Below are 55,265 nucleotides of genomic sequence, written 5' to 3'. Positions count from 1 at the left end.
TCGGCACCACCTGGTAGCCGACACCCATGATCAGCAGCCCGACCCAGCCCAGCAGACCCCAGGCCGCATGCAGGTTCACCCACTCAACCAGCCCCGGCAACGGCAGCCAGCCCAGCAGCGCGGTCACCAGCATCAGCCCGAGCACAAGCGTGGCCACCAGGGCGGCCAGTGCCAGACGCATGGCCAGGATGGTCGGCTTAACGCCCCTGGCCTGCGTCATGGCGATGCCGACCACCAGGGCGTAGAGAAGCAGGCCGGCGCCGAGACTGGCACCGCCGAGCACCAGGCCGGGCTGGCCGCCCCAGAGCAGACCGGCGCTGAGGGCGAGGGTGCCCAGCATCAGCAGCACCTGGCTCGCGCGGCCCACCAGGGTCACGCGGCGCACCGGCGCCCCGGCCAGCACCGGCAGCATCTGCAGCAAGGCGCCGGCCATGACCTGGGTAAGGAATCCCAGCGCGATCAGGTGCGTGACCGCGAGCGCCGCCGGTGTCCAGCGCGAGGCCAGGATGACATCCCCCTGCGCCACCAGCAGGGCGCCAGCGGCGATGGCAAAGACCGGCGCGGCGAGAAAGAAGCCGAAGGGCACGCTGATGGGCGGGGCCTGTTCCAGGCTCAGTCCGGCGGTGTTCAGCATGGTGCGGGCGCTCCGCCTGAGCCCCGGGATGGCGTTGCATCCAGCGGCCAGATGAGGATCTCGAAGTGCTCATCCTCGCCCCGGGTGCGCCAGGTATAGCCCATGCCCCGCAGCAGATCGTAGAGCGGGAAGGGCTCGCGCCGATGCACCACCCGCAGCGTGCAGTCAGCGGGCAGGTCCGCCAGCGCGTCCAGGATCCGTTCCAGCGGCTCGGGTGGCGGCAATTTGCGCACATCCAGTGTCACGGTCGGAGCGGATGCGCTCATCGGGCCGTCGGGCCAACCAGGGCCGCCATGTCGGACGCCCGCTCGCGCAATGCGCCGTCGGCCATGGGGTAGATCACGGCCTCTTCCTTGTAGTTGTGCTGCTGCACCAGCAGGTTCAGCGTCTCCAGGATGCCGAGCACGGCCTCCCGGTCGCAGGTGGCCACCGCGGCCCGAAGATCCTCCAGCAACCGGCGTATCTGCGCATGCTCGCCGCAGAGGATCTCGATGGGGTGCGCGGCGATCAGAAACACCTTCGCCAGGGCGGGGAACAGCGCCGCTTCTTCGGCACGGAAATGCCGTTCCACGGCCGCGATCAGGGCCTCGGATGCGCGGCCTATTGCCGACCAGCCGCCGGTACCGACTGCAGATTCGGCGGCGGCCAGCAGGTGATCACAAGCGCGATGGTCGTGGGTGAAAGCGTCGGTGATGGCGGTGGTCATGGCTGGGGCTGTCCTGCGGGAACCTGTCCGGGAGTCTCGCCTGCCGATGCCCCAGCGGCCTTGACTTGCATCATTTTGGGAAAACGCGCCGAGGCGCCGCCCCGCGGATGAATTCAGGGCGTTTCTGATCGCGGCAGGAAGGCTTCGATGAGCCCTTTGAGCTGCCGCAGATCGATGGGCTTGCTCAGATGGGCGTTCATGCCGGCCTGCCTGGTCATCTCGACGTGCTCGGGAAAGGCATTGGCGGTGAGGGCGATGATGGGGACGTCGGCATCCAGGGCGCGGATGCGGCGGGTGGCCTCGTAGCCGTCCATGACCGGCATCTGCAGGTCCATCAGGATCAACTCGGGCAGGGTACCTCCGGGGCGGCGCTGGGCCTGAAACCGTTCGACCGCCTGCAGGCCATTGTCGACCACCTCGATCTCCAGCCCGGTGCCCGCCAGCAGACCACAGACGATCTGCTGATTGATGGCATTGTCCTCCACCAGCAGGATGCGCCGACCGGCCAGGGCAGGCGCGACCTGCTGGTCTGGCCTGCTTTCCGACCCGTTTGCCGGCTTGGCTTGTGGGGCGGTTGTCGGGGCAGTGGGCAGGACGGCCGGTGGTTCGATCTCGGCCTCAGTCGCCGGTTTGTCGTTCAGCCCGTGCTCCCGTGCTGTTTCCCGAGGCGGGGCCGGCTCTGCGGCGATCTCGAAGCGAAAGCAGCTGCCCTGGCCGGGTCGGCTCTCGACCTCGATGCGTCCGCCCATGAGCGCGACCAACTGCTGGCTCACGGCAAGCCCAAGACCGGTGCCGCCGTACAGGCGCGTGGTGCTGTCGTCGGCCTGGGAGAACGGCTGATACAGCAGGCGTTGCTGCTCCACGCTGATGCCGATGCCGGTGTCCTGCACCTCGAAGCCCAGTCGGTTCCTGCTGCCTGAGCCAATGTCCGAGCCAATCTCCGGGCCACTGTCTAAAGCAGAGCCCGCAGCGCAGCCTGCTGCGGGCCGCACGCGCAGCTGCACGCGACCCGCCTGCGTGAACTTGATGGCATTGCTCAGCAGGTTGGTGAGTACCTGCTTGAGTCGCAGCGGGTCGCCGCGATACCACTGCCCCAGGGCCGGATCGATATCGACATTCAGCGCAAGCTGTTTCTCCTGCGCCGACGGCTGGAGCAACTGATACACGTCCGCGATGGCCTGGGGCAGATCGAACGGCACCTGCTCGACGGTCAGCTTGCCGGCCTCGATCTTGGAAAAGTCCAGGATGTCATTGAGAATGCCGAGCAGGGATTGCGCCGAGCGCTCGAGCTTCTGCAGATCGCCCCGCTGTCCGGCACTGAGCTCGCTGCGCAGCAGCAACTGCGACAGGCCGATGATGCCGGTCATGGGCGTGCGGATCTCGTGGCTCATGTTGGCCAGAAAGGCGCTCTTGGCGTTGGAGGCGGCCTGCGCCTGCGCCGTCATCTGTTGCAGCGAGTGCTCGCGCTGCCTGATCGCCTCGGCCATGGCGTGGAAGCGGGTTCGCAGGGCCGCCAGTTCCTCGAACCGGTCGGCCCGCTCTGCAGCATCTTCGACGGCGTCTTTGGCCGCGTTGTCGGCGTGCTGCCCCTGTTCCAGCGCCCGCATCTTGTCCACGAAGGCCACCAGGGGCCGGATGAACAACTTGCGCAGGCGCAGGTTCTTGATCACCACCAGCACCAGCACACCGGCCGCCACCATCAGCGCGAAGAGCAGCAGGGCCTTCTGCTGGGTCTCGATCAGCGCCGTCGGTATCAGTGTGACCACGCGGGCGCCGATGGCCAGGGGCTCGGAGACGAGCGGAATCCAGCGGCGCCCGCCGAGCTCAAGCGTCTGCCGTGCCCCGGGTCGACCGACCGAGTGGCCAAGGTCGAATGCGGGAATCCGCAGCTCTGGATCCCCCGAGAGCATGACGAAGCCGTCGTTCGTCACCAACAGCACCGGCGTGCCCGAGAAGCGGGAGTAGCGGGTCAGAAAGCCCTGGACGTAGCTCAGATCAAGCCGCCCTAGCAGGCGCTCATCCCCCGCATCCACCCGATAGTAGACGCTGGAACGATTGTCCTCGTAGCCACGCATGATGCCGGAGAGTTCGCCGTGGCCGTCGCCGCGGCGCAGATAGGCGGCGAGCTTGCCGGCGGAGAACGCGAAACCAGGGAACACCTGGGAACCCGGCACCGACTTGTAGGCCTGTTCGACGCGGAACCCCTGGTCGAGGGCATAGATGTCGGAAAAGGCCGTGACCAACGCCATCACCTCCGGCGAGCGTTCGGACTCGGACAGGGTCGACAGGCTGGCCAGGGCGTCGCGGGCGGTGTCCAGATGGTCTGCCAGAAAAAGCCCCACCTGCTCGGCATCGGCCACGCGCAGTTCCAGGTACTTGCGATTGACTTCCGCCAGGGTGAAAGCGACCGCCAGCGCCAGTACCAGCCCCATGAGGCCCAGCGCCGCGAGTTCGAGCCCCAGGCTGTAGCGCCAGAGGTTGGTGCGGCGGCTCACTCCAGCTCCCGGCGCAGCTTGGTCAGCGTATGGAAGTGACCCGTCACGTCGCCGTAGGCGTCGAAGCGGATCGGTCCCAGGCTCGTCTGGTGCAGCGGTGTTGCGAGCAGGTAACGCTTGACCGTCTCGGGGCTGTCATGGCCCTGGGCAAAGGCCTGGTCGAGCAGCTCCAGGGCCTGGCGGGTGCCGAGGGTCATGCCCTGGGGGGTGTAGCCGAAGCGCGCATCGAACCGGCGCAGATAGGCGTCGACGGCGGCATCGTCGTGTCGTGACGGATAGTGTCCGACCATCAGCAGATGGTCGATGGCGTCGCCGGCCTGTTCCAGCACGGCGGGTGAACGGGCCCAGGGCGTCAGCAGGATCGGTGCCTCCGGCTGCGCCTGGTGAAACAGCTGGGCGATGTTGCCGATGGGCGGCATGAAGGTGCCGGCCAGGATGTAGAGGGCGTCGAACGGCTCGGCCACGATTTCGCTCAGTTCACCGAGCGCGAATGTGCCGACCTCCAGCTTGTGGTGCCTGATGCGCCAGCGTCCGGAGGCGCCAAGCGCGCCGGTGAAGGCGGCAAAGGCCGGATCCGTCCAGGCCAGGTTGCTGGTGTCCTGCAGCACCAGCAGGCGACTGCCGGGCAGGCGCTCGAGCTGGCGCGCCATCTCGATCTGCTCCTGGCGCAGGTCAGGGATGATGCGCAGCAGGAAATCGTCTTGGCCGCTCAGCAGCAGCGATGTGGATGCCACGTTGATGCCGAGGGCGCGGCCATCGGCAAAGAGATGGATGCTCGGCACTGCGTGACTGGACGCATGGGTGGTGATGAAGAAGCGCACCCCGGCTGCGATGGCGGCCTCGAGGTCCGGCACCGCGGTCTGCGGATCGACCCGGTTGTACATGTCATGGATGCGGATGCGGCTCCGGGGATGCTCCTCCAGGAACAGCTCGCCGGTGTTCTTGTCGCTGGGATCGATGACCGCGCCATAGATCACCGGCAGATCGATGCCGATTCCCACCTGAATCGGCCGCTCGGTTTGCCCGTGCAGCCACCAGGCGACGGCCGCTAGCAGGAGCCCGGACAGGACGACAATGGCAAGAATCCAGATGCCGAAACCGCTCCGGCCGACGGTGGATTTCATGACTTTTTTCAGGGCGATATTCGGGCTTTAGTTGGTGTTTTTTCCGCAGTTTAGCATGGCAAAACAGCCCAGCCTTCGGGTTTGTCCGGGCAGTTTCTCCGGGGCCTTTCTCCGGGGCCTTTCTCCGGAGCCTTTATACCTGTTGCAAGGCTTGAGGCCAGCGGGCTGCAGCGTTTATCCTCGAGCGCATTGCCTCAGCGCACCGCTCGAACGCATCCACCTGACGCATCACCGGTCGCCTATGCTGCGGCAGACACCATGATCGACAAGATTGTTCGCACGCTTCCTGCCGATGGCGGTACGCAGATTGCCTGTGCGGTGCCACTGTTGGGCTTCGCCGCCTTCAGCGGCACCGGCAAGACCACCCTGCTGGAGCAGCTGCTACCGTTGTTGACGGCCGCCGGCCTGCGGGTGGGAGTGGTCAAGCACGCCCATCACCAGTTCGACATCGACCAGCCGGGCAAGGACAGTTACCGGCTGCGCAAGGCCGGAGCGAGCCAGATGGTGGTGGCCTCAGGGCGGCGCATCGCCTGGATTGCCGAACGCACTTCCCCGGCGGAAGAGCCCCGGCTGGCCGATGCGCTGGCGGCGCTGGACACGGCGGCTCTGGATCTGGTACTGATCGAGGGATTCAAGCACGAGCCGTATCCGAAGATCGAGTTGCACCGCCCGTCCCTGGGCAAGCCCCTGCTGCATCCGACGGATCCGAGCATCATCGCCATCGCCAGCGATGTCGCCCTGTCCCCGGAGCAGTGCGGCGGGCTGGTGCAGTTGTCGCTGAATGCGCCAACGCAATTCGTCGACTTCATCGCCGACGCGGTCCTGAATCAGGCCGCAGTGCGATGACGGCCAAACCGCGCAGCCTGTGGCAGAAAACCGATGGGCGTTGACGCCACCCAAGTCACGGCGCTGATCCTGGCCGGGGGTCGCGGCCGGCGCATGGGGGGCGAAGACAAGGGCCTGCTGCCGCTGGCGCAAAAGCCGCTGGTGCAGCATGTCATCGAGGCGGTGGCAGGCCGAGCGAGCGGGGTGCTGATCAGCGCCAACCGCAACCTGGAGCAGTATCGCGCCTTCGGCTGGCCGGTGCTGGCGGACCCGCTGGAAGACCATCAGGGACCCCTGGCCGGGATACTGGCCGGGATGCGGGCCGCGGATACGCCCTGGCTGGTCACGCTGCCCTGTGACGCGCCGCAACTGGGGCATGGCTTCATCCCGCGACTGCTGGCCCGGCAGCAGGAGACGAACGCGGAGATCGTGACGGCCCACGACGGTTGTCGGCTGCAGCCGGTGCATGCGCTGCTACAGACCAGCCTGGTGCGAAGCCTGGAGGGGTTTCTCGCCGCCGGCGAGCGCAAGGTCGACCTGTGGTACGCGCGGCATCAATGGACCACGGCGGACTTCAGCGACGTGCCGCACTGGTTTGCCAACCTCAACACGCCGGAAGACCGCGCGCGTCTCCTGCACCCCGACTGAACCGGCCTGCGCGCGCAGATTTGCGGCGGCCGGCAGGCCGGCCCTCGCCTCAGGGCCGGATTTGACCCGCATCAATCCCTGCAGGGACCGACTGGTTAAGATGCAGCGCTAACGCTAAGGAGACGCTGATTCATTGGCCATCCTGGCCAAAAATCAGCACGCGCCCTCCTGCCCCGCAAGGGAAATGCTGAATAAATCAGCGTTTCCCCAAGCCGCATCCACACCAGGTGACGACTCATGCAGCCACTCCAGCCGTCCCCGGAGCCGGATCGCACGGCGGATCAGGACATTCCTGCGCTTGATCCAACGGACCAGGGCGTGCGCGATGCCATGCGCCGCTACCTCCACAAGATGCGCGGCTCCACCCGCGGAGCCTCGCCACGCGTGAGCAATGCCGAGGTGTTCTGGTCCTGGCTCGGCAGCTTCATCGGCATCGCGCTGGTGGCCTGGCTGAACAGCCACTGGTTTCCTGCAACCGACGCGACCCTGCTGATTGGCTCGCTCGGTGCCTCGGCGGTGCTGTTGTACGGCGCACCGCGCAGCCCGCTGGCACAGCCGCGCAACCTGGTCGGCGGGCATATCATCTCGGCCGTGGTCGGTGTCACGGTCTGGCTGCTGTTCGGCGCCGTTCCCTGGCTCGCCGCGGCCTTGGCGGTGGCCACGGCCATTGCCGCCATGCATCTGACGCGGACCCTGCATCCGCCTGGCGGCGCCACGGCCCTGATCGCCGTCATCGGCTCGGAGCAGGTCCATGCGCTGGGCTATCTCTTCGTCCTGCTGCCGGCAACCCTTGGGCCTGTGCTGCTGCTCCTCGTCGCGCTGGTGATCAACAATATCCCGGCCACCCGACACTACCCTGAGGTCTGGCGTTGATCGGGATTCGTATTCTGACTCAGGTCAAGGACGCCTTGCGATCGACCCGGAGAATGCCAGGTCACCCCGATGCCGGGCACCCTATTGGAGGACAGGATCCATGACCGACACCATTGCCAGTTTCATGACCGACGATCACCACCGTTGCGACCATCTGCTCGCCAACTGCGAGCGGGCCATCGGCGGTGGTGACTGGGACAGCATCGCCGAACAGACCGCCAGCTTCGCGCAGGCGCTGCTCGGGCATTTCGACAGGGAGGAGCAGGTGCTCTTCCCGGAACTGGTCGCGGTGAGCCCCTGGGCCACCGGCCCAAGCAGCGTGATGACCATGGAGCACGAGCAGATGCGCGCCCTGGTGCAGGAGCTCGACGAGATGGTCCAGGCGCGCGATGCCGCCGCCTGTCTCGGGCTGCTGGAGACCCTGCACATGGTCAGCCAGCAACACAACGCCAAGGAGGAGGGCATCCTCTACCCCATGGCGGTGGAGCAGCTCGATGAACAGACCGCGGATCTGCTGAACCGGCTCAGCACGGACTGAGTCCACACCGGAGCGGATTCATCCGGGCGTCTCCTGGCGGCCGAACACGCAGGCTAGCCCGGCTGACCGGACATGTCGTCAACGAACGCGGCGCGTTCGGGCTGACGGAGACCGGGTGCGATTCAGGCGCGTGCGCCGGGGTGGACTGCCGCGCCCATGCGCCTGCTTGCAGCGGCACCCCGCAGGGGGTAACGTCTCCGACGGGAATTTCGCCTTGTCTGCAACGGCCTGACATGCACACGATCTCATCGCAGCACCCACAGCCAGCGTCCGTTCCGGTGCTCGCACCATGAGCGGGTGTCGGGCCGATTCGCAACCTCGGCGCAGGCATGTCCTTGGGCGCGTCACCGTGTCCTTGCTGATCATCGCCATGCTGGGTTTCGGCGTCGGCGGCATCGCCCTGGCGCAACCGGCCGGTGCGGCCGCGCAGCCGCCGACGCCATTGCCTCATGGCGCCGAGCAGCGGCGGTCCGATGAGCGCGCGCACCGGCTTGCGGGAGCCATCTCGAAGGACATCGAGCGCGTCGAGCCCTATCTGGAACACTACGGCTACTGGGCGGTGTTTGCGGCGGTCGGGATCGAGGGGGTCGGCGTCCCGGCCCCCGGCCAGACGCTGCTGGAGGCCGGCGCCGTGGTCTCGGCGATTCCCGGCAGTCGGCTCAACATCTCCATGCTGCTGTTCGTGACCATCCTGGCGACCTCGCTGGGCCAGACCCTTGGCTATCTGATCGGTCGCGCGGGTGGGCGCGCGGTGCTCGACCGGCTGCCGATCTCCACGCACGGCATCGATCGGATCGAACGCGCATTCAACCGTTACGGCGGCTGGTTCGTCGTCTTCGGCCGCTTTGTCGACGGGCCGCACCAGCTCATCGGGCTCCTGTCGGGTGTGCTGGGGATGTCGTGGGGCCGTTTCATGCTGCTGAATGTCATCGGTGCAATCCTGTGGGCGAGTTTCTGGGCGCTGGGGGTCTATTACCTCGACCTCCACCTGGACGGGCTGGTCACGGCGTTGCGTCAACTCAATCCCTGGATCGCCGGCCTCACCCTCATCGGCCTGGGTGTCCTGCTGCTGGCCCTGCTGGTCGCGCTGATCCGGGGGCGTCGCCGAAACCAGCGGGCGTAGGGAGCCGGAAGGACGACCACCCGGAGGGTGTTGCGGATAGCCCCATGGCGCTGCTGCGCAGACGAGGTTTGCACCGAGATCGGATGGCTGCAGGAAACAGGCGAAGACGATGATGGATGAATTGAAATCGGCGCCCTTGCTGGCGTCTCTGAGTCAGAGCCAGTTGCAACGGGTCAGCCGGCACGCCGTCCGGGTCCGGCTGGATGCCGAACAAATGCTGTTCAGCCAGGGTGATCCGGCACGGCGGTTCTACCTGTTGCTGGAGGGGCAGATGCAGCTCTTTCGGCTCTCGCCGGGTGGGGCGCAGAAGGTCATCGAGCTGGTGTCACCCGGCCAGACCTTTGCCGAGGCGCTGATGTTTCTGAATGCGCCGCGCTACCCGGTCAGCGCCGCCGCGCTGGCGCCATCGGTGCTGATCAGTCTGGATGCGGATGACTTTGCCCGCATGCTGCGGGAATCGGTGGACACCTGCTTCCTGCTGCTGGGTGCCCTGAGCCAGCGCCTGCGTGGTCTGGTCGGCGAGATCGACAGCCTGACCCTGCACAGTGCCAGCGGGCGGCTGGCGCGCTACCTGCTGGGCAAGATCCCGCCCCAGCGCCGGGCGATGCGGCTGGATGTACGCAAGGGCGTGCTCGCCTCGCGGCTGTCGATCAAGCCGGAGACCTTCTCCCGCGTGGTCAGGGATCTCAGCCAGCGGGGCATCATCGAGGTGCACGGGTCGGAGGTGGTGATCGCCGACCGTGAGGCGTTGGTAGTGGTGGCCGAATTGCAGGAGCCGGGGGTCAGAAGATCCTGGACAGTTTGATCGCCCAGCGCGTCTCTTCGATCAGGCCGGTGTCGGTGGTCAGGTCGCCGCCATACTCCAGTGTCAGGCGGCCGAAGGGCAGCCGCACCAGCGCGGTGATACCGTAGCGATGCAGGTTGATGCGGTTGTCCCAGTCGGACGGGCCGAGCCGGGTCTCGCCACCGGTGTTATAGAAATAGCTCAGGCCCAGTGACGTCATGCGATTGACCGTGTAGGTCAGCGCCGTCTGGGTGCTGAACAGGGGCCGCTGGCTCAGGGTCTCTTCCTGGGCATAGGGTCCGTAATAGCGGTCGTTATCGCCGAAAACGGCGACATCTCCCGCGATCATCCAGCTGAACGGACCGAACAGCCGCTGCCCGTAGCCCGCCTGCAGTGCCGCGGAGAAGCGGTTGCGCCCGGCGTTGGTGTCCAGCACCACGGTCTTCAGCGGATCATAGCTGCCCGTGGGCAGGCTCAGGTAGGCCGCGACCCCGGCATAGCGTCCGGCCGCGCGGTCCACGTAGGGCCAGGTGGCCAGCATCAGGCCCAGGTCGCCGATGCCGGCGTTGGACTCCACCGGTTGCAAGGATCCGCCGGGATCCACCCGGCTGTGCCCCATCTGGGCGTAGAAGTACGCCGGACGCCGGCCCCACTGGAACGAGCGCCCGATGCGCAGCGCGATCTGGTCGACGTCCAGCCGCGTATCCCTCGACTGCCGCTTGCCGTCGCGGTAGAACTCGCCGCGCTCGCTGGAGCTGTATGACAGTTGCACTGCCCGCAGGCCGGGCGGGGGCGGCACCAGATCCTGCGGCACCAGGTCAACCGCCAGGGTTGGCCCGACGGCGAGCGCGCTCGAGAGCAACAGCAGGGTGCGGCAAAGCAGACGCGTCATGGGGCGAGCGGAGTCGGTTGCAGATGGCTGGACACCCAAAGGCTGTGTAGCATACCCCAAAGCGCGGCCCCTTTGCCGCTCATGGCGCTGCCCATCACGCCGCCCCTTTCACCCAGGCCGTATCCACAACCTATGCTCAGCCGCCGGTATCGCCACCAACACCCGCCTTCAGGCCGCCTTGGGTGGTGGTCATGCCTGGTCGGGCTGCTGGTGCTCTTGGGTGCCGGCACGGCGGGGTGGGCGGCGGACTTTCCGTCCGGCATCCAGACCCTGAACGCCGCGACCTTTCACGGGCCGGCGGGCACTGAGCAGGTGACCCTGCCCCATGTACTGCGCGCAGCGGACATCCCGTCCGGCGGGGGCCGGGTCAGCTATGGTCTCTCCGTGCATCTGGATGCTGCCCCCGACGAACCCCTGGGGCTGTTCATCCCCAAGCTCAGTCTGTCCGGTCAGCTCAGCCTCAACGGCACCCTGGTGGGGGGCTGTGCCATCGGCGCCCTGGAGGACCTGCGCTGCCTGCATCAGCCGAACCTGTTCGTGCCGCCGCCGGCACTGTGGCGCGCCGGCGACAACCGCATCGACCTCGAACTCTACGTCGACCCCCGGCAGATGAACGGCCTGTCACCGGTGCAGCTGGGTCTCGCCGCGGACTTGTACCGCGGCCCCTATCTGCAGCGCCACCTGTTGCAGGTGGAGTCGCTGCGGGTCCTGACCTGGATCGTCCTGTCGCTGGGGCTGCTGGCCCTGGCGCTGGCCTGGATCCTGCGCACCGAAGCGCTGTATCTGTGGTTCGGACTCTGCGCCATCGCCAACGCGCTGAGCAATCTCAACGTGTTGGTCACCGCACCGCTGGTCAGCACCGAGCTCTACAGCTGGTTCGTGTTCTCCATCCGGATGGTCACGGCGCCGCTGTTCCTGCTCATGCTGCTGGCGTTCTTCGGCCGCGCCCGCGGCTGGCTCAAGTCGCTCCTGATCGGCTACGCCCTGCTGATGCCGGTGGCGACCTGGCTCAGCGGCAATGACCGCTGGGTGGTCCTCGGGCTCTATCTGCCGCTGGGTGCCGCCACTATCGCGCTCACCGCTGCCATGATCCGCTGGTCCTGGCAATCGCGCCGCCCCATGCATGTCATGGTGACCCTGACCACCATCGCGCTGCTGGCCGCCAGCATCCTGGACATGTTCCGCCTGGGCGGGCGCGCATCCTTCGAGGGCATCTATTTGGCAACCTATGCCTTCACCGCCGTGTTTCTGGTGCTGGGGGTGTTGCTGGTGTCGCGTCTGGCCAGCGCCCTGATCGCCGAGCGCAAGCTCTCCGCCATGGTGGCCGCCTACCGCGACCATCTGGAAGACCTGGTGGCCGAGCGCACCGCGGAACTCACCCAGGCCCGCGCCGACGCGGTGGCCGCCAACCAGGCCAAGAGCCAGTTCCTGGCCAATATGAGCCACGAGATCCGCACGCCCATGACCGGCATCATCGGTCTGGCGCAGCTGCTGCTGCACGGCTCCACGGACCCCGACCAGCGCCGCGAGCTAGGCAAGCTGGAGGGCCTGGCGCAATCGCTGCTGGGCATCCTCAACGACATCCTGGACCTGTCCAAGATCGAGGCCGGCCGGCTGTCGGTGGAGCGCATCCCGTTCGAGCTGCGGCGGACGGTGGACGAAGTGCGGCAACTGCTGGAACTGAGCGCCCGCCAAAAGGCGCTGGATTTTCGCATAGAGGTCGATCCCGCGCTGACCTGCTGGTACCGCGGCGACGCGCTGCGGCTCAAGCAAGTGCTCACCAACCTGCTGGGCAACGCCATCAAATTCACGCACAAGGGCGAGGTCCGCCTGCGGGTGCGCCCCGGGGGGCTGTCCGGCGACGGTGAACGCCTGCGTTTCGACGTGCTGGACACCGGCATCGGTATTCCCACCGAACAGCAGTCGCATCTGTTCCAGAACTTTTCTCAGGCTGACGAAAGCACCACGCGGGAGTTCGGCGGCACCGGTCTTGGGCTGGCCGTCAGCAAGCAACTGATCGAACTGATGGGTGGTCGGATCGAGTTCCAGAGCCAGCCGGGGCAGGGCAGCTGCTTCTGTTTCGACATCGCCGCGGAGCCGGTTGCAGCGACGGCAGCGGCAGAAACCACGGCAGCATCGGGTTCAGAGCAGGACTCCCCCGTCTCCGGCCTGGGTTCGCCGGATCCGCGACCCCTGGCCGGCCGGCGCCTGCTGCTGGTGGAAGACAACCCCATCAACCAGCAGATCGTCTGCGGGCTGCTGGCGGACACCGGCCTGCAGATCCAGGTGGTCGACAACGGCGCGCTGGCGGTCGAGCGGTACCGTAACCTGCTGCGGGACCAGCCGCGGGACCGGATCGACGCTGACGGCCGGATCGACTCCGGCACTGAATCCGAAACCAGCCTCCCCGAGCTGATCCTGATGGACCTGCAGATGCCGGTCATGGACGGCTACGAGGCTGCGCGACAGATCCGGGTCCTTGATGCCGACGTGCCCATCATCGCCCTCACCGCCAACGCCTTTGCCGAGCACATCGAAAAGACCCGCGCCGCGGGCATGAACGCCCATCTCAGCAAACCCATCGACGTCAATCAGTTGAAGGCGGTCATCCGAGAGTTTCTGCCGGCCGTAGCGACGCGCCCGGATGGTGCTTGACAGTGCCGCGGGGTGAAGGTGCTCAGTGGGTAGCCCGTGGCTGGGGGGGTGGGGTATACCTGTTGCAAACGTGATTTCGGTTTTCGCGGCCGAAAACTGAGGATCGTTGGCCGCATCATCAGACGAAACAATCAGACGAGCCTGACTGGCGCATTCTTTGAGGTGCCAACACTTGCGACATTTCGCCATCCGTTTTGCGGTCTATCTGCTGGTGCTGTACGGCCTGGCCTACCTGCCCGTGGTGCGGGAGCATCTGGTGGCGCCCTTTACCGTGGCCATCACCGACATCTCCGGCTGGTTGATCGGGCTGTGGGATCCGCGCGTGGTGGTGACGGACAATGTGCTGTCCATTCCCGGGTTTGCCGTGCAGATCCTGGACATGTGCAACGGCGTGGAGGCCACGCTGCTGATGTGGGCGGTGTTCCTGGCCTTTCCCGCGCCCTGGCGCTACCGCCTGCTGGGTATGCTGCTCGGCACCCTGGGGGTGCATGCGGTCAACATCCTGCGCATCGTCAGCCTGCTCTATCTCGGGGTCTGGAAGCCGGACTGGTTCCACTGGGTGCACTGGTATCTGTGGGACGCGCTGATCATGCTGGACATCCTGCTGATCTTTCTCGCCTGGCTGCACTGGATGCCGGCCGGAAAGGACCGCCATGCTACCGCCCTCGGCTGAACTGCGCCGTTTCGGCCTGGGCCTGCTGCTGGCCATGCCGGTGGCCATGGCGCTGTGGTGGTTCCTGCTCGCGCCCTACCTGATGCTGGCCATGGAACCGCTGGTGGAATGGACCTTGCGGCTGCTGTGGCCGCAGTGGGGCCTGGGGCTGGAGGCGAAGGAGACGCTCTGGCAGGTCAACACCACGCTGCCGATCCTGGAGCAGCCGCTGCGCAGCGCCGTCTTCGGACTGCCGTGGAAGCGCTTCTCCGTCGCCTTCGCGCTGTTCTGGGGGCTGGCGCTGGCTACGCCAGGGGCAAGGCCCGTGTTGCGGCGCGTTCGGCAACTGCTGCTGGGCTCGCTTGCCGGGATCGCGCCGCTGGTGATCCTGATGGCCGTACTGTATTTCCACTTCGAACTGGCGGTGCTGATCAATCACCGGCCCTATTTGACCGTGCAGCCGCCTCCCTACCATGTGCTGGCGCTGCCCTATGCGGACTGGCAGTTTCATCTCATCGGCGTGGGCCGTCAGTTGGCGCTGCTGATCCTGCCCACGCTGGGGCCGGTGGCGGTCTGGGCGGCACTCAATCAGCCGTTTTTGCGGGCGGTGGTGCTGAGTGGCCCGTCGGCCCAGATTGCGACCAGCTTGCCGGCCCGCGCGTCGAACAGCTTGCCGACAACTGCGTCGACCGCGTCGGACCGGGCCGACGGGACATGATCCGCCTGCGATCTCTGCTGCGCCTGGCGGTGATGCTGCCGGCGGTCCTTGTGCCGGCGCTGATGCTGGCCGGCTGTGATGCCCCGGCACAGGATCTGCGCAAGGCCATGACCCAGATTGGCCAGGGCCAGTCCCGGGCCGGATTCCTGCAGTTGCAGAACCTGGCCGCCGCCGGCTACCCGCCGGCGCAGTTTCGCCTGGGCATGCTGTATCTGCAGGGGCAGGTGTCGCCGGAGCGGCTGGCCAAGGCCGAACGCTGGCTGGCGCTGGCGGCGGGCAACGGCGATGTTGGCGCGCGCTACTTTCAGGCCCTGCTTTGGCTGTCGCCGATACAGCGCGGTGGGCAGGGCGCGGCGCAATCGGCTGCCCAGGGCGACGCTCCAGGCAACGCTCAGGCCGGTCTGGCACAACTGGAACAGCTGGCGGCAGAGGGCTTCGTGCCGGCCCATCTGCGCCTGGCGCGGATGCATGAGGCCGGCCCCGAGCCGCTGCGGAACCAGGCCCGCGCCCTCGGCTGGTATCGCAAGGCGGCGGAGCGGGGCAATCGTGCGGCCATCCAGCGGCTGGTGGAGGCCTATCGACAGGGCGAACTGGGCCTGGCGACGGACCCGGAGCAGGCGCGACAGTGGCAGCGGCGGCTGACCGTGGACCCGTTCGGGCGTCGGGGGGCGGGTTCATCGCCGTGACCATGGGACATTCCTTCAACGTACTGCGGAGGACATCATGACCAGAGCGGTTGTGCTGCTCAGCGGCGGACTGGACTCGACCACGGTGCTGGCCATCGCGCGCGACCAGGGCTATGAGACCTATGCCTTGTCGTTTCGCTACGGACAGCGGCACCAGGTAGAACTGGAATCCGCCGCAAGGGTGGCAGCGGCCATGGGCGCTGCCGAGCATGTGATTGCGGACATCGACCTGCGACGGTTCGGCGGCTCGGCGCTGACGGACGATATCGCTGTGCCCAAGAACCGCGATCCGGCGGCCATGGCGGACGGCATTCCGGTGACCTATGTGCCGGCGCGCAATACGGTGTTCCTGTCCTTCGCGCTGGCCTGGGCGGAGGTGCTGGAGGCCAGCGACATCTTCATCGGTGTCAACGCGCTGGATTATTCCGGTTACCCGGACTGCCGGCCGGAGTACATCGATGCCTTCGAGCGCATGGCCGACCTGGCCACCAAGGCCGGGGTGGAGGGACGTCAGCGGCTGAAGATCCACGCACCGCTGATGCAGCTGACCAAGGCCCAGATCATCCGCAGGGGCGTGGCCCTGGGCGTGGATTACGGCCTCACCAGCAGCTGCTACGATCCGGCCCCGGACGGGCGGCCCTGTGGCCAGTGCGACTCCTGTCGGTTACGGGCCAAGGGCTTTGCCGAGGCCGGGTTGGCGGATCCCCTGGCTGCCCAAGGAGACTGACAGCATAAATTAACCGCAGACCGGTGCGAAGACACTCTGGTGCTGGGCTAGCAGCCGTCGTCCTCGGTGATGACCTTGCCGCTATGGGGATCTTTCTTCACCTTGCCCGAGGCATCGGTCTTTGGTACCCGGATGAACATCATCGCGTCGATACGCTCGAACTCCTCGTCCATGGCGCGATCGATGTCTTGATGGGTCAGGGCTTCGTAGATGTAGATCCGGCCTTTGTCCTCTTGCGCCAGCTCGGCCTGGGTTGGCTCGAGCAGCCGGCGTAACTGAATGTCGCGCAGTTCATCGGCGATGGTCGGGGTGGCGGTCAGGCAGAATGCGGTCGAGGCGCTCAATCGGGTGGACTTTGACATCATCTTGCTCCAGGTGTGATCAATGAAACTGCGTTCGATCCAACCGTCGCATCAGTGCGTTGGCGTTAGCTGAGTTGGGCGCTGAGTGTCGCCGTTTGGCCTTGGTCGTCGGTCCAGCGCACGCTGATGGCGTCGCCGACCTGTGCGTCCTTGACCTTGAAGGCCAGGTAGGGATCAGCGGAGATGCCCCAGCTCCAGTCGAGACGCATCGCGACTTGGCCGTTGTGCTCGCAGATCACCTCGCGGATGTAGTGTTTTGGAATCAGCTCGCCGCTCTCAGGGTCCTTGCGACGGCCGGTTTCCATCGGGTGGCGCATCAGTATCTTGACATCGGCGACCCCATCGCGAAGTCGTGCGCGAATCTTTCCGTTGTCTTCTGGCATGGTTCTCGGCCTCCGGCGGGTTCGTTGGTCGATTGGTTTGACGAGTTTGGGCTGACTGGTAAGGGTTGGCCTAGTGATGGACTAGCAGGCTTAACCGCCGCCGCAGCCGCCACCCGTCACCTTGACGCTGCGGCTGGTTCGATACAGCTGGCCGTCGGCCTCGGCGATTGCGATCAGTTCTGTGGTCTCATCAAGCTTGACGCGCAGCGCGACCTCGGGTGCCACAGCAGGGGTCAGGTGCACCCGGGCCAACAAGGGTGTCGGGTTCTTGGCCGCGAAGAGCGCGAATTGGTTTGCATTGGGCAGCGCGATGCGGACGCCTACCGGGACCACGCGTCCGTTCTCGGCGATGTCGGGTGCTGAAATCGAGAGTTCAGTGGAGTCTTGGATCGGGCGGCCATCGAACAATCGCTGCTCAGCGTCTGAGAGTGCCGAGGCGTCGAAGGCCTCCGACGGCCAGGACGCACCCGCGGTGCGCGGAATCAGGGCCCCGGTAAAGGCTAGAGGCGAGGCGATGGCGCCTAGACCCAGCAATCCTGTATTGACGAGCAGTGGTCTGCGTTTCATGTTGCAATCCTCGAATCATTGTTTATAACCTGCTTGGCGCGGATCTTGGCTGATCTCGCAAGCACCATGACCCCATGCACTCGTGGGTCACGTGACTGTGGCGCCGATGCTTGATAATTAGGATGCAACCGATTGACGTTGCTTTCTATCGTTTTAATGGACTAGCCCTGTAGGGCGAGGTTTCGCATGATGATTTTTCACTCGTCATTGCCGCAAAATCGTGTTGGGGCTAGCCTGTTGTTCGGTCTGCTCAAGCGACCGGGTGGTCGACGATCGAGTGGACGAGTCCACAGGAGCGATTGTGACCATGCTCGGCCGGGACTATGACAATTCAAACGAGTGATTGATCGCACGTTGATCAGCAACCACCGATCAGTGAACTTGCGAATCTCTTTTGATGGCGACATCAACTTCAGTCGTCACACGAGTCTCCGATGTGTTGGGCGGCTCTTAATCGCTGAGCAGAAACGCCGCCGGCCACGGGGATCGAGGCTGCGCGATGTCCGCAGCCTGTTGACAGCAGGGCTTCTGCTACTGCTGGGCTGACAGCCACCGGGTAATGGTCTTGACCTGGTCGGCGGTCGGTGGCGCGTTGCAGCTGGCAGGCGAATAGACGGCCGCGTGCATCAGCTTCGCCTCCTCGCTGTCTCCTTGGCTTGGGGACTGAAAGGGAGGCTGAAAGCAAATGGTACGCCAATGGCGTCATCCGGTAGTCGTTGAAACGATCGTATGAAACGCGCGTTTCAATGAGTCCACTTCCCTCAGCATTAAGCTTGGTAGAAATCTAGGGCATGGTCTATAGTTTGGATGGACTAGTCCCCTTGGGCTAGCGGCTGGATTCAAACGGTAATAGCCGGTCATTGCTGGCAGCTGCCAGAAATTATCTTGTATGCTAGATGAATGAAAATCCTCGTTGCGGATGAGCAAGCAGTGGTTCGCACAGGACTGATCTCAGTCCTGGGTGCGCTCTGCCAGCTCAAAATCGAGTGCATCGAGGTCGAGGATGCGGATCAGGTGTTCGGAGTGCTGGAATCTGGTCTGCATCTTGATCTTGTGATGTTCGACCTGTTTTTGCCGGGCGCGGATGGCTTCGAGTTGCTGAACAAGCTCTGCGCGCGGCTGGATGGCTGCCCGGTGGTGGTGTTCTCGGCCAGTGAGGATCTGGCCGATATGCGCAAGGTGATGGAGAGCGGCGCCTCGGGCTACATCACCAAATCGACCGATCCCGCGCTGATGTTGCACGCAATTCGGCTGATCCTGGAGGGTGGGGTGTATTGTCCCGCTGAGCTGTTGCAGGCCACCCTAGGGAGTGATACTTGCTCTCTAACAGCAGCGGAGGGCTCGGATAGGTCACCTGTTGTGGGCTCCGCGGGTCAGCCGTTGAGCCAGCCTTCGCCTCGGCGCCCGCCATCGGTGACCGATCTCGCGCTGACCCACCGCCAGCTGCAGGTGCTCGGGCTGATTGCCAAGGGATGGAGCAATAAGGTGATCGCGCGGGAACTCGAGCTTTCCGAGTACACGGTGAAGTCACATGTGGTTGCCATCCTGCGTGCCCTTGGCGCGGCTAACCGCATCGAGGCCGTGATGTTCGCGCGTGATCTGGGGCTCGATGTCTGAGCGCTTTTCGGCTTCATCTGTTCGGTGGTCTTGCTAGATCGAGAGAACCAGCATGCAATCAGTCCACACAAGCGCATCCCTGGACAGCCCGCGCGTGGTGCTCAATAGGGCCTTGATCATCGTTCCGGCCACCTCCCCAAGCTGCCGCTGGTGGACGGCGCTGCGCTTGTCCGCCCTACCGGCTACCGGCCGGCGCGATGATCAAGGCCTCAACAGCGGGCCAGTGTTCGGTATCCCTGCCCTCATCCTTGCTGCGCTGCTCCTGATCCTGGTGCCAGCAGCCATGGCCGCAGAGTCCGATGCGCTCTTGACGCCGTTGTCGGATCAGCCTGAGGCGCCCGATTTTGAGCTGGCTGGGCCTGATGAAAGGATCTATCGGCTTGCTGACTTCACAGGCCAACCGCTGATCGTCAATTTCTGGGCGACCTGGTGTCCACCCTGTCGCACCGAGATGCCTTCGATGCAACGCGCTTGGGAGCAGATCGAGGCCGAAGGCATCGGCATGATGGCAATCAATGTGGGTGAGGATGCGGAGACCGTGCGGGCCTTCTTGGAGCAGGTTCCAGTGAGCTTTCCGCTGCCGCTCGATACCGACTCCAAGGTTACCCAACGCTGGCCAATGCGCGGACTGCCAACGACCTTCGTGGTTGGCCCCGAGGGTCGATTGATCTATAAGGCCACCGGCGAGCGCGAATGGGACGACCCTGCGCTTTTAGAGCAGGTGCGCGCCCTGAAGACGCGGTAGTCATCTCGGGTGCGCTTTCTAATCCGAGCCCGCATGGATGGTCGCTGCTGGATCGCAGAGGTCAAGAAAGCCCGGATCATCGGCGAGCTTGTGGGCGAGCAGGTAGGCGCTCGCGCTCCAGACCTGACCGAGTTGGGCGCGCTCAGCCCAACGGGCGTCGCGCGCCGCCGTCGGGTCGCCGCGGCGTGGGGTCGGAGCAGGCGCGACAGTGGCAGTGGCGGCTGACCGTGGACCCGTTCGGGTGTCAGTAGCCGGGTTCATCACCCTGTAACCGTAGAGTCGCAGAGAACACAGAGAACACGCAGAGAAACAAGACTTCTACCGCGATCTTCTCTGCGCTCTCTGCGACTCTGCGGGCCGGAGGCTGCCTTGCTCACCTCACCTTCACCTGGATCTGCTCGCCGGTCTCCGGGTCCTGCAGATGCACGGCGCAGGCGATGCAGGGGTCAAAGGAGTGGATGGTGCGCAGGATCTCGATGGGCTGCTTGGGGTCGTGCAGCTGGTGGTTGTCCTGCAGCGCGGCCTCGTAGGCGCCGGGGATGCCCTGGGGGTCTCGTGGGCCGGCATTCCAGGTGGAGGGCACCACGGCCTGGTAGTTGGCGATCTTGCCGTTCTCGATGACGATCCAATGGCCGAGGCCGCCCCGCGGTGCCTCCATGTAACCTGCACCCTGGGCCTTCTTGGGCCAGCTCGAGGGCTCCCACAGGGTCTCGTTGAAGGTGCGGGTATCGCCGGACTTGATGTTGGCGACCAAGGCGTCGAACCAGGTCTGCATGGCATCGGCAACGATCTTGCTCTCCAGCGTGCGCGCGGCGGTGCGGCCCAGGGTAGAGAACAGGCCCTGCACCGGCAGGCCGAGGGTGCTCAGGGTGGAATCCACCAGTTCCTTGGCCTGGGCATGGGCCGGCGCGTTCGGGCTGGCGTAGAGCACCAGCATCCGTGCCAGCGGCCCGACCTCCATGGATTCGTTCTTCCAGCGCGGTGACTTCAGCCAGGAATAGCCGTCTTCCACATTGACATGCTTGAAGGGCACCGCAGGTCCCTTGCGCTCGTCGTAGGCCAGCCGGGTCTCACCCTTGTAGGGGTGCAGGCCGACCTGGGGACCGCCTTCGTAGGCGTACCAGGAGTGGGCGATGTACTCCTGGATCTCGCCGTCGGCGTGCAGGTCGACATCATGCAGGGTGCTCAGGTCGCGGTTCAGGATGACGCCGCGCGGGAACAGGTAGCTGTCGAGGTCGGTGCTGCCGTCGATGGACATGTCGCCGTAGCTCAGGAAGTTGCCCAGCCCCTCGCCACGCTCGGCCCAGTCGGTGTAGAAGCTGGCAATGGCCAGGGTGTCGGGCACATAGACCTGATCGACGAAGGTCTGCATGGTGCGGATCAGATCCTGCACCTGGGCCAGGCGCTTGGCGTTGATGGCCGAGTCGGAGTTCAGGTCGATGGGGGAGGGCACGCCGCCGACGACGAAGTTGGGATGCGGGTTCTTGCCGCCGAAGATGGCATGCAGCCGGGCCACCTCGCGCTGCCAGGCCAGGGCCTCCAGGTAGTGGGCCACGGCCATCAGGTTGGCTTCGGGCGGCAACTTGTAGGCTGGATGGCCCCAGTAGCCGTTGGCGAAGATGCCGAGCTGGCCGGATTCCACGAAGGTGCGGATGCGCTTCTGCATGTCGGCGAAGTAGCCCGGCGACGACTTCGGCCAGCTGCTGATGCTCTGGGCCAGTTGCGAGGTGGCCGCCGGATCGGCGCTCAGGGCCGAGACAACGTCCACCCAGTCCAGCGCATGCAGATGGTAGAAGTGCATCACGTGGTCGTGGATGGTCTGGGCGCCGATCATCAGGTTGCGGATCAGCTGGGCGTTGCGCGGCAGCTCGATCTGCAGCGCGTCTTCCACCGCGCGCACCGAGGCGATGCCGTGCACCAGGGTGCAGACGCCGCAGATGCGCTGGGCGAAGGCCCAGGCATCGCGCGGGTCGCGCCCGCGCAGGATGATCTCGAGGCCCCGGACCATGGTGCCGGAGGAATAGGCCTGGGCGATGTTCTGCCCGTCCATTTCCGCCTCGATGCGCAGGTGGCCCTCGATGCGGGTGATGGGGTCGACGACGACGCGTTCGCTCATGGGTGTTCTCTTGGATGCTGGGGCGGATGCCGGTGTTGTTGCTGGCAGCTGTCAGCCGGATGTCGGGCGCGCGCCCTCAGGCGCGCTCCTTCTCCACCAAGTGGTCCGCGATCATCTCGGTGAGGCCGACCACGGGGATGTCCATGTTGAACTCCTCAAGTCCCTCCTCGAGCTGGGTGCGGCAGGTGGCGCACATGGTCACCATGCGCTCCGGCTCCACCTCCTCGATCTGGGCCTTCTTGCGCTTGAAGGCGGCCATCTTCAGCGCTTCGGCGCGCTCGTTGGAGCTGACACCGCCGCCGGCGCCGCAGCACCACTGGAACTTGCCGTGCTCCTTCAGATCGACGAAGTTGTCGGCCACCAGGTCCATCAGATGGCGCTGCTGGTCGATGACACCGCTCTTGCGCGCCAGGTTGCAGGGGTCGTGCATGGACAGCCGATCCATCTCCTTTCCCTCGGTGCGGAGGCGGCCCTCGGCGCGCAGTTGGTCCAGCACCTCGATGATGTGGAACACCCTGAAGGGGTAGGAGCGTCCGATGGCGTTGGGGCCCTCCCAGCGGATGGCCGTGTAGGCATGGCCGCATTCCGGGCTGATGACGTTCTTCACGCCCAGGGCCTCGGCTGCGTCCACCACGCGTTGTACCAGGGTCGCGGCGATGTCCTTGGAGCCGATCTGGATACCGGCGTTGGTGGCCTCGAAGCACTGCCGGCTCAGGGTCCAGCTGACACCGGCGTGATCGAAGATCCGGGTGATGGCCTCCAGGTATTCCGGGAAGTTGATGATCTCCATGGACGACAGCAGCACCAGATAGTCGGCGCCCTGCCGGTCGATGGGCACCTCCAGCCCGCTGGAGGTCTCCACGTGCTTGATCTGCACCTCCAGGGTCTTCCACTGCAGGCCCATGGGGCTGCCGGTGTTGACCGCACGCACCGAGGCGGCGATCAGGCCCTCCGGCGCATGACCCGAGGCGACCATGCCCTCGCGCGCCTTGCGGATCATGTAGGCGATATCGTTGCCCACCGGGCAAACCAGGGAACAGCGCCCGCACATGGAGCAGGAGTCGTACAGCAGGGGCTCCCATTGCGCCAGCATGTCATCGGTGACCTTGCGGCCCAGGCCGACCAGGTGCTTCAGTCGCCCCCATAGGGTGAATTCCCGCTCCCAGAGCAGGCGCATGGGCTCCAGCTTGTGGATCGGCGTGTATTTCGGATCGCCGGTTTCGACGAAGAACGGGCAGGCCTGGGCGCAGAGGCCGCAGTGCACGCAACTGGAGAAGAACGAGGCTACCGGCGCGTCCATCTCCTCGCGCAGGGCCTGCAGGCCGCGTTCAAGTGAAAAGCCGCTCATGACTGGACCCCCTTGCGGCCGAAGTTGGCGCCGTTGAACCAGCGCGCCACCACGGCGGTGAAGATGTGAGTGAGCTTGGTGAAGGGCAGCACGATGAGGAAGATCTCGGCGGTCAGGATGTGCACGCCGAGCGCCAGGGGATAGGGGTTGACCAGCCGGTGATAGGCGATGTACCCCGTCAGCACCGGCAGGAAGGTCACCGCCCAGATCACATAGTCCTCGGGTGTGCTCAGGAAGCGTTTCACCGGATGGGTCAGGCGGTGGATCAGTGCCGCGATGAGGCCCAGCAGCGTGATGGCGGTGACGGCATCCACCACCGGGTTGGGCAGCCCCGGCCAGGCCAGTCCGACGGTGGCCTTGATCACCTCCACATGCGGAATGAACAGCAGCAGCGCAACGATGAAACCGATATGCCAGACGGTGCCGACGACGACATCGAAGGGCGCCCGCCGGAAGGTGCCCGGATCCGGGTTGAAGCGCTTGTAGACAGTCTTGAGCCCGGGTATCACCTGGCCGCCCCGGGGCTCGGCGAAGTTGCGGCTGCGGCCCAGGGCGAAGATTTCCACCAGGCGGATCAGGATGCCGAGCACGAAGATCGCGATGGCGACCTGGAACAACGGCCCCTTGGTGAACAGCAGAAAGTCCATCGAGCTCATCATAGTTTCTGCTCCAGTTCGTCGGCGGTGACGGTCTCGTGTCCGGCCTTGGCGGCGGCGCGCTTGTGCCTGCCGAGCAGACTGGCGCCGACACCCAGGGCCAGGCCGCCGGCGCCGGCGGCCAGGAGCACGTTGCCGGAGTCGCCGACCGGCACCGACATGGCGTTGTAGAAGCCGCCGGCGTCCCAGAAGTCCGGCTCCGAGCAGCCCAGGCACGGATGCCCCGACTCCACCGGCCAGCTGGTACCGCCGTTCCACTTCATGGTGGCGCAGGCGTTGTAGGTCATCGGACCCTTGCAGCCCAAACGGTACAGGCACCAGCCCTTGCGCGCACCCTCGTCGTCGAAGGTCTCGGCGAACAGGCCCTTGTCGTAGAAGGGCCGGCGGTAGCAGCGGTCGTGGATGGACTGGCCGAAGAAGGCCATGGGACGGTTGTAGGCGTCCAGTTCAGGCAGGGTGCCGAAGGTCAGGTACTGGGCCAGCACGCCGGTGATGACCATGGGCACCGGCGGACAGCCGGAGACATTGATCACCGGCTTGTCCTTGATGATGTCGCTGACGGCGACGGCGCCGGAGGGGTTGGGCGCGGCCTTGGGCAGTCCGCCGAAGGCGGCGCAGGTACCCACGGCCACCACGGCGGCGGCTCCGGCCACGGTCTCCTGCAGCATCTGCAGGTTGCTGACGCCGGCGATGGTGGAGAAACCGGGATTGGACCCAGGGCCGGGCAGCGAGCCGTCTACCACCACCAGATAGTTGCCGGCGTTCTCGTGCATGGCCTGCTCGCGGGCGTGCTCCGCGGCGTCGCCGGCGGCGGCCTGCAGCGTGTGGTGGTAGTCCAGTGAGATGATGTCGAGGATCAGGTTCTCTACCGTCGGCGAGAAGCTGCGCGTCAGCGATTCGGTGCAGCCGGTGCATTCCTGGAACGACAGCCAGATCACCGACGGCCGTCGCGCCTGCTCCAGTGCCGCGGCAATGGCCGGGGCCATGCTCGGCGGCAGCGCCATCATGGATGCCGTGGCGGCGCAGAACTTGAGAAAACCGCGGCGCGACACCCCGTTCTGGCGGAGACTGTCGCCGAGGGTGCGGGGTTGGGGGCGAATGGGAACTGCCATGATTCCTCCTATTGCGAATCGGACGCGCCGTCAGGATGCCGGCCGGCGGCCTCCCGCAGACGCGCCTCGAGGGCCGCCAGGGTGTCGTCGAGGTCGGCGGGCTGGGTGCGCAGGATCTTTGGCACCTCGTCGATCTCGATCTGCAGACCGACGCGTTGCGCCTCGGTGTTCTGGTACTCCACGACCCAGACGCCGGGGTAACCGGTCTCCCAGACGTGGGTGGGGCCAAGGGCTGTGACAGTGGCGCTGACCTCGCCACGGCCGAGCAGGGTCATCAGTCGGGCCTCGTCGCCGGGCCCGAAGGGCATGGCGCCGAGGTCGATGCAGGAGGGTTCGCCATCGTGCCGCAGACGGGCGACGGCGTGACGGATCTCGCCAAGAATGGGCAGGGCGTTGCCGAAGTCCCGTGCCAAGGCTGGCGCGGGCTCGACTTGGATCGGAATGTTATCCAGTCCGGACATCGACGCCCCCATTTCATTTTCTGATAATTTTAGGCGGCTCTAATGCGTTCTGCTTTGACTTGAGGCAGCTATCGGGCAAGGCGGCTGACAATTCGCAAGCGAGGTGGCCGCGGCAGCGAGTCAACAGGTTCCGCGCCAGCGGCTCAGCACGTGCTGCACCAGGGCGACTGCCCGCGGGACCGCGGCGGCGACGGGCGGCGACAAGTCGCTGCCCAGGCCGATGTGTGCAGGTTCGATGCCGATCAGCGCCCGTCTGCGGGGCAGGCTGTCGGTGAGGCGGGCGATGTCCAGCAGGTCCGCCAAGCTGACTTCGTGCACGCTGGTGGCCTTGCCGCTGAGCTGTCGGTCCATGGCCGCGTCCTCGAACAGCCGCACGCTGCCGGGGGCATCGCCCATGGCCGCGGCGTCGACCACGATCAGCCGCGCCGCATCGCCGATGGGTCCGGCCAGAGTGAAGCTCAGGGTGCCGCCGTCCAGCAGCGTCAGGTCCGGATCGGACTCGGCGTCAGGGTCGGAAGCCAGCGCCTGGAGCACGGCCACGCCGACGGCCTCGTCGCTGAGCAGGATATTGCCCAGGCCCAGCACCAGGGTGCCGCCCTCAGCCACGACCCGCCGCCTCCGTGACGCTTGCGGTGCGGCTGCCCGCGGTCGTAGGCTTGCGGGCAAGGCGTGAGTCAATCCTGGAGAGAGTCGGCATGTGTCTGGGCATTCCTATGCGGATTACCGCCATCGATGGCCTGATGGCGCGCTGCGAGGCCAAAGGTGTCGAGCGGGAGGCAAGCCTGCTGATGCTGGAGCATGAGCAGCTTCGGGTCGGCGACTATGTGGTGGTGCACCTGGGCCACGCCATCGACACCGTCACGCCGGAGCACGCCGCCGAAGCCTGGGCGATCTACGACCAGATGCTGGCGGCGACGGACCCGACCTGACGACCGATCCGGCATCCGGGCTCCAGGTCCAGGCCTTCAGCCCGCCGCCATGAACTCCCGGGCAATGGCATACTGACGCTGCACCTCGTCGGTATGGGCATCATCGCTGCCTTCCACCAGCTCGCAATTGTTGGCCATGCGTGCCTGCATCGCCGCCTTCCAGGCGCGGTTGGTGCGCTCTGTCAGCAGCTGTTCCGGCGCCAGCGCCGCCGCCGCGGCCGCCGCCACGAAGTGGTCGGCTTGAGCCAGCCAGTCGGTGTCCTTGCCGCAATCGGTGTAGGTCTTGGTAGCCCAGGCCTTGGCGCCGCGATAGGCATCTTCCAGCTCATCGGCGGAGGCCTGCGGGCGCAGCGCGGTCTCGATGGCCCGATTCACCCGCTCGTCCCGGCTGAGGTGGATCACGCTCTGGGCAAAGCGCGCGCCCATGACACGCTGCTGGTCTGCAGGGAGACGGGAGAGGAGGTCGCGCAGCTCTTGATCGTTGCTGATGGTGGCCATGATCGGGCTCCTGATACTGAACGTTGGCCGTCGGCTTCGGAACGCCGGCGCGCCGCGGCAGACCGACTGCCATCTGCATACTATCTGCCCGCCACCGACGCAGTCGCATTGATTTGAGTCACGGCTTTGGCAATACTCAGCCGCCAGCCGCCAGCCGCCAGCCGCCAGCCGCCAGCCGCCAGCCGCCAGGTCCAGTTGTCAGCCAGGCCAGGCGGATCACATGCAGGGCTGACGGGCGGGGTGACGGCGGTCGGGGGTCTTGATCGCATGGATGCGATCATGAAGCCTCCAAGGACGGATCCACGGCGTCCCCCGAACCGCCATCACCCCGCCCGTCAGGCCGACCACAACCAGGCGAGCGCCACCAGCAAGTCGCAGACACCGAACAACAAGCATTCCTTCCATGAAACGCACCGTCTATTTCGTCTCCGAAAGCACCGGAATCACCGCCGAGACCCTTGGCCACAGCCTGCTCTCGCAGTTCGACACCGTCGAGTTCGAGCAGGTCTACATGCCCTACATCAATACCGAGCTGCGGGCCACGGCACTGACCCACCGGATGCACGAGGCATTCGAACGCGACGGCGGCCGCCCGATCGTGTTCGCCACCATGCTCAACCAGGACATTGCCGCCATCCTCAAGGCCGGCAACTGCTACTACCTGGAACTGTTCGAGGGCTTCGTCGAGCCCCTGAGCGCCGAACTCGGGGTGCCGCCGAGTCGCGAGTCCGGCCGCAGTCACGCCATCACCAAGCCCAGTTATTACACAAAACGTATCGACGCCATCAACTTCGCCATGGCCAACGACGACGGCGTGCGGCCGGACAATCTCAAGCACGCCGACCTGGTGCTGGTGGGGGTGTCGCGCTCCGGCAAGACCCCCACCTCGCTGTACCTGGCCATGCACTACGGACTGCGCGCGGCCAACTACCCCATCACGGAAGAGGACTTCGAGAAGGGCGACCTGCCGGCGGAGGTCTGGTCGGCGCGGGAAAAGATGTTCGCCCTGACCATCGATCCCCAGCGCCTGCATGCCATTCGCGAGGAACGCCGGCCGGGCAGCGAGTATGCGTCGATCCGCCGCTGCCAGCACGACATTCGCCTCGCCCAGACCATGTTCAGGCGCATGGAGGTGCCGACATTCGATACCACCAATCAGTCCATCGAAGAGATCTCGGCGCAGATCCTGCGTAACCTCAAGTCGAACCCGGCGCTGGCGGTACATCGTTCCTGAACCGGACACGGGCCATGCGGGGCGATACGCTGCTGTCGCCGCGATGCGGGAGTGGACAATCAGCGGCAGGATTGGGCACCATTGCGGTCCCAGATGGCCAGAGCCGGCGCGCTGGTGCCGGCGCCGGCGGGCGCAATCGAATCGACCTCATCTGAAGGCGGGAGCGGGATATGGCTGGCGGTAGCGTCAACAAAGTGATTCTGATCGGAAACCTCGGCGCCGACCCGGACATCCGGTACTTTCCCAGCGGCGATGCGGTGACCAACCTGAGCCTTGCAACCAGCGAGTCCTGGAAGGACCGCAGCACCGGCGAACCGCGCGAGCGCACCGAATGGCATCGGGTGGTGGTCCGTGGAAAGCTGGCGGAGATTGCCAAGCAGTATCTGCACAAGGGCTCCAAGGTCTACTTCGAGGGCTCGCTGCGCACGCGCAAGTGGCAGGGACAGGATGGCCAGGATCGCTACACCACCGAGGTGGTGGTCGGCGGCCTTGGCAGCACTATGCAGATGCTCGACGGCCGCGGCGCTTCCGGCCCCGGCGACGTCAGCCGCGGGACCGGTGGCCAGCCCCAGGGCGCCAACGGAGTCGGGACCCAGTCCCGGCCACAGGGCACGGCCCAGTCGTCTGCTTCGGCACCGTCGTCAACCCGTGGTGACGGCAGCCATGACAGCGGCGCAGCGCCGGTCTCCCATGTGCCGGAGGCCGACTTCGACGACGACATCCCGTTCTAGCCCGGACGACTGCCGATCCGCAGCCATGTCCGTATTCCGAGCCCCGGTTCCAGACCCCAACCCAGAAGCGCAAAACAGGTACCGCCGCCCATGTCCGACGCCCCCCGCATTCTCCTCATCGGCTCCGACGGCCAGGTCGGTTGGGAACTGCGCCGTACGCTGGCGCCGGTCGGGCAGGTGATCGCCGCGTCCCTGGCCGGCGAGCATGGCCCCGCCATCGACCTGGTGGACGCCGGTTCGGTGCGTCGGGTCTTCAACGAGGTGGCGCCGGATGCGGTGGTCAACGCCGCGGCCTACACTGCGGTGGACAAGGCGGAGAGCGACCCGGAGCAGGCCCAGGCCATCAACGGCGACGCCCTGCACTTGATCGGTGAACTGGCGGCCACGTATCGCATCCCTGTGCTGCACTACTCAACGGATTTCGTCTTCTCCGGACAGACCGAGCGGCCCTACCGCGAGGACGACGCGCCGCAGCCCCTCAGCGTCTACGGCCAGACCAAGCTGGACGGCGAGCAGGCCCTGCTGGCCTCCGGCGCCGACGCCCTGGTGCTGCGCACCGCCTGGGTCTACGGGGTGCGCGGACGAAACTTTCTGCTCACCATGCTCAACCTGTTCCGCGAGCGCACGGAACTGCGGATCGTCGACGACCAGATCGGCACCCCCACCTGGAGCCGCATGCTGGCGGAGGTCACGGCCCTGATCCTGCATCGGGTCTTCACCGGTGACCTGGAGATGGAGCGCATTCGCGGCTTGTACCATGTCACCAGCAGCGGGGCGACGTCCTGGTTCGGTTTTGCCGAGGCGATCCGGGACCTGTCCGGCAACCCGTGCGCGCTGACGCCAATTCCTACCAGCGACTATCCAGCGCCTGCCCGTCGGCCCGCCTACTCGGTGCTGGACACCCGCAAGTTTCGCGACACCTTCGGCCTGCTGCTGCCGGACTGGCGTCAGTCCTTGGCGCTCTGCCTGGCGGATCTGAAGGGATAGCGACACAGGTGGTCTGCGCCGATCCTGGCGTGGAACGTGCTTAGATTGTTGGAAGATTATTGGACGCAATGCAGCAGGAGCATCCGCATGACGACGACGCATGATGGCCCCCGGCGGACCCGCAACAAGGCACTGCTCGACTGGGTCGACAGCATGGCCCGGCTGTGCAAGCCCGATCGCATCTACTGGTGCGACGGTTCCCAGGAAGAGTACAACCGGCTCTGCGATCAGATGGTGCAGAACGGGACCTTTGTCCGGCTTGATCCGCAAAAACGCCCCAACAGCTTTCTGGCCCGCTCGCATCCCAGCGACGTGGCCAGGGTGGAGGACCGCACCTTCATCTGCGCCGAGCGCCAGGAAGACGCCGGCCCCACCAACAACTGGATGGCCCCGGCGCGGATGCGCGAGCGCCTGAACCAGCTCTTCGACGGTTGCATGCGCGGCCGCACCCTGTACGTCATTCCGTTCAGCATGGGGCCGCTGGGGTCGCACATCGCCCACATCGGCGTGGAGATCACCGACTCCCCCTATGTCGTGGTCAACCAGCGCATCATGACGCGCATGGGCCAGCCGGTGCTGGAGGTGCTGGGCGAACATGGCAGCTTCGTGCCCTGCATGCACAGCGTCGGTGCGCCGCTGAGCCCTGGAGAGAACGACGTGCCCTGGCCCTGTGCGCCGAATGTCGAGGACAAGTACATCAGCCATTTTCCGGAGACGCGGGAGATCTGGTCCTATGGCAGCGGCTACGGCGGCAATGCGCTGCTGGGCAAGAAATGCTTTGCGCTGCGCATCGCGTCGGTCATGGCGCGGGACGAGGGCTGGCTGGCGGAGCACATGCTGATCCTCGGCGTGCAGTCGCCGGCGGGCAAGAAGCACTACGTGGCCGCTGCCTTCCCCAGCGCCTGCGGCAAGACCAACTTTGCCATGCTGATCCCGCCCAAGGGCTTCGACGGCTGGAAGATCACCACCGTCGGCGATGACATCGCCTGGGTCAAGCCCAACGCCAAGGACGGCAAGTTCTACGCCATCAATCCCGAGTACGGCTTTTTCGGCGTGGCACCGGGCACCAACGCCTGGTCCAACCCCAACGCACTGGCCTCGATGCAGGAAAATACCATCTTCACCAACACGGCGTTGACCGATGATGGCGACGTCTGGTGGGAGGGACTGACGGAAGAGCCGCCGGCGCACCTGATCGACTGGCAGGGACAGGACTGGACACCCGGCTGCGGTCGGCCGGCGGCCCACCCCAACGCCCGCTTCACGGCACCGGCCAATCAGTGCCCGAGCATCGATCCGGAATGGGAGAATCCGGACGGCGTGCCGATCTCGGCCTTCCTCTTCGGCGGCCGGGTCAGCAAGCACTTCCCGCTGGTGTTCCAGAGCTACAATTGGGAGCACGGCGTCTACATGGCCGCCACCATGGGGTCGGAGGCCACCGCGGCCGCCATCGGCCAGGCCTCGGTGCGGCGCGACCCCATGGCCATGCTGCCGTTCTGCGGCTACAACATGGCGGACTACTGGCGACACTGGCTGCGCATCGGCCGCAAGCATGTGGCCACGCCTCCGCGCATCTTCCGGGTCAACTGGTTCCGAAAGGACGCCCACGGCCGCTTCATCTGGCCCGGATTCGGCGAGAACATGCGGGTGCTGAAATGGGTCATCGACCGCTGCGAGGGCCGCGCCTCCGCCATCGAGGGCCCACTGGGCCTGCTGCCCGGCTGGGCCGACCTGAGCTGGGAGGGGCTGGCGTTCCAGCCGGACGACTTCTTCGCCATCATGAACATCGACCAGGAAGTGGCGCGGCAGGAGACGGTGGATCAGGAAGAGCTGTTCACCCGCTTTGGCGATCACCTGCCGCGGGAGATGGAACTGGAACGCGAGCTGCAACTGGCGCGGCTGTACCACTCACCCCCGGTCTGGGACCTGTCCCGCGCCTTGGCGGACTGACGGCGGCGGGCAATGGTGCTGGATTCTGCGCAATGCTGGATCCGGCGCGACCCCGGGGCGTCGGGTAAACGCCGGCTGCGGCTGCGCCTGATCGATGTTCAGGGGTTGGCGGGCGGGCTGCGGCTGCGATCAGTTACGAACGATTCGCAATTAGGGTATTTCGATACGGTCCGCCTGTCAACCCGCCAGCCTTTGGCCAGCAGGCCGATGAATCCGCATGTGCCTAAGGTGTCCGCGCCACGGCCCAGACATCCACCCGGGCCGCGCCGGCCTGCCGCAGGGTGCGCGCCACCTCCGCCACCGTGCTGCCGGTGGTGACCACATCGTCGAGCACGGTCAGATGGAGGCCGTCCAGCCGGGCGCTGGTACGGAATGCCCCCTGCAGGTTGTTCCGGCGGGCCTTCTGGTCCAGTTGTGCCTGGGGCGTCGTGGCGATCACACGGGTACAGCTGCCATGGTCGACCGGGATGCCTGCACGGCCCCCGACCACCCGCGCCAGTTCCAGGGCCTGGTTGTAGCCCCGCTGGCGCAGCCGGTGCGGATGCAGGGGCACCGGCACGATACGATCCGGCAGCGGCGTCGCCGTATCGCGCAGATGCGTCGCCAGCAGCAGGCCCAGCAACCGCAGCAGATTCATGCGCCCGCGAAACTTGATGCCGCCAATCAGGCCGGGCAGGGGGTCCTGGTAGCGAAAGGCCGCGCTGCACAGTGCGAAGGGCGGCGGATGGAGCAGGCACTCGCCACACACTACGTCGGCGGTGACGGCCGTTGCCTCCAGCGGCAGCGCGCAGCGCGGGCAGCAGGGGCCGATGTACGGCAGGTCTGCCCGGCAACCCCGGCACAGGTCCAGCCCGTCCGCCCCCGCCGCGCCGCAAAGGACGCAGGTGGGCGGATAAAGCCAGTCGGCAAACCGATCCCGCCAGACGGACCGGATCATGCACACCCCCGCAGGATCCAGAAAGCGCCTATCCTACAACCATTCTGACCACCATTGACCCGCATGCGCGCTGCATCCTTCGCGCCTCAGCGGTTCAAGCTGTCCAGGCCCGCCACCGATGCAAAAGGCCGTGGCTGATGGCTGATGGCCGATGGCTGATGGCTGATGGTAAACCTTCAGGGTCCTTTTTGGTTGACACCAGTTAGCGGGCGGGTACCCTTGCGAGCCTATGCCTCGCGTTGCGCCGATCGGCTCGACGGGCGCGAGACCAGCCCAGCATCGTACCGGGGACGCACCCATGCCAGACCAGACCAACACCGCCATTCGCCACGACTGGACCATCGACCAGGTCCAGGCGCTGCTGGATCGGCCGCTGAACGACCTGCTGTTCACCGCCCAGGGCATCCACCGCGCCCATTTCGATCCAAACCGCGTCCAGGTCAGCTCGCTGCTCAGCATCAAGACCGGCGGCTGTCCGGAGGACTGCGGCTACTGCTCCCAGAGTGCGCATCACGACGCCGACACCGCCCGCGAGCGGCTGCTGCCGCTGGACGCGGTGCTGCAGGCCGCGCGGGCCGCGCGCGACAAGGGCGCCACCCGCTTCTGCATGGGCGCGGCCTGGCGCAACCCCACGGACCGCAACCTGCAACAGGTGGCGGACATGGTGTCGGCGGTGCACGACCTCGGCATGGAGACCTGCGTCACCCTGGGCATGCTCACGCTGCCCCAGGCGCAGGCGCTGCGCGCCGCCGGACTGGACTATTACAACCACAACCTGGACACCTCGCCGGAGTTCTACGGTCAGGTCATCACCACGCGGACCTACCAGCAGCGGCTGCAGACCCTTGAACACGTGCGCGAGGTGGGGCTCAAGACCTGCAGCGGCGGCATCCTCGGCATGGGCGAATCGCGCCGGGACCGTGCGTCGATGCTGTGCCAGCTGGCCAATCTGCCGGCGCACCCGGAATCGGTGCCCATCAACCTGCTGGTGCAGGTGGAGGGCACGCCGCTGTTCGGCACCCAGGCCCTGGACCCGTTCGAGTTCGTGCGCACCGTCGCCACCGCCCGCGTGATCATGCCGGCCTCCTATGTGCGGCTGTCCGCCGGGCGCTCGGACATGAGTGACGAGCTGCAGGCGCTGTGCTATCTGGCCGGCGCCAATTCCATCTTCTACGGCGAGCGCCTGCTGACCACCCCCAATGCCGAGGCCGACCGAGACCGGCAGCTGTTCGCGCGGCTGGGGCTGGCGTTCGAGGAGATCGAGCCCGAGGGCCGCGACGAACCGGGCGGCTGCCACAAGAGCATCACCGCGCCGGCCGCGGGCACTGCGGCGGTCAATGCCTGAAGCCGCCGATCTGGCTACCGATCCGGGCGCCGGGTGGGACACCCCTACGAGCCCCGACCCGGGCAGCCGTTCGGGCGCCGGTGCGGACGCCGATCTGGCCACGGACCTGCACCAGCTGCGCGAGCGCCGGCTGTATCGCCGGCGGCGGACCCTGCAGGGCCCCCAGGGTGCGCATGTGCGCCTGGACGGGCGCGACCTGCTCAGCTTCTGCAGCAACGACTACCTGGGCCTGGCCGGGCATCCGGAACTGGCCCGGGCCTTGCAGGACGCCAGCCGACGCTATGGCGTCGGCAGCGGATCGGCGCATCTGGTCATCGGCCACAGCGAGGCCCATCAACGGCTCGAGCAAGCGCTGGCCGACTTTGTCGGCCGGCCCCGGGCGCTGCTGTTCTCAACCGGTTACATGGCCAACCTCGGCGTGTTGCAGGCCCTGGCAGGGCGGGGCCAGCGGATCCTGGCCGATCGGCTCAACCATGCCTCGCTCACCGACGGCGCACGCCTCAGCGGCGCGCGGCTGCTGCGCTATGCCCACGGCGATCCCCAGGACCTGCAGCGTCTGCTGGATGACGGCGATCCGCGGCTGATCGTCACCGACGGGGTGTTCAGCATGGACGGGGATCTGGCGCCGCTGCGACAACTGGCGGCCCTGGCCCGCGCCCGGGGCGCCCGGCTGATGCTGGACGATGCCCACGGCCTGGGCGTGCTGGGAGCGCAGGGGCGGGGCACGCTGGAACACCTGGGGCTCGACGGCATCGACAGCGGTACCGATGGCGGCATCGACGCCGTGCCGATCCTGATCGGCACCCTGGGCAAGGCCTTCGGCACCTTCGGCGCCTTCGTCGCCGGCAGCGACGCGCTGATCGAGACCCTGATCCAACGCGCGCGCCCCTACATCTACACCACGGCGCTGCCGCCAGCCCTGGCGGAGGCCACCTGCGTGGCCCTGGACATCGCCCGACGCGAGCACTGGCGGCGGCAGCGGCTGCGAGCGCTTACCGCCCGTTTCCGCGCCGGGGCGGCGGAACTGGGACTGGAACTGGGGCTGGCGGATGCCCACACGCCGATCCAGCCCCTGATCGCCGGCGATGCCGGTCGCGCCCTGGCCTGGAGCCGCCATCTTGAGCAACACGGCGTGCTGGTGACCGCCATTCGCCCGCCCACGGTGCCCCAGGGGACCGCGCGGCTACGCATCACCTTTTCTGCCGCCCACACCGAGGCCGATGTCGACCGCCTGCTGTCGCTGCTGGCGCAACTGCCATCGGGCCCGGGCGGCAAGACTGGAGACATTTGATGACCACGGCAACCACAAATCTTGTTCTGCTGCCCGGCTGGGGCATGAACAGCGCCGTCTGGGCGGCCCTGGAACAGCCACCTCTGGACGCCTTTGCCCGGCGCCTGTCACTGCATCCTATCGATCTGCCCGGTCATGGCGGCCAAGCCTGGGATGCCGAGCGCACGCGTCTGTCCGACTGGGCCGATGCCGCGCTGCAGCAGGCGCCTGAGCAGGCGATCTGGCTGGGCTGGTCACTGGGCGGGCTGGTGGCGCTGCAGGCCGCGCGGCAGGCGCCCAAACGCGTGCAGGCACTGATCCTGATGACCGCCACGCCGCGCTTCGTGCAGGCCCGGGACTGGCGCGTGGCCATGGCGCCGGAGACCCTGGCCCGATTCAACGCCGGACTGCTGGAGGACGCCGCCGCCACCCTGCACCAGTTTCTGGCGCTGCAGGTGCGGGGCAGCGACGCGGCGCGTCCCACCTTGCGCGCCCTGCGTGCCGAGCTGGCGCAACGCCCGGCACCCCGGCCCGAGGCCCTGGCCACCGGGCTGACGCTGCTGGCGGAGGAGGACCTGCGCGGTCCGCTGCCAGACATCGCGGCACCGGCGCTGTGGCTGTTCGGCGAGCGCGACACCCTGGTGCCGGCGGCGGTGGCCGAGCGGGTGGGGCTGCTGATGCCCGGCGCCCGCACCCGCGTGATCGCCGGTGCCGCCCACGCCCCCTTCCTGTCCCATGGGGCCGAGGTGGCCGCGGAACTGCAGGCCTTCCTCGATGAGGTCTGCCCATGAGCCACATCGACAAGGCCGCCGCCCGTCGCGCCTTTGAACAGGCGGCGTCCAGCTATGACGCCGCTGCCGTGCTGCAGCAGGAGATGACCAGCCGCCTGCTGGAGCGGCTGGACTATGTGCGCCTGGCCCCCCGTGCCGTGCTCGATCTGGGCTGCGGCACCGGCTTCGCGCTGGACGGCCTCGCCCGGCGCTATCGCCAGGCGCGGCTGTATGGCCTGGACTTCTCCGTCGGCATGCTACACCGGGCCCGACGGCGGGGCAGCTGGCGCAACCGTCCGCGTCTGCTGTGCGCCGACCTGGAGGCGCTGCCGCTGGCGGACGCCTCGGTGGACCTGATCTTCTCCAATGCCGCACTGCAGTGGGCCAACGACCTGGACCAGGTGTTTGCCGAACTGCAGCGGGTGCTCCGACCCGGCGGCCTGCTGATGTTCACCAGTTTCGGCCCCGACACCTTGCAGGAATTGCGCGCGGCCTGGGCCGCCGCAGACGGCGGGGCCCATGTCAGCCCCTTCATCGACATGCACGACGTCGGCGATGCCCTGGTGCGGGCGCGGTTCGCCGATCCGGTGATGGACGCCGAGCGGATCACCCTGACCTACGGGCATGTGGGCGATCTGATGCGCGACCTGAAACAGCTCGGTGCTCGCAACGCCCTGTCGGATCGGGCCCGGGGCATGACCGGCCGGAGGCGCCTGGCCGCGGTGCAGCAGGCCTACGAGCGCCACCGGCACCAGGGGCGGTTGCCGGCGACCTGGGAGGTGGTCTACGGCCACGCCTGGATCGGGGACAAGCAGCCCGGCCAGTTCGGCAACCAGTTCGCCACCGCAGACGGCGTCGCCGTGCCCGTCAGCGCCATCCAGCGGCTGGGGCCGACTCCAGGTTCGGTTCCAGGGCAGGGGCAGGCGCCGGCGGCCGCGCCGCAGGGGTTCAGCACGCCATGAGCGGCGTCTTCATTACCGGCACCGACACCGACGTGGGCAAGACCGAGGTCTCCCTCGGTCTCATGCACGCGCTGCAGGGGCGGGGCTGCTCCGTGCTGGGCATGAAGCCGGTCGCCTCCGGCGGAACCCCGACCACCCAGGGCAGCGGCCAGCGAACCGGCCAGGGCATCCGCTGTGCCGATGCCCTGCGGCTGCAGGCGCAGGGCAGCTGGCCGGTGGACTACGCGCAGGTCAATCCCTACGCCTTTGCACCGGCCATCGCGCCCCATATCGCCGCCGGCGAGGCCGGCGTCGAGATCGCGCTGGCCCCGATACGCGCGGCCTACGACGCCCTGGCGGCGCAGGCGGACTGGGTCGTGGTGGAAGGGGTCGGCGGCTGGCGGGTACCGCTGGGGGCGTCGCTGGCCGTGAGCGACCTGCCCCGGGCGCTGGACCTGCCGGTGCTGCTGGTGGTGGGTCTGCGCCTGGGCTGCATCAATCACAGCCTGCTCACGGCAGAGTCCATCCGCGCCGGCGGCGGGGTGCTGACGGGCTGGATCGGCGTGCAGCTGGAGCCGCACATGCCTGCCGCGGACGGGAACATCGCCACTCTATGTGCCCTCATCGATGCGCCGAATCTGGGCATTGTGCCCTATCTGCCCGATCCCGACGCCGAGCAGGTCGCCGAGGCGTTGCTGCTCGACCCCCTGCTGGCTTGCGACAAGGCTTGCGACAACAAAGGCGACGCACAGGATGCCTGAGCACCAGCCGGATCTGCGCAGCGCCTATGATGCGCTGTCCGTGACCTACGAGGCCAATCGCGGCCAGTTCGATATGACCCAGGTCCTGGACGACCTGTTCGCCCGTCTGCCGTCGCGGGGCGGCGCTCTGCTTGACCTCGGCTGTGGCGCCGGCGAGCCCGTGGCCGAGGCCTTCATCCGACGCGGCTGGGACGTGACCGGCGTGGATGTCTGCGGCACCATGCTCGACCTGGCGGCCCGTTATGTCCCCGCCATGCGCCGGGTCTGCGCAGACATGCGCGAGGTTGCCTTTCGGCAAGGCTGTTTCGATGCCGTCACGGCCATCTACAGCCTGTTTCATCTGCCGTCGTCGGAGCATCCAGACCTGTTCGCCCGGGTGCGCGACTGGCTGCGGCCCGGTGGGATCTTTCTGTTCACCTACGCCACCGCCGACTACACCGGCGCCGAGACCTTCGACGGCTGGAAGACGTTCATGGGCCAGCGCCTGTTCTACAGCCATCGCACGCCGGCGGATCTGCAGGCACAATTGCAGGCAGCCGGGCTGGTGCCCGAGGCGCTTGCGGCGCGCGACATCGGCGGCGAGCGGTTTCTCTGGGTCACCGCATCACGGCCCTGAGCCTTTTCCGGTCACCGCGTCCGGATGCGATCCCATGAACCAAAGAGGTGACCCCATGACAGACCCTACGGAGACGAGCCGCGACGCCCAGGTGGAGCGGGTGCTGGAGCTGGCCATCCGGCTCGGTCTGGTGGCCGTGATGCTGGCCCTGAGCTACTGGATCGTGCAGCCGTTTCTGATCCCCATCGCCTGGGCCATCATCATCGCCGTGGCCGCCTGGCCCGGTTACCAGCGGCTGCTGAACCTGTTTCGCGGGCGACGCACCCCCGCCTCGGTGGTGTTCGTGCTGATCGCGCTGATCATCCTGATCCTGCCGGTGGCCTTGCTCAGCGGCACCCTGGTGGACGGCGTGCATGGGCTGGCCAGGACCCTGTCCGCCGGCCAGGTGGAACTGCCCGAGGTGCTGGACCTGAAGGACCTGCCGCTGGTCGGGCCAGAGATCCACGCCTTCTACATCGATGCGTCCGAAGACCTCGAGGCCTCGCTGCGCACCATCGAGCCCCAGCTCAGGACGGTCGGCACCTGGCTGCTCGGCCTGGCCACCCATGCCGGCATCGGCCTGCTGCATTTTGTCATCGCCATCCTCATCGCCGCAGTGCTGCTGGCCAAGAGCGACGCGGGCGCGCGCGTTACCCGGGCCATCGCGCGGCGCGTGGTGGGCGAGCGCGGTGACGCACTGGCCAAGCTGGCCGAGTCGGTGGTGCGCAGCGTCTCGCGCGGGGTCATCGGCGTGGCCCTGATCCAGTCCATCCTGGCCGGGCTGGGCATGCTCGTGGCCGGGGTGCCGGCGGCCGGGCTCTGGGCCCTGCTGGCCCTGCTGCTGGCGGTGGTGCAGGTCGGCGCCTTCTGGGTGCTGCTGCCGGTGGCCATCTACCTGTTCTATTCCGCCAGCCTCACCACCGCCGTGCTGTTCGCGGCCTGGGCGATATTCGTCGGCTCCATCGACAATGTGCTCAAGCCGCTGCTGCTGGGGCGCGGCGTGTCGGTGCCGATGATGGTGATCTTCATCGGTGCCATCGGCGGCTTCCTCGGTGCCGGCATCATCGGCCTGTTCGTCGGCGCCGTGGTGCTGTCCCTGAGCTATGAACTGTTCCTGGTCTGGCTGCGCGAGGGGGCGGACGGTCAGGGGGATGGCCAGGAGGATGGCCAGGGTGCGGACGGCTAGCGTATTTGCGGCGGGGCCGTAGCGGGTCTATAGCCGGCCTAGGCCGGGTCTGTGCCGCAATCCAGCAGCACCTTCATGACCTGCGCTTCGGCGGCGCGTTGCAGTGCCTCCAGGCCCCGGGCCAGCGGCAGTCTCGCGTCGATCAGCGGCCGGGGATCCACCAGGCCCTGCTGCAGCAGCCGCAGCGCGGCGGGCAGCGGGCCGCAGCGCGAGCCCACCAGGGTGATCTCGTCGACCACCAGCGACGACAGATCCAGTTCCAGCCGGCCGTGATAGGTGCTCTTCAGCACCAGGGTGCCGCGGGGCCGCAGCGCTCGTCGGGCCAGCGCAAAACCGCCGGGGGCGCCGGTGGCCTCCACCACCAGATCGGCGCTGTGGGGCTCGACCTGGGTCTCGGACACCGCCGTGATGCCGGCCAGGGCCAGACGCTCGCGCTGGTGGTCATGGCGGGCCACCACGGACAGGGCGCATCCGCTCAGCCGCAGCACCCGGGCGATGAGCTGTCCCAGGCGTCCGGCGCCGACCACCAGCACGCGCTGGTCTGCACGGACGGACACCTGCTGCGGGATCTCCAGCGCCGCGGCCAGCGGCTCGGCGAACACCGCAGCGTCGTCCGGCACCGCATCCGGCACCGGATGCAGATTGCGCACCGGCAGACACAGGTATTCGGCAAAGGCGCCGTCGCGTTCGCGAATGCCGATCACCTGCCGCCGCTCGCAATGGCTGGGCCGCCCGGCAAGGCACTGGGCGCAGGCGCCGCAGCAGAGATTGATGTCGCCGACCACGCGCCGACCCGCAAGCGACGGCGCCTGTGCCGCCCGGACCACTGTGCCGACGAACTCATGCCCCAGGGTGCCGCGAAAGGGCAGGTAGCCCCGCGTCAGTTCCAGGTCGGTGGCGCAGACACCGGCCAGTCGAACGCGCACCAGGGCCTCGTCCCGGGCGGGTATCGGCACCGGGAGGTCGGTTCTGAGCCTGAGACCCTGTTCCAGAAGCCCCTGTTCCAGTCGTATCGCTTGCATAGACGTGACATCATATACGCATCGTCGTCTGGTCTTCAGCCGGATGGCCAGACCGGTCAGGTCAGGTTCGATTCTCGATCACGTTTGGGAGCAGGATTCAATGACGACATGCTGACGCCAAGACCGATCTCGGTGCTGGCCTCCGGCATCTTTGCGCTGATGCTCACCATGGGGGTGGCCCGCTTCGCCTATACGCCGATGCTGGCCTACATGCAGGCCCAGACTGACATGGGCGACGCGCTGGCGGGCTGGCTGGCGGGCTGGAACTACCTGGGATACCTGTCCGGCGTGCTGCTGGTGACCCGCCTGAAGGACCTGATGCTGAAGGACCGTCTGTACCGCATGGGGCTGCTGCTGGCGGTGGTGACCACGGCCATGATGGCGCTGGATGAGTCGCCGCTGCTGTGGGGCGCGAGCCGCTATCTGGCGGGGCTGAGCACCGCCGCTGGCCTGATGCTGGGCTCCGGGCTGATCCTGAACTGGCTGATCCGCCACGGCCATCGCAGTGAACTGGGGCTGCACTTCAGCGGGCTCGGCATCGGCATCGTGCTGGGCGGGCTGCTGGTGGAGGCGGCGGCACCGGTGCTGGACTGGCGCGGGCAATGGTGGCTGCTGACCCTGGTGGGGGCGTTGCTGCTGCTGCCGGCCTGGCGCTGGCTGCCGCGACCGAACCAGGGACGGCCGCTGGCGCCGCATCACGCGGACGGTTCCGGCGAGCCGGGCCCCTGGTGGCTGTGGCTGTTGCAGGGGGCCTATCTCTGCGCCGGTTTCGGCTACGCCATCAATGCCACCTTTACCGTGCTGATCACCGAACAGCAGCCGGCGCTGGCGGGGCAGGGTGGCCTGATGTGGCTGCTGGTGGGGCTGGCGGCGGCCCCGGCGCCGGTGCTGTGGGACCGTTTGGCGCGGCGGCTGGGGTATCTGCGCACGCTGCAGGTGGCGTTTGTGCTGCAGGTCATCGGGATCGGGCTGCCGGTGGTCAGTGGTTCGCTGACGGCGGCGGTGGCCAGCGCGTTGCTGTTCGGCCTGACCTTCATCGGGATCGTCTCGCTGGTGCTGACCATGGTGGGGGTGCGCTATCCGGCGCACCCGGCGCAGATCATGGCGCGGCTGACCCTGGGCTATGGTGTGGCGCAGATTGTGGCGCCGGTGGTGGCCGGGGAACTGTCGGAGCGCAGCGGCAGTTTCGATGGGTCGCTGATGATGGTGGCGGCGATCATGGTGCTGGGGTTTTTCTGCCTGCTGGCGATGGAGCGGATCGGGGCTCGCGGCCCGGCTGGGCGCCTCGACGATTCGAGGGTCAGGTGATCGGGACTTGATCATGCCGACGGAACATCACTTTTCCCGGGCGCTGGGGCCCGGGCTGTTCTTTGCTGCGGCGGCGGTAGGGGTGTCGCATCTGGTGCAGTCGACCCGGGCCGGCGCGGACTATGGCCTGGCGCTGGGGCTGTTCATCCTGCTTGCGCTGCTGTTCAAGTATCCCGCCTTTCGCTTCGGGCCGAACTATACCGCGGCCACGGGTACCTCGCTGCTGGAGGGCTATCGGCGACAGGGTCGCTGGGCCCTGGTGTTGTACGGCGTGCTCACCCTGGGCACCATGTTCACGGTACAGGCGGCGGTCACGGTGGTGACTGCGGGGCTGGCCAATGTCACCCTTGGGCTGCCGTTCGATGCCATCACCACCTCGGCGTTGCTGCTTGGGGTCTGCGCGGCGGTGCTCGCCGTCGGTCAGTTCCACTGGCTGGACCGCATCGTGAAGCTGCTGGTGGTGGTCTTCACCGTCTCCACGGTCATTGCGACACTGCTCATCGTGCCGACCATCCCGTGGTCAGAGATGCACTGGATGCTGCCGGCTGAGGCGGTGGATCAGAAGACGATCCTGTTCCTGGCGGCGCTGGTGGGCTGGATGCCGTCGGCCATCGACATCGCGGTCTGGAACAGCCTCTGGACCCTGGAAAAGGCCCGGGACACGGGCTATCGTCCCAGCGTGCGCGAGTCGATGCTGGATTTCCACATCGGTTACATCGGCACCGGCGTGCTCGCGTTCTGTTTCATGCTGCTGGGGGCGGGGGTGATGTACACCAGCGAGACCGAGATCGCCACCTCGGCGGGGGCCTTCGCCACCCAGGTGCTGGATCTGTACCGGCAGGCGCTGGGCGACTGGGTGGCACCCATCATTGGTGCGTCCGCGCTGGCGGTGATGTTTTCCACCACGCTGACGGTGCTGGATGCCTTTCCGCGCGCCATCGCGACGCTGGTGGAGCGATTTCGCGGCGAAGAGCGACCCGCGGACGAGCGCGAACGCCATGAGCGCACCCTGATCTACTGGGGTGCGGTGGCGGTGCTGGCCCTGGGGGCGGTGATCGTGCTGCATTTCCTGCTCAGCAGTCTGTCGGCGATGGTGGACATTGCCACCACGCTGTCGTTCCTGACTGCGCCGGTCCTGGCCATCCTCAACCACCGGGCCATGTTCCAGTCGTCGGTGCCGCTGGCAGACCGCCCCCGGCCCTGGCTGGTGGTCATGAGCCTGGCCGGCATCGTTGCGCTGAGCGGCTTCGCGCTGTACTACCTGTACCTGGTCGTGCTCGGCTGAGCCGGCCGGCGCGCACCCTGGGATTATTTGCCCCAAGACCATGCACTACGCCCTGCGCAAACACGATCCCCGCCAGCGCCAGCCAGACATCACCCAGGCCCGCGACCGATTGGATTGGGCGCCCAAGGTGGCGCTGCGCGAGGGGCTGCGGCCCACAATTGCGTATTTTGAGCGCTTATTGCGGGCAAATATCCGGTAGACACCGTCATCCCGGCCGGGAAGCGTTGAATATACTGCACCCGTAATAGGTACCCACCGTCATCCCGGCCGGGACGACAGAAGCGAGTCGTCATCCCGGCCGGCTCGGTCAACCCAGGGTAGGGCGGACAAGCGCCTTGCTCGGCTGCGGTACTCGGTGTGGTGGGCTATTTGGTCTCTTGGTGGCGCGGATGTTGGCCAATCGCCCAGCGCACATGCTCCTGGATCAAGGGGTCTGGGTGGTCTCGCTTTGCGCTCAGTGCCTGCAGGATCTCGGTTGACGGGGGCGCATTGCCCAGGGCAACGGCGAGATTGCGCATCCAGCGGCTGTAGCCGATGCGTCGGATGGCGCTGCCCTGTGTGCGTTCCAGGAACTCTGCCTCGGTCCAGGCGAAGAGCGATAGCAGCGTGGCTGTGTCCAGATCCTCGCGCGGCAGGAAGTCGGCCTCCTCACTCAGGCGCGCGAAGCGGTTCCAGGGGCAGACCAGCTGGCAGTCGTCACAGCCGTAGATGCGGTTGCCGATGGGTGCGCGCAGATGCTCCGGGATTGATCCCTTGTGTTCGATGGTGAGGTAGGAGATGCAGCGTCTGGCGTCCAGTTGGAAGGGCCCGGTGATGGCGTGGGTCGGGCAGATGTCGATGCAGGCCTGACAATCGCCGCAGTGTTCCTCGGCGGGGGTGTCGGCCGGCAGGGGCAGGTCGCAGTAGATCTCGCCCAGAAAGAACCAGGAACCGGCCTTGGCGTTGATCACATTGGTGTGCTTGCCGATCCAGCCGAGCCCGGCCTTTTGCGCCAGGGGCTTTTCCATGACCGGGGCCGAGTCGACGAAGACCCGATGACCAAAGGGGCCGATGCGTTCCTGGATGCGCTCCGCCAGCCGTTGCAGCCGCTTGCGCAGCAGCTTGTGATAATCGCGGCCAAGGGCGTAACGCGAGACGAAGGCGCGTGCTGGGTCCTCGAGCGCGCGATCGATGGCCTGCTGATGCTCGGGCAGGTAATCCATGCGGGCGCTAATGATGCTGAGCGTGCCCGGAACCAGCTCGGCCGGTCGGGTGCGCTTGCTGCCATGACGCGCCATGAAGTGCATGTCGCCCTGCTTGCCCTCGGCCAGCCAGCGTTGCAGATGGGCCTCGGCGGTTGCCAGATCACAGTCGGCAATGCCGATCTGCTGGAAGCCCAGTTGCTGGCCCCATTGCTTGATCTCGGCCGCCAGCTCAGTGCATTGCGCCGGGGTCATCAGACGCGGGTGCTTGCTCGACTGGATAAGAGGATGCGCTCAGGAATCATGAATTTCACGCTCTCTGGTTGTCGCCCGCCGGACGGAAATGATGCGACAGCCTACCGCAGAGCAGTGCGCCCACAGTAGGCGCTGGATCAATCCTAGCCGCCAAGGACCCTGATCGATGATAATGGAAACCGTAGACGCACCAATGCTTCTTGAGTCTGCGCCCACTGGACTGGAATTTTCAATGACTGATGATCGGCTGGTGATCAAGGATGGCCTGCGCCCATGACCGAGCGACACGGCGGCAATCTGGATGCGCTGGCCCGACGCGCCGGGCGGCCAGCGGCAGAGATCCTGGATTTTAGCGCCAACATCAATCCTCTGGGGCCGCCGCCGGCGCTGGCGGCGCTGTTCGATATCGATCTCGCAGCGCTGGGGCATTACCCGGATCCGGATTCGAGTGAACTGCGGTCCCTGCTGGCCGAGGCCCATGACATCGACCCCGAGCGCCTGTTGGTCGGCAACGGTTCCGAACAGCTGATCTGGTGGCTTCCCAGAGCGTTGCGTGCGCGGCGACTGTTGCTGCCGGTGCCCAGCTACCTGGACTATGGGATTGCCGCGGCGGTCTGGGGATTGCCCATCGAGCCGGTGCAACTCTGTGCCGAGACCGGATTCGCGCTCGATCTCGCCGCGCTGGACCGGCAAGCCCGGCCGGGCGATCTGGTCTGGATCGGGCAGCCGAACAATCCGACCGGGCGGCTGGTCGATCCGGCCGCACTGATGGCGCTGGTCTCGACCCATCCCGAGGTCTTCTGGGCCATCGATGAGGCCTTCATGGACTTTGTCGAAGGGACGCCCAGCGCACTGACCTGGTCACTGCCAAACCTGGCGGTCATGCGTTCCATGACCAAGTTCCAGGCGCTGGCCGGGCTGCGGCTGGGGTTCGGCGCCTTGGCGCCGGAGCGACGCCGGGCCCTGCAGGATTGCCTGCCGGAATGGTCCGTCAACACCCTGGCGCAACGCGCCGGCATCCTGACGCTGCGTGCCAGCGACACGCCCAACTGGGCCGAGCGCAGCCGCCGACTGGTGCGTGAGCAACGGCAGTGGCTGAGCGCGGAGTTGGCCACGTTGGGCCTGCAGGTCTTTCCCGGCAGCGCGAACTATCTGCTGTGCTGTTTGCCAGAGCAAGGAATGCGCGCGGCGGAACTGCAGGATCGTCTGTTGCGCGAGCAGGGCATCGCGATTCGTGATTGCAGCAACTATCAGGGCCTGGGTGACCGTTACATTCGGGTTGCGGTGCGCGATGAGGCCGACAATGGGCGATTGCTCGCCGGGCTGAACGCGGTCTTCAACCCCTGAGCAGCACCACAGCCCTGATCACCGAATCCCGCATCCGGTCACACCAAACCCATGCCTGAACGCCTGTATCGAACCCCAAGAGCCCCGATGAAGACCCTGACCCACCTGCAACGCCTCGAGGCCGAAAGCATCCACATCATGCGCGAGGTGGTCGCCGAGGCCGAGCGGCCGGTGATGCTGTATTCGATCGGCAAGGATTCGGCGGCCATGCTGCATGTCGCGCGCAAGGCCTTCTATCCCTCGCCGCCGCCTTTCCCGCTGCTGCACGTGGACACCACCTGGAAGTTTCGCGCCATGTACGAGCTGCGCGAGCGCGCGGCGGCCGAGGCGGGCATGGAGTTGCTGGTCCACCAGAATCCCGAGGCGCGCGAACGGGGCATCAATCCCTTCGATCACGGTGCCTTGCACACCGACATGTGGAAGACCGAGGGGCTCAAGCAGGCGCTGGATCTCCATGCCTTCGATGCCGCCTTCGGTGGCGCGCGGCGTGACGAGGAGAAGAGTCGCGCCAAGGAGCGGGTGTTCTCCTTCCGCTCGGCCAATCATCGTTGGGATCCCAAGAATCAGCGCCCGGAATTGTGGCGGCTCTATAACGCCCGCAAGGCCAAGGGCGAGAGCATCCGCGTCTTTCCGATGTCGAACTGGACCGAACTGGACATCTGGCAGTACATCCATCTGGAGGGCATCGAGATCGTGCCGCTCTATTTCAGCGCGCCGCGCCCGACGGTGGTCCGCGACGGGCTGATCCTGATGGTCGACGATGATCGCTTCCCGCTGCAGGCGGGTGAGGAGCCCGTCGAGCGCTGGATCCGCTTCCGCACGCTTGGCTGCTACCCCCTGACCGGCGCCGTCGAGAGCCGCGCGCAGACGCTGCCGGAGGTGATCCAGGAGATGCTGCTGACCACCACCTCCGAGCGCCAGGGCCGCGCCATCGATCACGACCAGTCGGCGAGCATGGAGAAGAAAAAGCAGGAGGGGTATTTCTGATGGCCAACGCGAACACGGATTCCAGCTACCGCGCCGAGCAGCTGATCGCCGAGGATATCGACGCCTATCTGGAGCGTCATCAGCATAAGACCCTGCTGCGCTTCATCACCTGCGGCAGCGTCGATGATGGCAAGTCCACGCTGATCGGACGGCTGCTTTACGACAGCAAGCTGATCTTTGAGGATCAGCTGGCTGCGCTGGAGAGTGATTCCAGGCGCGTCGGCACCCAGGGCGAGAAGATCGATTTCGCGCTTCTGGTCGATGGCCTGGCCGCCGAGCGCGAGCAGGGCATCACCATCGATGTGGCCTACCGTTTCTTTGCCACCGAGAACCGCAAGTTCATCGTTGCCGACACCCCGGGGCACGAGCAGTACACCCGCAACATGGTCACCGGCGCCTCGACTGCGCAGTTGGCGGTAATCCTGATCGATGCCCGCAAGGGCGTGCTGACCCAGACGCGTCGGCATAGCTACCTGACGCATCTAGTCGGCATCCGTCATCTGCTGCTGGCGATCAACAAGATGGATCTGGTGGCCTACGATCAGCAGGTGTTTGACGCCATCGTCGCCGAGTATCGGGCCTTCGCCGAGCAGATCGGGATTCAGGACTTTGTGGCCATTCCGGTGTCTGGGCTGGAGGGCGACAACATCACCCTCCCCAGTGATCGCACGCCCTGGTATCAGGGGCCGACGCTGCTCGGATACCTGGAGTCGGTCGAACTGGACGAGGCCTGGCTGGCCAGCGGGCCCTTCCGGCTACCCGTACAGTGGGTCAACCGGCCGAATCTGGATTTTCGCGGCTTCAGCGGGCAGATCGCCTCAGGCGTGGTGCATCCAGGCGATGCCGTTCAGGTACTGCCAGGCGGGCAGCGCTCGCGCGTGGCGCGGATTGTCACCTTCGATGGTGATCTGGATGAGGCCCATGCCGGCCAGTCAGTGACCCTGACACTGACCGATGAGATCGATTGCTCGCGCGGGCAGGTGATTGCGGCGGTGGCCGATGCGGAGGACGCTGCGGCTGCCACCGGAGGCATGGCCGCAAGGCCGGAAACCGCAGCCCCCGCGCTTGCGGTCGCCGATCAGTTCGAGGCGACCCTGGTCTGGATGGCCGAGGAGCCCATGTTGCCCGGTCGCGGCTATCTGATGAAGCTCGCGACCAACCAGCTTGCGGCCAGCATCACAGCGATCAAACACCAGGTCGATATCAACAGCCTGGCCCGGGAGCCTGCCACCCAGCTCGGTCTCAACGACATCGGGGTCTGCAATCTCTCGACCGACCGCCCCGTGCCCTTTACGCCCTATGCCGAGAATCCCGACCTTGGTGGTTTCATCCTGATCGATCGCCTGACAAACGCCACCGTAGGCGCTGGCCTGCTCCATTTCGCACTGCGCCGCAGCCAGAACCTGCCTTGGCAGCATCTGGAGGTGGATCGGGCCGCGCATGCGGCACTCAAGGGGCAGCAGCCCCGGCTGATCTGGCTGACTGGTTTTCCGGGTGCGGGTAAATCTAGCATTGCCAATGCCTTGGAGAAGAAACTTCACGCACTGGGTCGCCATACTTATTTGCTCGATGGCAAGAATCTGCGCCATGATCTGAACCGGGACCTCGGTTTCACGCAAGCCGATCGGGTCGAGAACATCCGCCGTGTGGGCGCGGTCGCGCGCCTGATGGTGGATGCCGGGCTGATCGTGATTGCGGCCTTCATCTCCCCCTTCCGCAGCGAGCGCGAACTCCTGCGTTCGCAGATGCGAGACGGCGAGTTCATCGAGGTCTTCGTTGACACGCCGCTGGCGGTGGCTGAGCAGCGCGATACTCAGGGGCTGTACCGACGCGCCCGGGCGGGAGAGCTGTTCAATGTGACTGGCATTGACAGCCCTTACGAGCCACCTCAACGCCCAGAGCTCCATCTGGACACCACGCGGATGTCGGTCGAGGAGGCAGCGGAGGCGATTTTGGAAAGACTGTTCAGTTAGCTAGGCGCAGCTGGTCTTTTCTGGCTGGCTTCCATTCGCGACGTCTTGGTTGCGGTAACGTCTTGTTTTAGATCCCAGTTGCGACCTTAAGGTGCTGTGGCGCTTTGGTTTGGATCACAGGCACGACTTCTGGGTGTGGAGCGGCTGTTACACTCAGCGGGTAACAGATCGCTTGGCCGAGGGAGCCTGGGATTGGGTGGCCTGATCAGGAACCCTGCGAGCCAGGGCTGGTGAGCTGGAGCCAGTCAAGGTGACAGTCTACACATCTCGCTTTGCGCAGTGATGTGCCCGCACCGCCAAGCAGCGCTGAAGAACAGAGATGACACTTACAAAAAAACCGGCGCTCGGCCGGTTTTTCGTATCTATCTGCTTTGATGGTGGGTGCGGCTGGGTTCGAACCAGGCCGGGCGCTTGACGTGCTTGAGGTCCGACGGGCTCAGATCGAAGTGCCAGCAGTCGTTGCTGCGCCCGGCCTGGAAGCGCACCGCCGGCGGCTCCCAAGCGCTGCGTAATGGGTTACGGCCGACGATCGCATATTTTGGGCAGTGACTTTCAGGCGTTGAACGTCGTTGAACGGGTGGCGTTTCTGGCATAAGCTAAGGCTACACGCATTTTCACGGAGAACCGCCATGTCAACCATGACCCTATCGGCCAAACGGCAGGTTGTGCTGCCCGCTGAGTTGTGTCAGCAGCTTGCGCTCGCCCCGGGTGCGCAGGTGGAGGTGCGGCTTGCGCCGGATGGCGCGGGGATCCTCATCGAACCCGCGCGGGCAGGGGGCAAAAAGCCGGCTTCGGTGTTATTTGGCCGGGCGATGCATCGCGGCAAGCCCGTTGCCATTGAAGACATGGACGCAGCCGTTGTTGCGGCGCGGCTAGCGCAGCGCGAGGCCCATGCCAAGGCGCCATGATCGCACTGGATACCAACATTCTGGCGCGCGCAATCGTTCATGAAGCGGAGGCGGATGCGGTAACCCAACAGCAGCAAACTGCGGCGCAGGCGCTACTGACATCTGGTCAGACATTGTTTCTGCCGGTGACGGTCGTGCAAGAGCTGGATTGGGTGCTGCGTGGCGTGTATGAATTGCCGCGAGATCAAGTGCTCAGCGTGATTGAAGACTTATTGCACATTGAGCATCTGGTGGTTGATCGTGCGGCGGCCATCGCAGAGGCGGTTGAAGGCTACCGACAGGGTCTGGATTTTTCTGATGCCCTGCACTTGGCGCAGTCCAGGCACTGCGACGCCATGGCCAGCTTTGATGCCCGATTCCGTAAACGAGTTGTCAAACTGCACATGCAACCACCGGTTCACATTCCCTGAGAACTGCCATCACGCCTATGAGTGGGGCTCTCGCTGTATGAGCGGTTCGGCGTCTTCGAGACCCGCTATCGCATCGCCGCGGACGATGACCTGATGCTGCGCATGCTGATGCAACTGCAGGGGCGGGTGGTGTATCTGCCCGAGGTGCTGGTGCGCATGCGCCTGGGCGGCATCAGCAACCGCTCGCTCGGCAAGGTGCAACGCAAGTCGTGGGAGGATTACCAGGCGCTGCGGTCGAACAGCGTTGGCGGCGTGGCGGCGCTGGCCTGGAAGAATCTGTCGAAGCGGCCGCAGTTTATTCGGAAGGTAGCGAAGCACAGTATCCGGGCGAACTGCTCCTGACCGACGAGCGCTTACGCCGGATTCCGGATGACTCCTGCCTGCTGGCCGTTCAGGATGGGCCACGTTTGGGCACCATTTGGACACACAGCAAAAAGCCGGCGCGAGGCCGGCTTTCAAGTGCTTGATTTGATTGGTGGGCGCGGCTGGGTTCGAACCAGCGACCCCTGCCGTGTGAAGGCAGTGCTCTCCCACTGAGCTACGCGCCCCAGAAGCCGACCATGATAGGCGTTGGGCGGGCTGTCGTCAATTGCTGATTTTCGCTGGCGGGGTCTTGCGGTGTTGGTTCAGGGAGTGGCCTGGGCGCCATCTTGGGATCTGCCTTGGGTCGCTTCGGATGCGTCTGGCGCAACGGGAGTATTGCCCGGGGCGTTTTGCTGCAGTAGCAGCTCGAGTTCATCCGCAGGCAGGGGTTTGCTGAAATAGTAGCCTTGCGCCAGTTGGCAGCCGTGGCGGCGCAGGTAGTCCCACTGGGCGGCGGTCTCGACGCCTTCGGCAACCACCTCGAGCTGCAGGGTGCGGGCCATGGCGATGATGGCGGAGACGATGGCGGCGTCGTTGGCGTCGCTGGCCAGGTCGCGGACGAAGGACTGGTCGATCTTCAGGCCGTCGATGGGGAAGCGTTTCAGATATTCCAGCGATGAGTAGCCGGTGCCGAAGTCATCGATGGTGACATGGCTGCCGCGCTCGCGCAGCCGCGTCATGACGGCGATGGCGTGATCGATGTCGCGCATCATGGTGGTTTCCGTGATCTCCAGTTCCAGCGCGGCCGCCGGCACACCGCTGGCGTGGATCAGGCCGTCGATGCGCTCCACCAGGTTGGGCTGCTGAAACTGCAGTGCGGCCAGATTTACCGCCACATGCAGGTCGTCGTGGCCCAGGTGGTGCAGGCGGGCCAATTGCCGCAGGGCCGTCTCCAGCACACGCTCGCCGAGCTGGACGATGAGCCCGGTGCGCTCCGCCAGCGGGATAAAGTGCCCCGGCGGGACCACACCGCGCTCTGCATCGGTCCAGCGCACCAGGGCCTCGAGGCCGACAATATGGCCGTCGACCAGCCTCACCTTGGGCTGGTAGTGGACCTCGATGCCGCCGTTCTCCAGGGCTCGGCGCAGGGACTGCTCCAGCCGCTGTTGCTCGGCGTTGCGACGGTTCATGTCGGCAATGAAGAAGCGGTACTTGCCCGGTCCCAGCTGCTTGGCATCGGCCATGGCGATATCTGCGTGCTTGATCAGGGTGTCGGCGTCCTGGCCGTCGTCCGGACAGACGCTGATGCCGATGCTTGCGTCGACGAAGATCTCGTGGCCCTGCACCGTCACCGTGCGCCGGATGGCGTCGATGATCCGCTGGGCAATGACCGCGACCCGATCCACATCATCGATGTCGGTGAACAGCACCGTGAACTCGTCGCTGCCCAGCCGCGCGATCATTTCGGCCTGGTCGGCAAAGGCCTTGATGCGTGCGGTGACCTCCACCAGCAGTTCGTCCGCCACGGCATAGCCCAGGGTGTCGTTGACCAGCTTGAAGCGGTCCAGATCGATGAACAGCAGCACCGGCTGCGCCTCGCCCTGCAGCGTCTCGGCCAGCCGCTGGCGGAACATCGAGCGGTTGGGCAGCCCGGTCAGGGCATCAAAGAACACCAGCCGCTCCAGTTGCTCCTCCGCCGCCTTGGCGTGGGTGATGTCGGCGTAGATGCCGACATAGCTGGACAGCTCTCCTTGCTTGTCGGTCACCGCCCGGATGGTGACCCAGCTCAGAAAGGGCTCGCCGTTCTTGCGCCGATTCCACAGCTCGCCCTGCCACTGGCCCTGGGTCGTCAGCGCCTGCCACAGGGCCTGGAAGAAGGCCTGATCGTGATGGCCCGAACCGAGCAAGGCCGGTGTCCGGCCGATGAGCTCGTCGCGCTGGTAACCGCAGAGGCTGAGAAAGGCCGGATTGACGTCGGTGACCCGGGACTGCGGATCAGTGAACAGCACCCCCTCATTGGCGGACTCGAAGACGATCCGGGTGCGTCGCAGCGCCTCCTGCGCCTGCCGTCGGGGGCTGATGTCGGTGTAGGCGCCCACCAGGCGCAACGGGCGACCCTGTGAGTCACGCTCGGCCACTTGGCCGCGCGCCAGCACCCAAAGCCAGTCGCCGTCGGCGGTGCGCACGCGCAACTCGTGCTCGAACCGCGGTGTGCCGCCCTGCAGATGTGCGCGCATGGCAACTCGGGCCGCTTCCAGATCGTCCGGATGGATCTGCGCCGCCCAGGCGCCATAGCGCTGCTCCAGACTGCCGGGGGGGTAACCCAGGCGCCGTTGCAGCCGCGGACTGTAAAAATACCTGGCCGTATCCGGGTCGTATTCCCAGTAGCCGTCTCCTACCGCCTCCAGGGTGCGGGTCAGTCGCTTCTCGCCGTCAGACACGCGCTGGACGGCCCTGGCCAGTCGTCGAACCAGCTCCTGTACCGCCGCATCCAGGCGGCCGAGTTCATCGTTGCCGGTCAGTGTGCGGTGCGGTTCGGGCCGGCCCGCGGCCGAGGCACGGGCACTGTGCAGCAGTCGGCCGGCGCGCCGGCTGACGCCAAGATAAACGCTCAGCAGCACGATCAGCGCTAGCGCCAGCAATCCGCCCAGTTCCAGCAGATGCGTCGGTGTCGCAAGGGCCCGCAGCGGCAGCAGCGCCGCCGTGCTGTCCGGCGCGCGCAGTTTCTCCAGCACGAGCAGCCCCAGCGCCGCGAGTATGAACAGCAACAGCAGCAAGGGCAGCAGGATGCGTATGGCGTGGCGAAACTCCTGTAACTGTCTCCAGCGGCGCAGTGAAGCGGCGGATGACCCGTCCGCGGCGATGGTCATCCCAACGGGTGACAAGCGCTGCAGGATACGGCAAATCTCTGCCGCATTGCAGTGTCCGGCCTTGCATGAATTGCCTGTGTCAGCCGCGCAGACGCATGTTGACGGAAATCGCCGGGCATTACGCTTGCCGATGGCGGTAGTTCCACAAATCTGCTACAAAATCGATGGGGAATCGCAGGCAGGCATGAGGCGGACGAGCATGGGTCATGGCGAGGTCAATTTGACGCAGTTGCGCCGGCAGGCGACGGCTCTGTTGCAGGCCCGCCAGACGTCGACCGACGCCACGGTCGCCGAGATGGAGTTCGGCCAGTTGGTGGAAGAACTGGGCATCTATCAGACCGAGCTGGAGATCCAGAACGAGGAACTGATCCGCTCCCAGGCCGACACCGCGACGGCCCTGGAGCAGTACCGGCTCCTGTTCCGGCATCTGCCGTTACCGGCGCTGGTGGTGGATCGCCAGGGCTTCATCGCCGAGGCCAACCAGCAGGCCAGCCACGATCTGGGCATCAGCGACTACCTCGGCCTGCAGCACGGATCGGTGTTGCAACTGTTCGGATTCGACAGCCGGCCGGCACTGGCGCACGCGCTGCGCGATGCCATGCAGGCGGGTTCGGGACGGCTGGAGGCGCTGGAATTGCGCCCGGAACCCGGGCTGGATGGCGAGATCGGCGGCCGGCCCGGCCAGCCCTGCGACGTGCAATACGTGCCGCTGCCCAAGGTTGCCACAGAGGCAGACCGTGTGTTGCTGGTACTGGTGGATCGAAGCGCCGAGCGGGCGCTGCGCGAGCGCGCGCAGGAGCAGCGTGCGCTGACCGAACAACTGCGCGTGCTCAATCGGGCGGCGGAGGCGGCCAGCCGGGCCAAGAGTGATTTCCTGGCCAATGTCAGCCACGAGATTCGCACCCCCATGAACGCGATCATCGGCTTTGCGGAACAACTGATCGACGACGCGCCCACCGATCACCAGCGCCGCACCCTCGGCAAGATCCGCCAGGCCGGGCTGGACCTGCTGGCGTTGCTCACCGACGTGATCGAGCACGCCCGGCTCGACAACGACCAGCTCCGCATCGAGGTCATGCCCCTGTCCATCAAGCAGGTCGTCGCCCGGATCCGTTCGCGGTTCGCGCCGGAGGCGGCGGCCCAGGGCATCCAGCTCAGCTTCTCGGTGGCGCCGGAGGTGCCGCCCATCCTGCTGGGCGACGCCGAGCATCTGCGGCAGGTCATCGAGCATCTGCTGGAAAATGCGCTCAAATTCACCCCGACCGGGTGCATCAAGGTGACGTTTTCCTGCGCCGGTGACGCCACCCGCCCCACGGCGACGCCGGTGCGCGATGCCGGCGGCCTGGCAGCCGCCGCAGCAGACCTGGCCACACCCATGCTGCCGCTGCGCGTTGCGGTCACCGACACCGGCATCGGCCTGTCGCCAGAGCAGCAGGCGGGCCTGTTCTCGGCCTTCTGGCAGGTGGACAGCTCCAGTACACGGCGCTATGGTGGCGTCGGCCTGGGACTGAGCCTGAGCCGCCGCCTGGTGGAGCTGATGGGGGGCGAGATCGGTGTCGAGAGCCGGTCGGGGGAGGGCAGCCGCTTCTGGTTCACCGTCCGCCTGGGGATTCCGGTCAGCCAGGGACAAGGCACCCCCCAGCGGTCTCAGAGTCCGTCGCAGCGCCCGGCGCAGGCCAGGGGTCGGCAGTCCACTGCGGCGACGACCCACCGCCAGCCGCCGCGGGGGGTGGCGCTGCGCCCGCTCGTGTCGTAGACGTCGAGGCCCTGTTGCCGGACCTGGCGAAGCTGAAGCGCCTGCTGGAGGCCGGCCGGGCCAGCGCCCGGGGCAAGGA

General features: G+C 66.4%; 55 protein-coding genes and 1 tRNA gene (2 of these 56 cut by a window edge). 35 read left to right on the top strand and 21 right to left on the bottom strand.

Annotated elements, in window-relative coordinates; all coding sequences use genetic code 11:
• From F2Q65_RS19835 to F2Q65_RS00785, 5 genes are all read right to left on the bottom strand, one after another.
• Positions 1 to 634, bottom strand: the 5' end (the start) of a protein-coding gene (locus F2Q65_RS19835) for a nitrous oxide-stimulated promoter family protein (protein ID WP_150089430.1). Its footprint begins 1,106 nt before the window's first position; the window shows 634 of its 1,740 coding nt (coding positions 1–634); the start codon lies at positions 632 to 634; its stop codon lies off the left edge, out of view.
• A complete protein-coding gene (locus F2Q65_RS00800; protein ID WP_150089428.1) occupies positions 628 to 900 on the bottom strand; it encodes a DUF2249 domain-containing protein in 273 nt (90 codons plus the stop codon). Before F2Q65_RS00800 ends, F2Q65_RS19835 begins: the two co-directional genes overlap by 7 nt.
• The gene (locus F2Q65_RS00795) at positions 897 to 1,340 is read right to left on the bottom strand and encodes a hemerythrin domain-containing protein (RefSeq protein WP_150089426.1); all 444 of its coding nucleotides are present in this window, start codon (positions 1,338 to 1,340) and stop codon (positions 897 to 899) included. Before F2Q65_RS00795 ends, F2Q65_RS00800 begins: the two co-directional genes overlap by 4 nt.
• Before the next feature lie 113 nt (positions 1,341 to 1,453).
• Positions 1,454 to 3,835, bottom strand: a complete 2,382-nt coding sequence (locus F2Q65_RS00790) for an ATP-binding protein (protein WP_150089424.1) — start codon at positions 3,833 to 3,835, stop codon at positions 1,454 to 1,456.
• A complete protein-coding gene (locus tag F2Q65_RS00785) occupies positions 3,832 to 4,959 on the bottom strand; it encodes a type 1 periplasmic-binding domain-containing protein (protein WP_150089422.1) in 1,128 nt (375 codons plus the stop codon). Before F2Q65_RS00785 ends, F2Q65_RS00790 begins: the two co-directional genes overlap by 4 nt.
• A 258-nt stretch (positions 4,960 to 5,217) precedes the next feature.
• On the opposite strand from F2Q65_RS00785, the gene mobB reads away from it, so the two are divergent.
• The 6 genes from mobB to F2Q65_RS00755 all read left to right on the top strand — a co-directional run bounded on the left by mobB (position 5,218) and on the right by F2Q65_RS00755 (position 9,771).
• Positions 5,218 to 5,805, top strand: coding sequence for a molybdopterin-guanine dinucleotide biosynthesis protein B (mobB, locus tag F2Q65_RS00780; protein ID WP_150089420.1), 588 nt, complete (start codon positions 5,218 to 5,220; stop codon positions 5,803 to 5,805).
• A 33-nt stretch (positions 5,806 to 5,838) separates the two neighbouring features.
• Positions 5,839 to 6,432, top strand: coding sequence for a molybdenum cofactor guanylyltransferase MobA (gene mobA / locus F2Q65_RS00775; RefSeq protein ID WP_150089418.1), 594 nt, complete (start codon positions 5,839 to 5,841; stop codon positions 6,430 to 6,432).
• A 237-nt stretch (positions 6,433 to 6,669) separates the two neighbouring features.
• Positions 6,670 to 7,305, top strand: a complete 636-nt coding sequence (locus tag F2Q65_RS00770) for an HPP family protein (protein ID WP_246155809.1) — start codon at positions 6,670 to 6,672, stop codon at positions 7,303 to 7,305.
• Between the two features lie 100 nt (positions 7,306 to 7,405).
• Positions 7,406 to 7,843: a hemerythrin domain-containing protein gene (locus tag F2Q65_RS00765; RefSeq protein ID WP_150089416.1), complete on the top strand. Its 438-nt coding sequence runs from the start codon at positions 7,406 to 7,408 to the stop codon at positions 7,841 to 7,843.
• A 349-nt stretch (positions 7,844 to 8,192) separates the two neighbouring features.
• The gene (locus F2Q65_RS00760) at positions 8,193 to 8,966 is read left to right on the top strand and encodes a DedA family protein (protein ID WP_246155807.1); all 774 of its coding nucleotides are present in this window, start codon (positions 8,193 to 8,195) and stop codon (positions 8,964 to 8,966) included.
• Positions 8,967 to 9,075: 109 nt separating this feature from the next.
• Entirely contained in the window at positions 9,076 to 9,771 is a 696-nt protein-coding gene (locus F2Q65_RS00755; protein ID WP_150089413.1) for a Crp/Fnr family transcriptional regulator, read from the top strand.
• On the opposite strand, the gene F2Q65_RS00750 is transcribed toward F2Q65_RS00755, so the two are convergent.
• Complete coding sequence (locus F2Q65_RS00750; RefSeq protein WP_150089411.1) at positions 9,749 to 10,642, bottom strand: transporter; 894 nt, start codon at positions 10,640 to 10,642, stop codon at positions 9,749 to 9,751. The two genes, F2Q65_RS00755 and F2Q65_RS00750, sit on opposite strands and share 23 nt — an antisense overlap.
• A 210-nt stretch (positions 10,643 to 10,852) precedes the next feature.
• Here F2Q65_RS00750 and F2Q65_RS00745 point away from each other — a divergent pair, with 210 nt between their 5' ends.
• The 5 genes from F2Q65_RS00745 to queC all read left to right on the top strand — a co-directional run bounded on the left by F2Q65_RS00745 (position 10,853) and on the right by queC (position 16,080).
• A complete protein-coding gene (locus F2Q65_RS00745) occupies positions 10,853 to 13,297 on the top strand; it encodes an ATP-binding protein (protein WP_150089409.1) in 2,445 nt (814 codons plus the stop codon).
• 172 nt (positions 13,298 to 13,469) lie between these two features.
• Positions 13,470 to 13,970, top strand: a complete 501-nt coding sequence (gene xrtH, locus F2Q65_RS00740) for an exosortase H (protein WP_170265426.1) — start codon at positions 13,470 to 13,472, stop codon at positions 13,968 to 13,970.
• Positions 13,951 to 14,667, top strand: a complete 717-nt coding sequence (locus F2Q65_RS00735; protein ID WP_150089405.1) for an exosortase H-associated membrane protein — start codon at positions 13,951 to 13,953, stop codon at positions 14,665 to 14,667. Before xrtH ends, F2Q65_RS00735 begins: the two co-directional genes overlap by 20 nt.
• Positions 14,664 to 15,353, top strand: a complete 690-nt coding sequence (locus F2Q65_RS00730; protein WP_150089403.1) for a tetratricopeptide repeat protein — start codon at positions 14,664 to 14,666, stop codon at positions 15,351 to 15,353. The genes F2Q65_RS00735 and F2Q65_RS00730 overlap by 4 nt, the downstream gene beginning before the upstream one ends.
• A gap of 37 nt (positions 15,354 to 15,390) precedes the next feature.
• Positions 15,391 to 16,080, top strand: coding sequence for a 7-cyano-7-deazaguanine synthase QueC (gene queC, locus F2Q65_RS00725; RefSeq protein ID WP_150089401.1), 690 nt, complete (start codon positions 15,391 to 15,393; stop codon positions 16,078 to 16,080).
• 47 nt (positions 16,081 to 16,127) lie between these two features.
• Here queC and F2Q65_RS00720 read toward each other — a convergent pair whose 3' ends face one another.
• The 3 genes from F2Q65_RS00720 to soxY form a co-directional block, all read right to left on the bottom strand.
• A complete protein-coding gene (locus F2Q65_RS00720) occupies positions 16,128 to 16,442 on the bottom strand; it encodes a hypothetical protein (protein ID WP_150089399.1) in 315 nt (104 codons plus the stop codon).
• 65 nt (positions 16,443 to 16,507) lie between these two features.
• Positions 16,508 to 16,825, bottom strand: a complete 318-nt coding sequence (gene soxZ / locus F2Q65_RS00715; protein WP_150089397.1) for a thiosulfate oxidation carrier complex protein SoxZ — start codon at positions 16,823 to 16,825, stop codon at positions 16,508 to 16,510.
• A gap of 90 nt (positions 16,826 to 16,915) precedes the next feature.
• A complete protein-coding gene (gene soxY / locus F2Q65_RS00710) occupies positions 16,916 to 17,392 on the bottom strand; it encodes a thiosulfate oxidation carrier protein SoxY (RefSeq protein ID WP_150089395.1) in 477 nt (158 codons plus the stop codon).
• 900 nt (positions 17,393 to 18,292) lie between these two features.
• Here soxY and F2Q65_RS00705 point away from each other — a divergent pair.
• Positions 18,293 to 19,009: a response regulator gene (locus F2Q65_RS00705; protein ID WP_150089393.1), complete on the top strand. Its 717-nt coding sequence runs from the start codon at positions 18,293 to 18,295 to the stop codon at positions 19,007 to 19,009.
• Positions 19,010 to 19,061: 52 nt separating this feature from the next.
• Positions 19,062 to 19,754, top strand: coding sequence for a peroxiredoxin family protein (locus F2Q65_RS00700; protein ID WP_246155806.1), 693 nt, complete (start codon positions 19,062 to 19,064; stop codon positions 19,752 to 19,754).
• 373 nt (positions 19,755 to 20,127) lie between these two features.
• Here the strand turns inward: F2Q65_RS00700 and F2Q65_RS00695 are convergent, their stop codons facing one another.
• The 6 genes from F2Q65_RS00695 to F2Q65_RS00670 all read right to left on the bottom strand — a co-directional run bounded on the left by F2Q65_RS00695 (position 20,128) and on the right by F2Q65_RS00670 (position 26,053).
• The gene (locus F2Q65_RS00695; RefSeq protein ID WP_150089391.1) at positions 20,128 to 21,870 is read right to left on the bottom strand and encodes a nickel-dependent hydrogenase large subunit; all 1,743 of its coding nucleotides are present in this window, start codon (positions 21,868 to 21,870) and stop codon (positions 20,128 to 20,130) included.
• Between the two features lie 76 nt (positions 21,871 to 21,946).
• The gene (locus F2Q65_RS00690) at positions 21,947 to 23,218 is read right to left on the bottom strand and encodes a (Fe-S)-binding protein (protein WP_150089389.1); all 1,272 of its coding nucleotides are present in this window, start codon (positions 23,216 to 23,218) and stop codon (positions 21,947 to 21,949) included.
• Positions 23,215 to 23,877 carry a hypothetical protein gene (locus tag F2Q65_RS00685; RefSeq protein ID WP_150089387.1) on the bottom strand — a complete coding sequence of 221 codons (663 nt, stop codon included), beginning with the start codon at positions 23,875 to 23,877 and terminating at the stop codon, positions 23,215 to 23,217. Before F2Q65_RS00685 ends, F2Q65_RS00690 begins: the two co-directional genes overlap by 4 nt.
• Positions 23,874 to 24,986, bottom strand: a complete 1,113-nt coding sequence (locus F2Q65_RS00680; protein ID WP_150089385.1) for a hydrogenase small subunit — start codon at positions 24,984 to 24,986, stop codon at positions 23,874 to 23,876. The genes F2Q65_RS00685 and F2Q65_RS00680 overlap by 4 nt, the downstream gene beginning before the upstream one ends.
• A gap of 8 nt (positions 24,987 to 24,994) precedes the next feature.
• Positions 24,995 to 25,447, bottom strand: coding sequence for a hydrogenase expression/formation C-terminal domain-containing protein (locus F2Q65_RS00675; RefSeq protein WP_150089383.1), 453 nt, complete (start codon positions 25,445 to 25,447; stop codon positions 24,995 to 24,997).
• Positions 25,448 to 25,567: 120 nt separating this feature from the next.
• Positions 25,568 to 26,053 carry a hydrogenase maturation protease gene (locus F2Q65_RS00670; RefSeq protein WP_150089381.1) on the bottom strand — a complete coding sequence of 162 codons (486 nt, stop codon included), beginning with the start codon at positions 26,051 to 26,053 and terminating at the stop codon, positions 25,568 to 25,570.
• Positions 26,054 to 26,142: 89 nt separating this feature from the next.
• On the opposite strand from F2Q65_RS00670, the gene F2Q65_RS00665 reads away from it, so the two are divergent.
• Positions 26,143 to 26,376 carry a HypC/HybG/HupF family hydrogenase formation chaperone gene (locus F2Q65_RS00665; RefSeq protein ID WP_150089379.1) on the top strand — a complete coding sequence of 78 codons (234 nt, stop codon included), beginning with the start codon at positions 26,143 to 26,145 and terminating at the stop codon, positions 26,374 to 26,376.
• Positions 26,377 to 26,412: 36 nt separating this feature from the next.
• On the opposite strand, the gene F2Q65_RS00660 is transcribed toward F2Q65_RS00665, so the two are convergent.
• On the bottom strand, positions 26,413 to 26,874 hold the full coding sequence (locus F2Q65_RS00660; protein WP_150089376.1) for a hypothetical protein: 462 nt from the start codon (positions 26,872 to 26,874) through the stop codon (positions 26,413 to 26,415).
• A gap of 403 nt (positions 26,875 to 27,277) precedes the next feature.
• Here F2Q65_RS00660 and ppsR point away from each other — a divergent pair, with 403 nt between their 5' ends.
• The 4 genes from ppsR (at position 27,278) to F2Q65_RS00640 (ending at position 31,776) form a co-directional block, all read left to right on the top strand.
• A complete protein-coding gene (ppsR, locus tag F2Q65_RS00655) occupies positions 27,278 to 28,108 on the top strand; it encodes a posphoenolpyruvate synthetase regulatory kinase/phosphorylase PpsR (RefSeq protein WP_150089374.1) in 831 nt (276 codons plus the stop codon).
• Between the two features lie 170 nt (positions 28,109 to 28,278).
• Positions 28,279 to 28,839, top strand: coding sequence for a single-stranded DNA-binding protein (gene ssb, locus F2Q65_RS00650; protein ID WP_150089372.1), 561 nt, complete (start codon positions 28,279 to 28,281; stop codon positions 28,837 to 28,839).
• A 90-nt stretch (positions 28,840 to 28,929) separates the two neighbouring features.
• Positions 28,930 to 29,826, top strand: coding sequence for a dTDP-4-dehydrorhamnose reductase (gene rfbD / locus F2Q65_RS00645; protein ID WP_150089370.1), 897 nt, complete (start codon positions 28,930 to 28,932; stop codon positions 29,824 to 29,826).
• 87 nt (positions 29,827 to 29,913) lie between these two features.
• Positions 29,914 to 31,776, top strand: coding sequence for a phosphoenolpyruvate carboxykinase (GTP) (locus F2Q65_RS00640; RefSeq protein ID WP_150089368.1), 1,863 nt, complete (start codon positions 29,914 to 29,916; stop codon positions 31,774 to 31,776).
• Positions 31,777 to 31,999: 223 nt separating this feature from the next.
• On the opposite strand, the gene F2Q65_RS00635 is transcribed toward F2Q65_RS00640, so the two are convergent.
• Entirely contained in the window at positions 32,000 to 32,713 is a 714-nt protein-coding gene (locus F2Q65_RS00635) for a ComF family protein (protein ID WP_150089366.1), read from the bottom strand.
• 298 nt (positions 32,714 to 33,011) lie between these two features.
• Between F2Q65_RS00635 and bioB the strand changes: the two genes are divergently transcribed.
• The 7 genes from bioB to F2Q65_RS00600 are packed head-to-tail and all read left to right on the top strand — an operon-like array spanning position 33,012 to position 39,581.
• Positions 33,012 to 34,058: a biotin synthase BioB gene (gene bioB, locus F2Q65_RS00630; protein ID WP_150089364.1), complete on the top strand. Its 1,047-nt coding sequence runs from the start codon at positions 33,012 to 33,014 to the stop codon at positions 34,056 to 34,058.
• Positions 34,051 to 35,349 (top strand): 8-amino-7-oxononanoate synthase, encoded by a 1,299-nt coding sequence (gene bioF / locus F2Q65_RS00625; protein WP_150089362.1) that lies wholly within the window; start codon positions 34,051 to 34,053, stop codon positions 35,347 to 35,349. The genes bioB and bioF overlap by 8 nt, the downstream gene beginning before the upstream one ends.
• Positions 35,349 to 36,119 (top strand): pimeloyl-ACP methyl ester esterase BioH, encoded by a 771-nt coding sequence (gene bioH / locus F2Q65_RS00620; protein WP_150089360.1) that lies wholly within the window; start codon positions 35,349 to 35,351, stop codon positions 36,117 to 36,119. Before bioF ends, bioH begins: the two co-directional genes overlap by 1 nt.
• Positions 36,116 to 37,060: a malonyl-ACP O-methyltransferase BioC gene (bioC, locus tag F2Q65_RS00615; RefSeq protein WP_150089358.1), complete on the top strand. Its 945-nt coding sequence runs from the start codon at positions 36,116 to 36,118 to the stop codon at positions 37,058 to 37,060. Before bioH ends, bioC begins: the two co-directional genes overlap by 4 nt.
• Entirely contained in the window at positions 37,057 to 37,800 is a 744-nt protein-coding gene (bioD, locus tag F2Q65_RS00610) for a dethiobiotin synthase (protein WP_150089356.1), read from the top strand. Before bioC ends, bioD begins: the two co-directional genes overlap by 4 nt.
• Positions 37,793 to 38,416, top strand: a complete 624-nt coding sequence (locus F2Q65_RS00605; RefSeq protein WP_150089354.1) for a class I SAM-dependent methyltransferase — start codon at positions 37,793 to 37,795, stop codon at positions 38,414 to 38,416. Before bioD ends, F2Q65_RS00605 begins: the two co-directional genes overlap by 8 nt.
• 55 nt (positions 38,417 to 38,471) lie before the next feature.
• The gene (locus F2Q65_RS00600) at positions 38,472 to 39,581 is read left to right on the top strand and encodes an AI-2E family transporter (RefSeq protein ID WP_150089352.1); all 1,110 of its coding nucleotides are present in this window, start codon (positions 38,472 to 38,474) and stop codon (positions 39,579 to 39,581) included.
• 38 nt (positions 39,582 to 39,619) lie between these two features.
• Here the strand turns inward: F2Q65_RS00600 and F2Q65_RS00595 are convergent, their stop codons facing one another.
• Positions 39,620 to 40,603 carry an MDR/zinc-dependent alcohol dehydrogenase-like family protein gene (locus tag F2Q65_RS00595; protein ID WP_150089350.1) on the bottom strand — a complete coding sequence of 328 codons (984 nt, stop codon included), beginning with the start codon at positions 40,601 to 40,603 and terminating at the stop codon, positions 39,620 to 39,622.
• Between the two features lie 108 nt (positions 40,604 to 40,711).
• Between F2Q65_RS00595 and F2Q65_RS00590 the strand changes: the two genes are divergently transcribed.
• Positions 40,712 to 41,911: a YbfB/YjiJ family MFS transporter gene (locus tag F2Q65_RS00590; RefSeq protein WP_150089348.1), complete on the top strand. Its 1,200-nt coding sequence runs from the start codon at positions 40,712 to 40,714 to the stop codon at positions 41,909 to 41,911.
• Between the two features lie 13 nt (positions 41,912 to 41,924).
• On the top strand, positions 41,925 to 43,196 hold the full coding sequence (locus F2Q65_RS00585; protein ID WP_150089346.1) for an NRAMP family divalent metal transporter: 1,272 nt from the start codon (positions 41,925 to 41,927) through the stop codon (positions 43,194 to 43,196).
• Positions 43,197 to 43,561: 365 nt separating this feature from the next.
• Here the strand turns inward: F2Q65_RS00585 and queG are convergent, their stop codons facing one another.
• Complete coding sequence (gene queG / locus F2Q65_RS00575; protein WP_150089344.1) at positions 43,562 to 44,632, bottom strand: tRNA epoxyqueuosine(34) reductase QueG; 1,071 nt, start codon at positions 44,630 to 44,632, stop codon at positions 43,562 to 43,564.
• Positions 44,633 to 44,905: 273 nt separating this feature from the next.
• Between queG and cobD the strand changes: the two genes are divergently transcribed.
• The 6 genes from cobD to F2Q65_RS00540 all read left to right on the top strand — a co-directional run bounded on the left by cobD (position 44,906) and on the right by F2Q65_RS00540 (position 50,599).
• Positions 44,906 to 45,979 carry a threonine-phosphate decarboxylase CobD gene (gene cobD, locus F2Q65_RS00570; protein ID WP_150089342.1) on the top strand — a complete coding sequence of 358 codons (1,074 nt, stop codon included), beginning with the start codon at positions 44,906 to 44,908 and terminating at the stop codon, positions 45,977 to 45,979.
• A gap of 87 nt (positions 45,980 to 46,066) precedes the next feature.
• The gene (cysD, locus tag F2Q65_RS00565) at positions 46,067 to 46,966 is read left to right on the top strand and encodes a sulfate adenylyltransferase subunit CysD (RefSeq protein ID WP_211353909.1); all 900 of its coding nucleotides are present in this window, start codon (positions 46,067 to 46,069) and stop codon (positions 46,964 to 46,966) included.
• Entirely contained in the window at positions 46,966 to 48,939 is a 1,974-nt protein-coding gene (gene cysN, locus F2Q65_RS00560) for a sulfate adenylyltransferase subunit CysN (protein WP_150089338.1), read from the top strand. The genes cysD and cysN overlap by 1 nt, the downstream gene beginning before the upstream one ends.
• A gap of 629 nt (positions 48,940 to 49,568) precedes the next feature.
• Positions 49,569 to 49,847: an AbrB/MazE/SpoVT family DNA-binding domain-containing protein gene (locus tag F2Q65_RS00550; protein WP_150089334.1), complete on the top strand. Its 279-nt coding sequence runs from the start codon at positions 49,569 to 49,571 to the stop codon at positions 49,845 to 49,847.
• Complete coding sequence (locus tag F2Q65_RS00545; protein WP_150089332.1) at positions 49,844 to 50,257, top strand: type II toxin-antitoxin system VapC family toxin; 414 nt, start codon at positions 49,844 to 49,846, stop codon at positions 50,255 to 50,257. Before F2Q65_RS00550 ends, F2Q65_RS00545 begins: the two co-directional genes overlap by 4 nt.
• A gap of 21 nt (positions 50,258 to 50,278) precedes the next feature.
• Positions 50,279 to 50,599 carry a glycosyltransferase family protein gene (locus tag F2Q65_RS00540; RefSeq protein ID WP_246155804.1) on the top strand — a complete coding sequence of 107 codons (321 nt, stop codon included), beginning with the start codon at positions 50,279 to 50,281 and terminating at the stop codon, positions 50,597 to 50,599.
• A 131-nt stretch (positions 50,600 to 50,730) separates the two neighbouring features.
• On the opposite strand, the gene F2Q65_RS00535 is transcribed toward F2Q65_RS00540, so the two are convergent.
• Together F2Q65_RS00535 and F2Q65_RS00530 are read right to left on the bottom strand one after the other, a co-directional pair.
• Positions 50,731 to 50,805, bottom strand: a tRNA-Val gene (locus F2Q65_RS00535).
• Positions 50,806 to 50,883: 78 nt separating this feature from the next.
• A complete protein-coding gene (locus F2Q65_RS00530; protein WP_150089330.1) occupies positions 50,884 to 53,430 on the bottom strand; it encodes a putative bifunctional diguanylate cyclase/phosphodiesterase in 2,547 nt (848 codons plus the stop codon).
• 184 nt (positions 53,431 to 53,614) lie between these two features.
• Between F2Q65_RS00530 and F2Q65_RS00525 the strand changes: the two genes are divergently transcribed.
• Positions 53,615 to 55,186 (top strand): PAS domain-containing sensor histidine kinase, encoded by a 1,572-nt coding sequence (locus tag F2Q65_RS00525; protein WP_170265425.1) that lies wholly within the window; start codon positions 53,615 to 53,617, stop codon positions 55,184 to 55,186.
• 14 nt (positions 55,187 to 55,200) lie between these two features.
• On the top strand, positions 55,201 to 55,265 hold the 5' end (the start) of the coding sequence (locus F2Q65_RS00520; RefSeq protein ID WP_150089328.1) for a hypothetical protein. It continues 130 nt past the right edge of the window; 65 of the gene's 195 nt are visible here — the first part of the coding sequence; its start codon is at positions 55,201 to 55,203; its stop codon lies beyond the right edge, outside the window.

Source organism: Thiohalocapsa marina, from assembly GCF_008632335.1.
Lineage (GTDB): Bacteria > Pseudomonadota > Gammaproteobacteria > Chromatiales > Chromatiaceae > Thiohalocapsa > Thiohalocapsa marina.
Note: the sequence above shows the minus strand (reverse complement) of the source record. Positions and strands in the feature narration are given on the sequence as shown.

Bases quoted from the DNA above. Each gene is read 5' to 3' on its own strand.
- F2Q65_RS00800 (WP_150089428.1), bottom strand. From the start codon at position 900: ATGAGCGCATCCGCTCCGACCGTGACACTGGATGTGCGCAAATTGCCG.
- F2Q65_RS00795 (WP_150089426.1), bottom strand. From the start codon at position 1,340: ATGACCACCGCCATCACCGACGCTTTCACCCACGACCATCGCGCTTGT.
- F2Q65_RS00785 (WP_150089422.1), bottom strand. From the start codon at position 4,959: ATGAAATCCACCGTCGGCCGGAGCGGTTTCGGCATCTGGATTCTTGCC.
- mobB (WP_150089420.1), top strand. From the start codon at position 5,218: ATGATCGACAAGATTGTTCGCACGCTTCCTGCCGATGGCGGTACGCAG.
- mobA (WP_150089418.1), top strand. From the start codon at position 5,839: ATGGGCGTTGACGCCACCCAAGTCACGGCGCTGATCCTGGCCGGGGGT.
- F2Q65_RS00770 (WP_246155809.1), top strand. From the start codon at position 6,670: ATGCAGCCACTCCAGCCGTCCCCGGAGCCGGATCGCACGGCGGATCAG.
- F2Q65_RS00765 (WP_150089416.1), top strand. From the start codon at position 7,406: ATGACCGACACCATTGCCAGTTTCATGACCGACGATCACCACCGTTGC.
- F2Q65_RS00755 (WP_150089413.1), top strand. From the start codon at position 9,076: ATGATGGATGAATTGAAATCGGCGCCCTTGCTGGCGTCTCTGAGTCAG.
- F2Q65_RS00750 (WP_150089411.1), bottom strand. From the start codon at position 10,642: ATGACGCGTCTGCTTTGCCGCACCCTGCTGTTGCTCTCGAGCGCGCTC.
- F2Q65_RS00735 (WP_150089405.1), top strand. From the start codon at position 13,951: ATGCTACCGCCCTCGGCTGAACTGCGCCGTTTCGGCCTGGGCCTGCTG.
- F2Q65_RS00730 (WP_150089403.1), top strand. From the start codon at position 14,664: ATGATCCGCCTGCGATCTCTGCTGCGCCTGGCGGTGATGCTGCCGGCG.
- queC (WP_150089401.1), top strand. From the start codon at position 15,391: ATGACCAGAGCGGTTGTGCTGCTCAGCGGCGGACTGGACTCGACCACG.
- F2Q65_RS00720 (WP_150089399.1), bottom strand. From the start codon at position 16,442: ATGTCAAAGTCCACCCGATTGAGCGCCTCGACCGCATTCTGCCTGACC.
- soxZ (WP_150089397.1), bottom strand. From the start codon at position 16,825: ATGCCAGAAGACAACGGAAAGATTCGCGCACGACTTCGCGATGGGGTC.
- soxY (WP_150089395.1), bottom strand. From the start codon at position 17,392: ATGAAACGCAGACCACTGCTCGTCAATACAGGATTGCTGGGTCTAGGC.
- F2Q65_RS00705 (WP_150089393.1), top strand. From the start codon at position 18,293: ATGAAAATCCTCGTTGCGGATGAGCAAGCAGTGGTTCGCACAGGACTG.
- F2Q65_RS00700 (WP_246155806.1), top strand. From the start codon at position 19,062: ATGCAATCAGTCCACACAAGCGCATCCCTGGACAGCCCGCGCGTGGTG.
- F2Q65_RS00695 (WP_150089391.1), bottom strand. From the start codon at position 21,870: ATGAGCGAACGCGTCGTCGTCGACCCCATCACCCGCATCGAGGGCCAC.
- F2Q65_RS00690 (WP_150089389.1), bottom strand. From the start codon at position 23,218: ATGAGCGGCTTTTCACTTGAACGCGGCCTGCAGGCCCTGCGCGAGGAG.
- F2Q65_RS00685 (WP_150089387.1), bottom strand. From the start codon at position 23,877: ATGATGAGCTCGATGGACTTTCTGCTGTTCACCAAGGGGCCGTTGTTC.
- F2Q65_RS00680 (WP_150089385.1), bottom strand. From the start codon at position 24,986: ATGGCAGTTCCCATTCGCCCCCAACCCCGCACCCTCGGCGACAGTCTC.
- F2Q65_RS00675 (WP_150089383.1), bottom strand. From the start codon at position 25,447: ATGTCCGGACTGGATAACATTCCGATCCAAGTCGAGCCCGCGCCAGCC.
- F2Q65_RS00665 (WP_150089379.1), top strand. From the start codon at position 26,143: ATGTGTCTGGGCATTCCTATGCGGATTACCGCCATCGATGGCCTGATG.
- F2Q65_RS00660 (WP_150089376.1), bottom strand. From the start codon at position 26,874: ATGGCCACCATCAGCAACGATCAAGAGCTGCGCGACCTCCTCTCCCGT.
- ppsR (WP_150089374.1), top strand. From the start codon at position 27,278: ATGAAACGCACCGTCTATTTCGTCTCCGAAAGCACCGGAATCACCGCC.
- ssb (WP_150089372.1), top strand. From the start codon at position 28,279: ATGGCTGGCGGTAGCGTCAACAAAGTGATTCTGATCGGAAACCTCGGC.
- rfbD (WP_150089370.1), top strand. From the start codon at position 28,930: ATGTCCGACGCCCCCCGCATTCTCCTCATCGGCTCCGACGGCCAGGTC.
- F2Q65_RS00640 (WP_150089368.1), top strand. From the start codon at position 29,914: ATGACGACGACGCATGATGGCCCCCGGCGGACCCGCAACAAGGCACTG.
- F2Q65_RS00635 (WP_150089366.1), bottom strand. From the start codon at position 32,713: ATGATCCGGTCCGTCTGGCGGGATCGGTTTGCCGACTGGCTTTATCCG.
- bioB (WP_150089364.1), top strand. From the start codon at position 33,012: ATGCCAGACCAGACCAACACCGCCATTCGCCACGACTGGACCATCGAC.
- bioF (WP_150089362.1), top strand. From the start codon at position 34,051: ATGCCTGAAGCCGCCGATCTGGCTACCGATCCGGGCGCCGGGTGGGAC.
- bioH (WP_150089360.1), top strand. From the start codon at position 35,349: ATGACCACGGCAACCACAAATCTTGTTCTGCTGCCCGGCTGGGGCATG.
- bioC (WP_150089358.1), top strand. From the start codon at position 36,116: ATGAGCCACATCGACAAGGCCGCCGCCCGTCGCGCCTTTGAACAGGCG.
- bioD (WP_150089356.1), top strand. From the start codon at position 37,057: ATGAGCGGCGTCTTCATTACCGGCACCGACACCGACGTGGGCAAGACC.
- F2Q65_RS00605 (WP_150089354.1), top strand. From the start codon at position 37,793: ATGCCTGAGCACCAGCCGGATCTGCGCAGCGCCTATGATGCGCTGTCC.
- F2Q65_RS00600 (WP_150089352.1), top strand. From the start codon at position 38,472: ATGACAGACCCTACGGAGACGAGCCGCGACGCCCAGGTGGAGCGGGTG.
- F2Q65_RS00595 (WP_150089350.1), bottom strand. From the start codon at position 40,603: ATGCAAGCGATACGACTGGAACAGGGGCTTCTGGAACAGGGTCTCAGG.
- F2Q65_RS00590 (WP_150089348.1), top strand. From the start codon at position 40,712: ATGCTGACGCCAAGACCGATCTCGGTGCTGGCCTCCGGCATCTTTGCG.
- F2Q65_RS00585 (WP_150089346.1), top strand. From the start codon at position 41,925: ATGCCGACGGAACATCACTTTTCCCGGGCGCTGGGGCCCGGGCTGTTC.
- queG (WP_150089344.1), bottom strand. From the start codon at position 44,632: ATGACCCCGGCGCAATGCACTGAGCTGGCGGCCGAGATCAAGCAATGG.
- cobD (WP_150089342.1), top strand. From the start codon at position 44,906: ATGACCGAGCGACACGGCGGCAATCTGGATGCGCTGGCCCGACGCGCC.
- cysD (WP_211353909.1), top strand. From the start codon at position 46,067: ATGAAGACCCTGACCCACCTGCAACGCCTCGAGGCCGAAAGCATCCAC.
- cysN (WP_150089338.1), top strand. From the start codon at position 46,966: ATGGCCAACGCGAACACGGATTCCAGCTACCGCGCCGAGCAGCTGATC.
- F2Q65_RS00550 (WP_150089334.1), top strand. From the start codon at position 49,569: ATGTCAACCATGACCCTATCGGCCAAACGGCAGGTTGTGCTGCCCGCT.
- F2Q65_RS00545 (WP_150089332.1), top strand. From the start codon at position 49,844: ATGATCGCACTGGATACCAACATTCTGGCGCGCGCAATCGTTCATGAA.
- F2Q65_RS00530 (WP_150089330.1), bottom strand. From the start codon at position 53,430: ATGACCATCGCCGCGGACGGGTCATCCGCCGCTTCACTGCGCCGCTGG.
- F2Q65_RS00525 (WP_170265425.1), top strand. From the start codon at position 53,615: ATGAGGCGGACGAGCATGGGTCATGGCGAGGTCAATTTGACGCAGTTG.